Raw genomic sequence first — 54,282 nt, 5'->3', positions numbered from 1 at the left:
TCCATCAACGCCAGGATATCGCCAGGTTCGAGGGTGGTGGGCAATTGATAATGACCGCTGCAGGCCTCAGCTAGCATCTGTTCCAGATCCTCACACAGGTCCAGCGGCTCTTCCTCCGGCGGGAAGAGGGATTTCAGCCGGTCCCGGACCATTTCCACCTTGAACGGCTTGGAGATAAACCCGTTGATGCGGTGATGGGCCGCCGCCAGCACCGATTCCCGGTCGGAGCGGCCGGAAATCAGCAGGACCGGTACCTCCCGGTCCTGCTGGCGGATGTGGCGCACCACCTCCAAGCCTGAGCCATCCGGGAGGTTCCAGTCGCAAATCACCAGTTGGAAACGGCCCGGCTCCCACGCCAGCCTGGCATCCGCCACTGACGTGACGATGTTGGCCTCGAACCGGCTGTAGAGCCCGGCCAGGATGGTCTCCAGCAACTCCGCCATCAGCAGGTCGTCCTCCAGGATCAGCGTCTTCATGACGAGGTCGCCTCCCGTCGCGCTTCCGGCGGTTCCCCCTGGTACAAGGTAACCCCATTGCGGCCCTGACGCTTGCGCCGGTAGAGCGCCTGGTCCGCCGCCTCCAGGGCGGCATCCGCGTTGGCAAACTCCGCCAGCGACGAGGCCCCGATGCTCAGGGTGACCTGAAAATCAGCGGCCCGGTAACTGAACACCAGGCCGGAGAACTGGTCGCAGACATCCTGCAGGATCGGCTCGGCCTCAGCCAGCGAGCAGTCCGGCAGGATCACCACGAATTCTTCGCCGCCGTAGCGGCCGAGCACATCGGTCTTGCGCAGGCGGTGTCGCAACAGGTTAGCCAGGGCCCGGATCACGGTATCGCCGGTGGCGTGGCCGAAGGTGTCGTTGACCGACTTGAAATGGTCCAGGTCCAACATGGCCACGGTGGCCACCGCGCCCTGGCGGCGGCAGCGGGCAAACTCCTTGTTCAGTTCCTGCTTGACCAGGGAGTGCTTGAACAGCCCGGTCAGCCCATCCCGGGTCGCCAACTTGGCGAGCTGGCGTGCGCGTAGGCAGCGGGCCCGCACCACATTGAGCAGCCGGTGGTCGGAGATTGGCTTCTCGATGAAATCGTCGGCGCCCTGGGCCAGGGCGGCAATCTGTTCGTCCCGGTCCTGTTCCGAGGACAGGTAGACGATGGGCAGCCCCAGCCATTCCGGCTGGAAACGGATCAGCCGGGCCAGACTGACCCCGGAGTAGGGCCCCATGTGAATATCCATCAGCAGCACATCGGGACGAAACTCCGCCAACTGGACCACCACCTCGTCAGGCCGGGTCACCGTTCGTACCTCCACCCCCCCGGCACTCAACACCAGGCGGTAGTGCTCCACCAGCTGCTCGTCATCATCCACAATCATCACCTTGCCGCCGGCGGTGTCTTCCCACTCCTCATTGAGCTGCTCAATCCGGTCGGCCAGTGCGGGCACGTCCACCGGCACCGTGAAGAAACCGCCCGCGCCGGCTTCGGCAATGCGATAGCGGGTATCGAAGGATTCCTCCTTGGCCAGATAGATCAATGAGCGAATCGCCCGGGCGCTCCCCGCCCGGCCCCCAGGAGCCAGATCGTCAAGAAAGCTGGCGTCCACGACGGTCGCCGCCACCCCGGCCTGCCGGGCAGCCCGGGAGGCCTGATAGGTCTCCGGATCGGGATAGGTGGTGACATCGTAGCCGTAACGGGACAACCCATTGACCAGTTCGCCGGCAATGTCCGGGTCGGACTCGATCAGATCAACCCGCTGCCGCGGACCTTCCATGGGATCGGCCACGGCGTTGTCCAGCACCGGAATGGCACTGATCCCGGCATCCGCACTCAAAAACGCCTTGAGGCCTTCCAGCCGGCGCTGGAACTCCACGCCGGTGACCATCCCAGCGGCCTCCCCCCCGTCAGCGATCGCCTTGAGCTGTAACTCCAGCTCTTTGGCCTGGTGGCCCAGGGTCTTGAAACCGAAGGTGCCTGCCGAGCCCGCCAACCGATGCAGCCACTCGTAACCGTCCCGGGCCAGTTCCGCGCTCACTGCCGAACCGGCACTGGCACGAAACCGTGCGCCAAGCTGCTCAATCTCCCGGGAAACCCGGGTCACAAACTTCGACTTGAGCACTTCCAGTTTTTGCACCACATCCTGGTATCCGCCCTTTGGCATCCAACTCCCCTTCTCCGTTGCTGAGGCGACACAGACGTCCTGGCAATTTGCCTTTTACATCCACACTATAGCCGCGAATAGCGGCGCTGACGATGCCCCCAGGCCAGGCTAGCCAGCCCCAGCGCTGTGTTCGGCAATCATCTCCCGGATCACGTAGTGGAGAATACCGCCATGGCGGAAGTAAGTCGCCTCATTGGCGGTGTCGATGCGGGTGATCAGCTCACAGGTTTCGCACCGGCCGTCGGGGTATTCCACGGTCATGGTCAGGGACGCCCCTGGCTCGATGTCGCCAGCCAGCCCGGCGATGCTCACAGTCTCCTCCCCGGTCAGCTTGAGGCTCTGGCGGCTGACGCCGTCCGGAAACTGCAGCGGCATGACCCCCATGCCGATCAGGTTGGAGCGGTGGATGCGTTCGAACGACTCGGCCACCACCGCCCTGATGCCCAACAGCCGGGTGCCCTTGGCGGCCCAGTCCCGGCTTGAGCCGGTGCCGTATTCCTTGCCGGCGATCACCACCAGGGGAGTGTTGTCCTTGGCATAGGCCATGGCCGCGTCGTAGATGGCCAGCTGTTTACCGCTGGGAATGTGGCGGGTGTAGCCCCCTTCCACGCCGTCCAGCATCTCGTTGCGGATACGCACGTTGGCAAAGGTGCCCCGCATCATCACCTCGTGATTACCGCGGCGGGAACCGTAGGAGTTGAAGTCTTTTGGTGCCACCCCTTTTTGCTGGAGGTACTCCCCGGCCGGACTGTCCGCCTTGATGGCCCCGGCCGGGGAGATATGGTCGGTGGTCACCGAATCCCCCAGCAGGGCCAGGATGCGTGCACCCTGGACGTCCTCAATGGCCTCCGGCTCCGTCCCCATGCCGACAAAGAACGGCGGATGCTGAATGTAGGTGGACTCGTCCGACCACTGGTAGACGTTGCTCTGGGGCACCTGGATCGATTTCCAGGTGTCGTCGCCCTCGAACACCTCGCCATACTCCTTGTGGAACATTTCGGTCTCGACCTTGGCCACCGCCTCGGCAATCTCCTGCTGGCTCGGCCAGATGTCCTTCAGGTACACCGGCTCACCGTCGCTGCCGGTGGCCAGTGGGTCCCGGGTCAGGTCGAGACGGACATTACCGGCCAGGGCAAAGGCCACCACCAGCGGCGGCGAGGCCAGCCAGTTGGTTTTCACCAGCGGATGCACACGGCCCTCGAAGTTGCGGTTGCCGGACAGCACCGAGGCCACGGTGAGGTCGCCGTCTTCGATGGCCTTCTCGATGGCCTCCGACAGTGGACCGGAGTTGCCGATGCAGGTGGTGCAGCCGTAACCCACCAGGTTGAAGCCCAGCTGGTCCAGCACCTGCTGGTAACCGCTGACCTTGAGGTAGTCGGTCACCACCTTCGAGCCCGGCGCCAGTGAGGTCTTGACCCAGGGCTTGGTGGTGAGCCCGCGCTGGACGGCCTTCTCCGCCAGCAGGCCGGCGGCCATCATCACACTGGGGTTGGAGGTGTTGGTGCAGGAGGTGATGGCGGCGATGACCACCGCCCCCGGATCCAGCCGGTGCACCTCCCCGTCGAGGTCGATCTTCTGGCTGGCGTGGTGATAATAACTGTCCTCCACGCCCACGGCGGTCTGCCCGCCCTCGGACAGCAGCTGCCCGTTCTGGTCGGAGGCGCCCTCCCCGTTGGTGGACATCACCAGGTCAAACGCCGACTTGATGTCGGCCAGCGCCACCCGGTCCTGGGGCCGCTTGGGCCCGGCCAGACTGGCCTCCACCTGGCCCATGTCCAGTTCCAGGGTGGTGGTGTAGACCGGGTCATGGCCGGGCTCGCGCCACAGCCCCTGGGCCTTGGCGTAGGCTTCCACCAGGGCAATCTGCTGATCCTCGCGGCCAGTCAACCGCAGATAGGCCAGGGTCTGCTCGTCCACCGGGAAGAAGCCACAGGTGGCGCCGTATTCCGGGGCCATGTTGGCGATGGTGGCACGGTCCGCCACCGGCATGTCCTTCAGGCCATCGCCGTAGAACTCCACGAACTTGCCCACCACGCCCTGCTTGCGCAGCATCTCGGTGACGGTGAGCACCAGGTCGGTGGCGGTGATGCCCTCCCGCAGCTTGCCGGTCATCTTGAACCCCACCACCTCGGGAATCAGCATGGACACCGGCTGGCCCAGCATGGCGGCTTCCGCCTCGATGCCGCCCACGCCCCAACCGAGGATGCCCAGGCCGTTGATCATGGTGGTGTGGGAGTCGGTGCCCACCAGGGTATCAGGGAAGGCAAAGGTCTTGCCGTCCTGCTCCCGGGTCCACACCGTCCGCCCCAGGTACTCCAGGTTGACCTGGTGACAGATGCCGGTGCCCGGCGGCACCACCCGGAAGTTGTCGAACGCCTCCTGGCCCCAGCGCAGGAACTCATAGCGCTCCCGGTTCCGCTCCATCTCGATGGTCACGTTGTCCCTGAACGCACTGGCATCGCCGAACTTGTCCACCATCACCGAATGGTCGATCACCAGGTCCACCGGCGACAGCGGGTTGATCAGCGCCGGGTCCCTGCCCGCCGCCTGGACCGCCTGGCGCATCGCCGCCAGATCCACCACCCCGGGCACCCCGGTGAAGTCCTGCATCAGCACCCGGGCGGGCCGGTACTGGATCTCGGTGTCGGAATGGCGATGCTCCAGCCAACCCGCCATGGCATCGATGTGGCTGCGGCCCACGGAAACGCCGTCTTCGTGACGGAGCAGGTTTTCCAGCAGTACCTTGAGGGAGAAAGGCAGTTTGTCGAGATCACCCAAGGTATCCGCGGCCTTGGCCAGGCTGTAGTAGTGGTAGGTCTGGCCGCCAACCTCAAGCTCGGCCAGGGTATTGAGACTGTCCGGATTGGAACGATGGTTTACCATGGTGCACTTCCTTTTTGTCCAACTGGATGAATAAGGGTGTGCTTTTCATACTCCACTATTACACCGTTTCGGCGAGGATGAAAATCATTCCCTGTATGGCGAACATTGATCCGATGAATGGTGGCCACCGTGTCAGTGTTGGCGGTCACCATACAACTGGGCATAGAGTCCTTGACGGGCGATCAGCTCGTCGTGGTGGCCCTCCTCAATGATCCGGCCGTCCTCGAACACACAGGCCCGGTCGGCCTGCTTCACCGCGCTGAGCCGGTGGGCGATGATCAGGGTGGTGCGTTGGCGCAGGAAGCCCTCCAACTCCCGGTGCAGCTGGTATTCGGTTTCCGCATCCAGCGCCGAGGTGGCCTCGTCGAGGATCACGATGGACGGATCCGACAGCACCATGCGGGCAATCGCCAGGCGCTGACGCTGACCGCCGGACAGCCGCACCCCCTGTCGCCCCACCCGGGTTTCCAGCTGTTCCGGCATGGCCGCCACGGTGCCGTCCAGTTGCGCCACCTTCAGCGCCTGCCACAACTCATCATCCGGCTTGTCGCGGCCCAGGGTCAGGTTCTGGCGGATAGTGTCATTGAACAGCGCCGGGTGTTGCAGCACGGTCGCGACATGCTCCCGCAGGCAGGGCCAACCGATGCGCTGTACCGGCACATCGCCGATCAGCACCTGGCCGCGGTCAGGGGTGTACATGCCCAGCAGCACCTGCACCAGGGTGGACTTGCCGCCGCCGCTGGCGCCCACCACCGCCACCTTCTCGCCCGGTTCCAGGTGCAGGTTGATGCCACGCAGCACCTGATCCCCCTCACCGTAGCCGAAATGGATATCCCGCAGGGTCAGGCTGACGGTGTGCCGGCCCTTGAACGGGTTCTCCAGAGGCGGATAGCGGGGTTCCTCGTCCAGCGCCAGCAGCCGGTTGACCCGAAACAAGGCGGCGTTGGCGGCGTAGTAGGCGTACTGCATGTTAAGGATCTCCTGCACCGGGGTGAGCATGAACCACAGGTAGCCGAAGATGGCGAACATCATGCCGATGCTGAGGTCGCTAAGCAGCACGGTGGCCATGGCGGCGGCACGGAACACATCGACGCCGAACTGGAACAGCGCGAAGCTGGCTCGGCTGGCGGCGTCGCTGCGCCACTCGAACTGGATGGCGTGGTCGCGGACCTCGCGGGCCCGGCCCACCAGTTGGCGCAGGTAATGGCCTTCCCGGTTGGCGGCCCGCAGCTGGTGGATGGCGTCGAGGGTTTCGGTCAGATCGCCCTGGAACACCTCGTAGGCGGCGTTTTCCCGGCGCTTGAGTTCCTTCACCCGCTTGCCGATGACCATGGTGGTGAAAATCACCAGGGGGTTGAACAGCAGAATCAGCAGCGCCAGCTGCCAGTGCACCCAGACCAGCACCAGCGCGGTGCCCACCACCGTCAGACTGGCCACCAGGAAGCGGCTGATGGTGGTGCCGAGGAACTGGTCAATGGTATCCAGGTCGGTGACGAAATGGCTGCTCACTGCCCCGGAGCCCAGGGTCTCGTACTCGGCCATGGACACCCGCTGCAGCCGTGCCAGCAGGCGGGAGCGGATGCGGAACACCACATCCTTGGAGATCTTGGAGAACTCCCGGGACTGCAGCACGTTGAAGACCAGGGTCAGGGTCCGCAACAGCAACGCCACCAGCACCATCACGCCGATATAGACCACCGGCTGCTGCCAGCCGGCAGGCAACAACCGGTCCATCACCGGCAGCACCCGTCCGGCCTCGCCCAGCAGCACCTCGTCCACCAGCACTGGCAACAGCAGCGGTAACGGCACACTCACCAGTGTGGCCAGCACCGCCAGCACGTTGGCCCGCACCAGCCGGGGCCGATGCTTCAGCGCCAGTGCGGCGATGCTCCGCCAGCTGTAGCTCGGGGGCGGCGGTTCCGCCTCCCGGCCCGACTGTACCCGAAGTTTACTGTTCAATTGGCCCTCACCCTGCACCTTGTCGTTCCGATCACCTGTGATTCTCGAATCTTTCCAGTCTACCGCAGCCGGGTGGTGAAGCTGTAACCGCACAACGGCAGTAGCGCCGAACCAACGACCTGACCACCCGCGGCCTCGGCGCGTCCAGGTGCTGCCCGGCACTCGTCCCCCCTTCGCCATGCACGCGCCATACAAGGGTTTGCCCCCATACCGTTCGCATTTTTGCATCAGCATGCTGGCGAGCCAGCGCGCCTTCTGCAATGATGAAGGCCATCAACGGCGTACCGCCATTCCAAGGACCGATCCGAAGACTCACACAGCGACCGTGAAACACGATTGTCATTACCACCCCGGCGAGCCCGCCAAGTGGCACTGCAGCGAGTGCCAAATCCATTACTGCACCCGCTGCATGCCGGATGCGGACACCCACCGCAAACATGGCCTGTGTCCCAAGTGCAGCCGGGTGATGCGCTATCTGGGGGCGGCAACCGAAGCGGTGCCGTTCTGGAACCGTTTGAGCGCCTTCTTCCGTTATCCTTTCTACCTGGACCCGCTGCTGGTGATCGCCATCTGCACCCTGGTGCCGCTGGTGCTGTCCGCCAACCTCGTCGGCCTGGTGATCAGCCTGTTGCTGTTCCTCGCCCTGCTCAAGTACACCTACGCGGTGATCAATCACACCGCCGATGGCCACATGAAGCCACCGCCCCTGGCCGTGGCCTTCTCCGGTGAGGGCTTCGGCATTGCGATTCAGCAGCTGCTGGTGTTCGTCGTGTTGGGGGCGTTGATTGGTGCCGCCGGTTTTGTCGGCGGCCCGGTGCTGGCGTTTGTGGCCATGGCGCTGGTGGTCCTGGCACTGCCGGCCAGCATCATGGTGCTGGCGATGGAACGGTCAGTCGGCGCCGCCGTCAATCCGCTCAACCTGATGATGCTGATTTCCCGCATCGGTTGGCCCTACTTCCTGCTGTACGGCTATCTGGTGCTGCTGACCCTGGCGTCCGGCGCCGCCCAGGAGTTTGCCCTGCAGCATTTTGATCCCTGGCTGTCGCTGCCGCTGGCCGGTTTCCTCAACAGCACCTTCACCCTGATCCTCTTTCACATGCTGGGCTACCTGCTGTTCCAGTACCAGGAGGAGCTGGGCTTCGCCAGCGACCTTCAGGAGAGCGCCGGCCCGGAACAGGACGCAGCCAGCCGGGACCGGGGCAACCGGCTGGATGCCGATATCGACATGGACATCAAGGATGGCAATTACGACCGGGCGGAGAGCCTGATCAAGTCGGCGTTGAAGCGGGAGCCGGACAATGGCCACCGGCTGGAACAGCTGTACCGGCTGTTGACGGCCCGGGGCAAGCAGCGGGAATTGCGCAGGTACGCCCCCCGCCTGCTGGCCTGGTTGGCTGACCGCAACGATGCCGCCGGTATGGGCGAGCTGCTTGCGGCGGTGGAGGCGGTCGACCCGCAGTTTCAGCTCGACGATCCCGAGCTGGCGGTCCGTTGTGCCCGCTGCCTGTACCATCGGGGCGAGTATCGCCGGGCCCTGGGGCTGTTAAAGGAATTCCACAAGCGTTTCCCCGACAGCCAGCAACTGGCCCCGGCTTACATCCTCGCCGCCCAGGTGCTGGCCAACGGTCTCGAACAGTGGGAAAAGGCAACCGCGTTCCTGATGTTCGTCCAGAAGCGGTGCACCAGCCACCCGCTGCACCAGCAGGTGACCGATTACCTGCAGCAGGCCGCCAGACAGGAGCCGCTCAAAGAACCCCGGGCCAGGTTCTCGCTGGGTGACTGACCCTCGGGAGGCACCCTGACCAATCAGTGTGCCTCCAGCACCTGGCGATAGTGGCGGGCCTTCGGGCCCATCTGGCGTTTCTCGAACTCCTCGACCAGCAGGCGTGCCGCCTCTTCCAGCAACACCCGGTCACCACCGGCGCGGAGCCGTTCAAACGCCTTCTCCGCCGCCTTCAGCTCCCCCGAGCGCAGGCAGGCGAACAGCACCCGGCTGTGGTCCTCAGCCGCCATCGGGTGATAGCGCTCCCCCTCGGCGAGGTACTCCTGCCACACCTCGATCATCCGCTCCGGCTGTTTCCGGGCCAGGGTATCCACCATCAGTTGCCGGGCGCGGTCCCGATACTCCGGCCGGTCCGGCCGCAGCTTGGACAGCTGGTACAGATGCTCCAGCAGGATCGGGCGGTCCGGGTACTGCTCCCGCAACGCCTCGAACTGGCGCCGGGCCACATCGAACTCCATCCGACCCAGGCTGGTCATGGCCTGGCCGTAACCGCTGGTGAAGCGTTCGTCCTGTTCCTCGTCCTCCGGTTCGAAGAAGGATTCCCGCACCTGCAACCAGCTCTTGCCCAGCAGCAGGATGATCGCCGCCCCGGCCACCAGGCCGCCGGCGTGGGCCATATAGGCGATGCCGGTGGCGCCGGCAAACCAGTAGTCGTAGATTTCCTTGCCCAGCCACACCGGCAGCAGCGCCAGCGCCGGCGCCCGGAAGTAGTTGAAATAGACGCCGACAAAGTAGAAGAACCGGATTCGTTGTATGCCGTAGATGGCCACGTACATGCCCATCAGCCCGGAGATGGATCCAGACGCCCCCACCAGCGGCAACCGGCTGCCCACGGAGAAGGCACAAAACACCAGGCCGGAGATGACACCGCACAGCAGGTAGGCCAGCAGGTAGCGGCCGGGCCCCAGGGCCTTCTCGACGGTGAAACCCAGCAGGAACAGGATCACCAGGTTACCAATCAGGTGCCCCCAGCCGCCGTGGAGAAACTGGTAGGCCACCAGCGAGGCCGGAGAGATCTGGGCCGGTATCAGGCCCAACTCGAAGGCGCTCAGTCTGGCGATCAACTCGTCCTGGATCGGCACCCGTTGCTCCAGCCACTGCCGGCGCTCGGCACTGGGCCAGAGCAGCTCCCGATTTTCCTGCTGGTAGTGGTAAAACTCCGGATCGGCGAGCAGGGTCAGCGCCAGGGTGATGCGGTCGTCCGCCTCCCGTGCCGCCTGGAACGCCTGCAGATCGTGGACTCGCGCCGAATCCCCGTGCAGCCCCACCTCGCGCTGCAGGTAATCCTCGTAGACCGGGGCTTCCAGTTCGAGCAGTTCCGCTTCCAGATAGCGGTCCACCGCCTGGTTCATCAGACGGGCATCGCCACCCTGGTAAAACAGGAAGACCAGCAGGCAGGCGAGCATCAGGCTCAGGGTCATCCAGGGGGGCTGCTTCCAATTAAGGGTGTTCTCGGCAGGTATGATCAGCATCGCAGGTCACAATTGGTCATAATCGATCCGGGTCAGTCTGTTTTTTAGCACAGTAACGCCAGGTTTTCGCGGTGAAATAACGCCTGAGACTCACCACGGTGAGCGTCGTCACAGAACAGGAGCACCCAATCATGGCCCCACTGTCACACAACTTTCACAGGAATCGAGTTCAATCAGTCCGGCCCCGGTGGCACGCCCTCTGCGGCGGGCTGCTGCTCGGAGGCCTGGCCGGCTGCAGCAGCCAGGCGCTGGAGCCCTCGGCAGAGATTGCCCGGACTCAGCCCAAGCCTACGACCGAAGTCACCCCGACTATCGACCAATCGCCTATTGCCCTCACCCCGGCGACCGCCAATAGTGAGAGGCAACAAGAAGAACCAGCAGACCCCCTGACGGAGGAAGCAGCGATGACCGTTCTCGTACTGGACAACCCGGAATTGCTGGCAAAGACAACGCTGCTGGACAGCCAGCCCGGACTGCCGGTCGAGCCCCTGGACGACGGCCCCCGACGTCCCCATCGGCTGCGATTCCACTACGGTTTCGACAAGCACCAGCTGAACGAGGAAGACACCGACATCCTCCGCCAGCATGCCGCCTACCTGGTGGCCCACCCGGAAGTCACGGTGCGCATCCACGGCCATACCGACAGTTTCGGGCCGGCGGAATACAACACCTTCCTGTCCCGGCTGCGAGCCAGCGCCGCGGCAAAACTGCTGAAAACGGAAGGGGTTCGCGAGTCCCAGATTCAGGTTACCGGCTGGGGCAGCAGTCGGCCACTGGCCCGGCCTGAGGATCACGCCGCCAACCGGCGACTGGAACTGGAATACCTCAGCGCTCGGATGGCCAAGGCTCAGTAAGGCCGAGTGGGGGGAAAGGAAATAACACGGAGCGGAGAACCCGCTCCGTTGTTGGCTGGCTTCAGACGTTGACCTGGAAGACGTTCAGCAACACCGCCAGGGCCAGCAGCAGCATCGCCAGCCAGCTCAGGGCGGTGCCAGAGAACCGGGCCTTGTGGGCGCCGCCCCGGCCGTTGATCATGCCCCAGGCATGCAGGATCCGGCCCAGCACAAACATCATCCCCAGGCTGTAGATCCAGCTCACCGCCACGCCATTGAGTTCCCCCAGCCCCAACAGGATCAGGGCCATGGGCGCGTACTCGGTGAGGTTGGCCTGGGCCCGGACCGCCACCTCGAAATCCCGGTCGTCATTGACCCCCAGCCCCTGCTTGTGGCGCATGCGGAAGCTGGACACCCGACAGGAGAGGATGAGCAGCAGAATAGCGCAAACACTGGCAAAGACCGCAGTTACCGGCAGGATCATAGTTACCCCTGTTTCAACTTACCGACTAGCTTTTCAACTTGCCGACGACGGCCAGCAGCACCACCGCACCCACGGTGGCGGTGACCAGCTCGCCCACGGCGCCCTGGGAGGCCAGCCCCAACAGACGGAACAGGATACCACCGATGAAGGAACCGACAATGCCGATGCCGACATTGGCCAGCACGCCGAAGCCCCGGCCCTTCATGATCAGTCCCGCCAGCCAGCCGGCGACACCGCCAATGATCAAAAACAGAATCAGATTCATCATCCTATCCTCCAAGCTGTTTGTTTACCGGTTAATTCAAGGATTCGCAGGCGCCGGACTGCCAGGAGGCCCAAAGCAGGCCGGTCAGCGGGACAGGCTTGCAATGGCTTCCTCCATCTGCTGACGGCACTGCGCCATCAAGCGGGGCACGTCATCCACGGTCAGATCACGGGTTTCCACCGGCGGCAGAATCTTCACCGCCACCGGCTCGTGGCGGCCAGCCGGGCCGTTGCACCGGCCCCGGTAGACACCGGCACAGACCATGGTGATGGGCGCCCCGGAAGAGACCGCGGCGTAGAAGGCTCCCTTCTTGAACCGGCCGAGTTCCTGGCCGTGACTGCGGGTGCCCTCCGGGAAGATCCACAAGCCCTTGTGTTCCCGGGTGATGGCATCGCTGGTGGTCTGCATGACCGCCACCGCCTTGTGGGACTTGGCGCGGTTGATCAGCACATTGCCGGCCAGCCAGTAAACCTGGCCAAACACCGGCGTCCAGATCAGCGCCGACTTGCCGACGGTTACCGTGCGAGGGGGGACCAGGTCGCCGAACACGAACAGGTCGTCGTTGTGCTGGTGGTTGGCAATCACCACCGTGGGCCGGTCCAGGGGCAGGTTTTCCCGCCCGGACAGGGGGCGTTTCATGCCCAGGATCCAGCGTCCGACCAGCGCCAGCATGCGCCCGACAATACGGGTGTTATCCGGGTTGAAGGGTCGGAACAGGCAGATCACCAGACCGACGAGACACAGCACTGGCACCATCAGCCAGGCCAGGAATTTGCGAAGGACTCCCATGGCAACAACCTGTTTTCACGACTCAGGGCGCACAAGTGTACGCCATATTGCCTCAGGTGTCCGTAGCCCTGGATTCGCCCTTGGTCGGGCTCGCTGCCCACTGCGTCCCAACCCGCTCGGCTTCCACCACGTAACGCAGCGGGCCGTTGCTGTTGAGACTGTCGAAAGGGTAGCAGGTCACCAGGAGCAGGCGGTTGGGCGGGTACCTGTCCAGGTTCACCCCCTCGCTGCGGCTGTCCACCACCCGGATATCGGTGACCCGGTATCGCCGCCACTGGCCGTGGCGATCCTGCAGATCGACCCGGGTGCCGGTGTCGATCTGCTCCAGGGCGCGGAAGTGCGTATCCCGGTGCCCGGCAATCATCACCGGGCCCGCCACCAGCTCGGTGCCGCGGACCCGTCCCGGGCCGAAGGCCAGGCTTTCCCCATGCACACCGTCCATGACGATCCAGGCGTGGCCGGAATCCGGCAGCGCCAGCCGGGCCACCGGCCAGGTATCGGCCCAGGGCCAGGGCTTGGTGGGGGCCTGCCGGGCCTGACTCTCGGCCCAGGCCATTTCCAGCAGCTCCTGGGCCAGCAGGGCCTTGGCGGGTATCCACAACCCGGTGGCCAGGGTCAGGGTCGAGGCCACCAGGGCCAGCGCGATCATCCGGTTCATGCCCATACCCTCCGCTGCAGCGTCAGTGCGGCCAGCGAGATCATCAGGCCAAACAGGCCCATGGCCATCAACAACGGCGACCAGGTGGCGGTCTGGGGATAGCGCAACATGCCGTCGGTGGTGCCATGGGGCTTCAGGGTGGGGACCTGATCAGTCGCCAGCGGATCCTCGGGGGCCCGTACCGGTGTCTTGTCCACGGCAACGAAGCTGGTGTGGGGAGTGACCAGTTGATGCCGCAGGCCCAGTGCCGTCACCACCGCCCTGGTGGCCTCATCGCTTTGGCCGGACAGCCCCTGATCCAGCAGGCTGTCGATCTTCTGCCGCGCCCAGTAGCGATGAAGGCCCCGGCCGGGGGCGGCCTGCGCCAGGTTCATGGTCTGTTGCCACTCGCTGCCATCCGGCAAGCGGCCCGAGGCAATCACCTCCCCCTCGGCGCCCTGCCCACGCACAACCTGGATCAACGGCTCGCCCAGGAACAGGTCACCCGGCCGCTGGGGCAGCACGGCCTCGGTGCCCGCGGGCCACTCGCTCTGGATGTCCGTCATTACCGGTGCCTCCATCTTGGCAAACAGCTCGTCCAGTGGCTCCGACAGCGCTCCCAGGTCGTTGATGGCGGTAAAGGTGCCCCGGCCATAGCGGGCCGCCTCACGCATGAAATGCATATTGGGTGCGGACCCGATGCCGACCGTAAACAGTCGGCTGTCGCCGAGTTGGTTGCTGATCTGACGGAACAGGCGCGGTTCGTTGCCCACGGCCCCGTCGGTAATAAACACCACCTGACGCACGAAACTGCCGGATTCGTTGCCCCGACGGGTCTCCACCAGCGCCGCCTCCAGCGCCGGGGCCATCTCGGTACCGCCGTTGGCCGCCAGTTCCTGCACGTAGCGCCGGGCCCGGGCCAGGTTACCGGCATCCGCCGGCTGCGCCGACCGGAACAGCGCCCGGGTCTGGCTGTTGAACTGGATGACGTTGAAACGATCATCCCGCCCCAGGGTATCCAGGCCGCGCAGCAGGGAGGCCCGGGCCTGACGGATGGAGCTGCCGGCCATCGAGCCGGAAGTATCGATGACGAACACCAGCTCCCGGGGCAGGGTCTGGCGGGGCGCCTGACCCGGCACCAGCATCGCCAGCAGGAAGTCCTCGCCCTCGAACGTCTCGTGGAACAGGGCCGCCGACGGCGCCTGGCCCCGCTGGGGCGACCAGCGCACCACCAGGTCCCGATCCATCACCAGCGCGCCCTGTTCCGGCGTGACGATCACGGTGTCGCCCTCCCAGGTGCTCAACAGGCGATGACTGGGGCTGGAGACCTCGGCGATGGGCAGCCCCGCGTTGAGGGTCAGGGAGACCTGGGCCAGGTGGCTGCCCTCGGCCACGTCCCCGGCGCGCACGGTGAACGGACTGATCCGGTCCGCGTCAGGCACTTCGATGGTGGGGGTCGCCCAGCCGCCCTGCCAGTTCGCGGGACGATTGGCAAACGGCCGGCCAGGCATGTAGCGGGGCGTCAGGGTGGTGGGCAGGCGCAGCTCGAACTCCCCGGACTGGTAGCGCACCGCCTGCTGGTAACGCAGTTCCACCGTGACCGCCTCGCCGGGAGGAATGTTCGCCAGGTGGGTGGTGAACAGGTTGGCGCGCTGCTGCTCCACCCGGGCCGCCTGACGGCCTTCCTCCCGGGCCTTTTGGTATTGCCGGGTGGCATCCTGGCGGGTGTGGATTTCGCCCTCGATGCGCCGCTCGCCGGCAATCATGGTCAGCCCGTAAACGCTGGCATTCTCGGGCAGCGGAAAGACAAACACCCCTTCCCGCCATTGCTGGCCAGTGTTGGCGAAACGCTGCTTGAGTACGGTGTCGGCAATCAGCCCGCTGACCGTCACCCGGTAGTCGGTGGTCAGCAGGGTGGCCGGATCCCGCCACCGCCCCTCGCCATCGACAAAGTGGAACGCCCCGGCGCCGTCGGATTCGCTGGCCTCGGCGTACAGGGGATGGACAAACAGCAGCACCAGCACCGCCAGCCAGAGGCTGACATTCTCCATCCAGCGCTGGAGACGCCGCCGGGTGATGGGACAGGCCCTTGCAGAGGGGATCGCGGGTAGGCTCAGGGTGGGGATCATGGTCCGATTCCTTGGGTTAATGTGGGGTTTCGTCCCATTTCACCCCTCGGGAACGGCGATTCGGTGCCAGAATCTGGCGACGCCCCCACCAAAAAGTGATGAATTGTGGCAAAGCGGCGCGGATCGCTTGAGGTGGCCGACAGGCATGGTTAAATAGAAGCCATTGAAATCAACGGGAAACGGTCGGCCATGAAGCGACACCTCGCCCTGATCGAAGACGAAGCCGCGATTCGGGAAAACTACCGCGATGCGTTTGAGCGCCGCGGCTACCAGGTCTCGGCCTACGGTGACCGCCACCACGCCTTTCGCGCCCTGCGCACCGGGCTGCCGGACCTGGCCATCATCGACGTGGGCCTGGGGGATGACCCCGATGGCGGCTTCCAGCTGTGCCAGGACCTGCGGCAGCTGTCCCCCACCCTGCCGATCATCTTCCTCACGGCCCGGGACAGCGATGTGGATACCGTGCACGGCCTGCGGCTGGGGGCCGACGACTACGTCAGCAAGGACATGAGCCTGGATCACCTACTGGCCCGGATCACCGCCCTGCTGCGACGGGCCGATGCCTGGGCCGAATCGTTGCAGCAGCGGGACGCGCTGCTGCAACGGGGCCGGTTATCGCTGAATGTGGACCGCATGACCGTGGCCTGGGACGGACAGCCGGTGGAGCTGACGGTGACCGAGTTCTGGATGCTGCACGCCCTGGCCAAACATCCCGGCCACGTCCGCAATCGGGACCAGTTGATGGACGCCGCCAGTACGGTGCTGGACGACAATACCGTGACCTCCCACATCAAGCGCATCCGCCGCAAGTTCCAGCAGGTGGATCCCGAGTTCGACGGCATCCAGACCGCCTACGGCATGGGTTACCGCTGGAACGCACACGAGGCCTGACCCTTGACCCTGAAACGCCAGCTGCTCATCGCCAGCCTGCTGACCCTGTTGATCCCCTGGCTGGGCCTGCAGTTCGTGCTGGAGCTGGACGAAGCCCTGCGCAACCAGGCCCTGCAACAACTGCAGAACCAGGCCGAGCGCATGAGCCGCACCGCCCGCCCCCTGCTGTACGACTCGATGCCGCCAGGGCCGGAGACCGCCAGTGTCTACGCCAACAACCTGAACCGGCCCCTCAACCTGGACGGCTACGCCGACGACTGGCCCGGTTACGAGGACGCTGACAGCAGTAAGCCGTCGGCGCCGGTCAGCTGGCAGGCAGCGGTGGACGAGGCCCACCTGTACCTGTTGATCCGGGTGCAACGCCCTGCGCCCCGGTACTTCGATCCGGGCCGGCCCGAGCGCCCCCACGAACGGGTGCGGCTGGCCTGGAGCAGTAACGGCGAACGGGTCGAGCGGCTGATTCGCACCCCGGCGCCCGGGCCGGTGGTGGGCTGGCAGCCGGCCCCCGAGCCCAGGCCGGACTACCGGATCGCGGGCGTCTGGCAGGCCCACGGCCGCGGTTACCAGTTGGAGCTGCGGTTACCCCGTCCCGAGCGCGGCGGTCGTTTCGGCTTTGCGGTGCTCAGTGGCGATGCGGACTCGCCGGCTGCCGGCCCCGGACTCGCCCCCCTCCCGGTGCTGGTGACCCGACTGCCCGCCGTGGAACAGCACCTGTGGCCCTACCTCTCGCCGGGCCAACGCTTCGCCGTCCTCAACCCGGCCGGCTGGGTGGAAGCCCGGGCTGCGGTGGCTTCCCCCCAGGCGGAACTGGACTTTACCCGGCTCAGCCCGCTGCAGATTGTCGAGCAGATCAGCCTCAACGGCCTGCGCTCGCTGGTGAGGTTTTACCAGCCACCGCCCCGGCCCTGGCCCATGGACGCCAGCCATCAGCCGGTTGATCGACTGCCCGAGGCGGGCCTGGTGCAGACCGGGGCCGGTCCCGGTCTGCTGGTCACCGCCCCACTGCCGGACGGCCGCACTCTGCTGCTGCACCAGTCCCTGGACCAGTTACTGACCCTGGCCGGGACCGCCCTGGGCACGGTCATCGCCCGCAGCACCCTGCTGGTGGTGGTGTTGATGCTGGTGCTGCTGGGGTACTCCAGCTGGCTGTCCTGGCGCATTACCCGGTTGCAGCAGGCGGTCAGCGCCAGTGTCGATGAGGACGGTCGCATCGTCGGTGCACTGCCACCCTCCAGGGCCCGGGATGAGCTGGGCGAGCTGTCCCGCCGGTTCGGCCAAATGATCGATCAGTTGCAGGGCTATACCCGGTACCTGGAGAGCCTTTCCCGCCGGCTGTCCCACGAACTCAAGACCCCGATCGCCATTGCCCGCTCCTCCCTGGACAACCTCAGCCACACCCAGCCCAGCGAATCCCAGCGGGCCTACCTGGCGCGTCTGCGTCAGGCCACCGACCGGCTCAGCCAGATTCTCCAGGGCATGAGCGAGGCGGCAAGGCTGGAACAAAGCTTCGATCGGGCCGAACACGAACGGTTCGACCTGGCGGAGGTGGCCGCCCAGGCCAGCGGCGCCTACCAGACCCTGGACCCGGACCACCGCATTGGCTATCGGGGTCCGGCGTCGGGCTGTCACCTGGACGGCTCCCCCGAGATGGTGGTTCAGTTGCTCGACAAGCTGGTGGACAATGCCCGGGACTTCACCCCGCCTGGCGGGCGCATCGACATCCGCCTGGCCGACCGCGACGGCTTCTGGGCGCTGTCGGTGTTCAATGAGGGCTCGAGCCTGCCGGAACACCTGACCAGCGAACTGTTCAGTCCCTTCGTGTCCCTGCGCGAGGGCAGCGGCGAGGGGCACCTGGGCCAGGGCCTGCTGATTGTCCGGTTGATCGCCGAGCACCACCAGGGCCAGGCCCGGGCCGACAACGAGGGCAATGGCGTGGCGTTCACCGTGTTGCTGCCCAAGGCTGGTTAGCAACCACGGGGTTGCCCTCCCCAATGGGGCGCCCTAACCGTTGGCTCCCTGGACGGCTGGCCGTTGTCATAAAGTCTTACGACACTGGTCGTCTTCAGGGCGCCCTTCCGATCGCTTATGGTCGATACACTTACCCTCATTACAGGCCGAGTAGCATGTCCAACCTCAGGCAACCCAACACCACTGCGGCACCCCCCCAGCTTGACTTCCACCCCCTGCGGGATGACCTCTATAACGAGCTGCACTCGCGACCATTCCAGGTGCTGCCCTGTCCGGCCAGGGTGACCCACATCGCCCTGCTGACCACCGAGGCGCAACGTCGTGACCAGTTTCATCACCTGCAGGAGCTGCACCTGCTGCTGGGCTTCCCCGCGCCGGCGGACGAAGTCAGTTGCTTCGAGCAGACCTTTGGCAACCTGCGGGTACGCCGCGAGATGCACATGGAGTTTGCGGCCTACACCTTCATCAATCTGGAGGAGCGGGACGACCACCGCCCGTTCGAGACCACCGGCCTGTCACTGCTTCCGCAAGGCTGGCTCGAGCGCCTGGCCGGCACCGTGGTGGCAGCCTTTCACGTGGATCTACAGCGGGTGGAGCACGGCCCGGACACCGACCTGGCCCTGGTGCGCCCCTGGTTCGAAGGCCAGCGGCTGGTGGGCAGCAGCCCCCAGGAAGGCAAGGCCCGGGTGTGGGGCAGTTTCAAGTTGCACAGCGACGGCTTCGGCCGCTTCATGGTGCTGAACCGCCGCCTGTCCGACAGCCAATTGGGACGACTGACCCAGCGATTGATGGAGATCGAGACCTATCGGTTAATGGCTCTGCTGGCCCTGCCCCGGGCCCGCGAGATCACCCCCAGGCTGAACGAGATGGACCAGCAACTGGCGGTGATCACCCAGGCCCTGGCGGACAACCAACAGGTGGACGAGAAAGGCATCCTTGCCGAGTTGACCAACATCGCCGCCCGCATTGAGGCCTTCCGCGCCAACGCCACCTTCCGTTTCTCCGCCACCCGGGCCTACCACCGGCTGGTGCTGTCCCGGCTGGAGGCGTTGCGGGAGGACGAACTCTCCGGCCACCTGACCATCACCGAGTTCATGACCCGACGCCTGACACCAGCGGTGAAAACCTGCGAATCCGTCAACGACCGCCTGGAGGACCTGTCCCGGCGAGTGGACCGGGCCTCGGACATGATGCGCACCCGGGTGGAGCTGGCCATCCAGAGCCAGAACCAGCAGTTGCTCAGCTCCATGGACCGGCGCTCCAAGATCCAGTTGATGATGCAGCACACGGTGGAAGGGTTCTCAGTGGTGGCGATCAGCTACTACCTGATCAGCCTGCTCAAGTTGGTGATGGAAACCGCCCACGAAGCCGGCTTCCACTTCGACAAGTCGGTGGTGCTGGGGATCGCCATGCCGGTGATCGTGCTGGCGGTGTTCCTCGGCATCCGCGCCATCCATCATCGCTTCCTCAAGATGGCGCGCCGGGAGTGAGGGAGTCCTACTCCGTCAACGCCGTCGGGTCGCCGGCGTACTGACGGTAGAACTGCTGGGCAGTGCGACCGCTGCGCACGCCGCGGCCGGTGGCGAAGCGAATCGCCAGCCGGTGCAGCGCGGCGCGATCGTCTACCTCCGGGAACAGCGCGTCCACCGCCGCCAGGTAGACGTCCTGGGGGAAGGGGTGAAAGGACAGCTGCAGGCCGAAGCGGTCCGCCAGCGACACCTGTTCCTCGATGGCCTCCGCCGGGTGCAGCTCGCCGTGGCGAACCTCGCTGTTGAGGTTGTCCGCCATGTACTCCGGCATCAGGTGACGGCGGTTGGAGGTGGCGTACACCCGGACGTTCTCCGGCGGCAGTTCCAGCGAGCCTTCCAGCACGCTCTTCAGGGCCTTGTAGGCGGACTCGCCGGTCTCGAACGACAGGTCGTCGCAGAAGATCACAAAATGGTAGGGCTGCTCGCTCAGCTCGTCGACGATTTCCGGCAGGTTCACCAGGTCGTCCTTGTCCACCTCGATCATCCGCAGGCCATGGTCCCGGTAGCGGTTGAGCAGCGCCTTGATCACCGACGACTTGCCGGTGCCCCGGGCGCCCCACAGCAGCACATTGTTCGACGGCTCGCCCGCCAGGAAACGCTCGGTGTTGCGGGCCAGCGCCTGCTGCTGGCGCGCAATCCCGGTCAACTGCTGCCATTGGATGGGGTCCAGCCGCCGGATGGCCCGCAAACCCTGGCGGTGACGGCGCCAGACCGCCGCCGCGGTGGTGGTCCAGTCGATCATTGCTTCTGCTGTCATATCACGCACTTCCTATTCCGAACTCAGGCCGGTTATGAAACACTGGGTTACCCAAGGTATCTCTGCCGAACCGCCCAAAATCAGGAGACTATACCCTACATGGCCGTCAAGACCGTCGCCCTCGTCGCCCACGATAACAAGAAAAAGGAACTGGTGGACTGGGTGTCCGAGAACAACACCCGCTTCGCCCCGCTCACACTCTTCGCCACCGGCACCACCGGCCGCCTGCTCAGCGAACGGCTGGGGCGGGATGATATCCAATGCCTGCTCAGCGGACCACTGGGGGGCGACCAGCAGATCGGCGCCAAGATCGCCGAAGGCGAGATCGACCTGCTGGTGTTCTTCTGGGACCCGCTGGAGCCCCAGCCCCACGACCCCGACATCAAGGCCCTGCTGCGGATCGCCGCGCTGTGGAACATCCCCGTGGCCTGTAACCGCGCCACCGCCGAGTTCCTGCTGACCTCGGCGTACCTGACCGACGACCAGCACCGCCCGACGAAGCCGGACTTTGCCGAGTACACCGGCCGCAAGGTAAGCTAGCGCTCCCTTACTTTCACAACCTCACGCCCAAGGATTGGGCAGGAGACGCAGGATGCGCAGACCACTCCCCTGCCGGCTGGCCCTGGCCACGCTGGCATTAGTCTTGTCATGCCCCACGATGGCAGCCATCTACCGTTGCGACGTGAACGGCCAGGCGGTATTTGCCGACAGCCCCTGCGGCGACAACGCCGAAACCGTCGACGTTGAACCGCTCCGTACCGGCGGCCGGCTGGATACCGGCACCCAAGTCGAGTTCTACCGGCCACCCCGGCGGGAAGTGAATACCACCAGCCCCACCGGCTGCCCGGCAGGCTACATCCAGTCCTCGGAGCTGCGCCGGATGCGGGTTCGTCGCCGGGTACGGGAAGGCCTCAGCGCCGATCAGGTGCGTTACATCCTCGGCGATCCGGATCGTCGCGACGGCCAGTGGTGGGTGTACGAACACCAGGGCGAGGAAATCGGGCGCTACCGCATTCGTCAAGGCTGTCTGGCCCGCTGGCGATGAACTCAGGCCTTGATAAATCGGTCGCCGGCGCCCACCAATGGAACTAATCGTTTGTGGAGAACCGACCAATGACCAATCTCGTACACGTGCCTTGCCCCCACTGCCACCGCACCAACCGGGTACCGGCGGACCGGCTGGTTGAAAAACCCAGCTGTGGCGCCTGCAAGCAACCACTGACCGCCGGCGCTGTGGCCGAGCTGGACGACGGTAACCTGGCGGCGTTTACCGGCCGGTCCGACCTGCCGGTGCTAGTGGATTTCTGGGCCAGCTGGTGCGGTCCCTGCCAGGCCATGGCCCCGGAGTTCCAGACAGCCGCGGGCACCTGGGGCGGCCGGGTCGCGTTCGCCAAGGTCAACACCGAGCAGGCGCAGCAGTCGGCGGCCCGTTTCGGCATCCGCAGCATCCCCACCCTGATCCTGTTCCGGGGCGGGCGGGAACGGGCCCGGCACAGCGGCGCCATGTCCGCCAGCCAGCTGTCGGCCTGGCTGCAGGACCAGATCCGCTGAGCCCTCACCCGGATAGCACCGCCATGCCGCCGCTCCCCACGCCCCTCGATACGCCGGCCATCGCCGACCTCGACGATCCGCTCTACTACCTGCGCAACTTCGACACGGTGGTGGACTGGGTCCATGAGCGTCACGGCGATCTGCTCTTGCCCAGGGAGACGACGCGGTTAGCGGCCTTTCGGACGCTGGACACCGCCAGCCGGGGGCTGCTGGTTCGCCTGGTGATGCGCACCGGAGAACACTTCCGGGGTGACCGGCTCGATTATCCGGAACTGGGTAAACCCATGACGGCAGCCGTTGCGCCTTTGCTCGAACAGGGCTGGCTGACCGCCAATCCGGAGCTGTCCCTGACCCAGGCCGCCGCCCTGCTGACCCTGCCGGAACTCCGCGACCGCTGGCGGCCGCTGATCGAGCAGGCCGGCCTGCGCCGCTCCCTCGGCAAGCGGGCCCTGGTGGACGCGCTGGCGCCCCACCATCCGGCCCCCCGACCCGCCGACTGCTGGGGCTTCGGCCCGCAGACGCCGGTGCTGGCCCTGCAGGACATGGCCCTGTTCGATCGGATCCGCCTGATGTTTTTCGGCAACCTCTACCAGGGCTGGAGCGACTTCGTGCTGGTGCAGCTGGGGCTGCAACGCTACGAGCCCGTACCGCTGTCGCGGCAGTCCCGGGCCTTCCAGTCCCGCGCCGAGGTGGATGGCTACCTCGCCCTGGACCGCTGCCTGCAGCAACTGGAGGACGCCCCCGCGGCCGAGGTGTGGCCCGAGGTGCCGGGTCCGTTCACCGACAATCCCTGGCTGGAGAGCCGCCGCGGAAGGCTGCTGTTCGAGCTGGGCCTACGCGCCGAACGCCAGGGAAACCGTCCGTTGGCGCTGGCGGCCCTGGCCGCCAGCGCCTATCGGGAGGCCCGGCTGCGTTACCTGCGGCTACTGGAACGGGATCAGCAACATTGGCGGGCCTGGGAGCTCGCCCGGCTGGCCCAGCTGTCACCCCGCAGCCGTGCCGAGGCCCGGGGCTGTGAACGGCTGGTCAGGCGACTGGCGGGCAAGCTGGGGGAGGCCCCCCCACCGGCCCGGTCGGCGCCATCGATTCGGGAATGGTCACTGACCCTGCCGGCATCGTCGGAGCTGCCGGTGGAACTAACGGTGGCCCAGCACCTGGACCTGCCGGAGTCGCCAGTGGTCTATGTGGAAAACGCCCTGCTCAATGGCCTGTTCGGCCTGCTGTGCTGGCCGGCCCTCTACACGCCCCTGCCGGGGGCATTTTTCCATCCGTTCCACGCCGGCCCCGCCGATCTGCAGCGGGAGGATTTTGTGACCCGTCGTCGGGACCTGTTCTCCCGCTGCCTGGCGCAACTGGATGATGGCCGTTACCGCCAGGCCATTCGCCAGACCTGGCGCGCCAAGCAGGGCATCACCAATCCCTTCGTCGCCTGGTCGGTACTCACCGAAGACGTGCTCGAACTGGCGCTGAAGTGTATACCACCGCACCATCTACGTCAGGTATTCGAACGACTGCTGGCGGACCTGACCGAGCATCGCAGCGGCCTGCCGGACCTGGTCCGCTTCGACCCGGCCAGCGCCGATTACGAGCTGATTGAGGTCAAGGGACCCGGCGACCGTCTGCAGGACCACCAACGCCACTGGCTGGAATGGTTTGCCGGCGAGGGTATCCAGGCGTCCGTCTGCTACGTACACTGGCGGCCAGAAGTTGATTCCTAACACCCTGATCAGACTGGACAAAATCGCAGCTGGCGCTAGAGTGAGATAACCTCTGTACCTGTGCAGACCACAACCTGGCCGGGGCGCGGGCCGCGACTGAAGGCACCCGCACAACCGCCGTCACGAAGAAGGAGACCATCATGGCACGGATCTACGAAGACAATTCGCTGTCCATCGGCAACACCCCGCTGGTAAAGCTCAACCGGGTCAGCAACGGCGCCACCATCTGGGCCAAGATCGAAGGCCGCAACCCCGCCTACTCGGTGAAATGCCGGATTGGCGCCGCCATGATCTGGGACGCCGAGAAACGGGGCACCCTCAAGCCGGGCATGACCATCATCGAGCCCACCAGCGGCAACACCGGCATTGCCCTGGCCTACGTCGCCGCCGCCCGGGGCTACCCGCTGACCCTCACCATGCCGGCCTCCATGAGCCTGGAGCGTCGCAAGATCCTCAAGGCCCTCGGCGCCGAACTGGTGCTGACCGAGCCGCCCAAGGGCATGCCCGGTGCCATCGCCAAGGCCGAGGAAATCGCCGCCAGCGATCCCGACAAGTATTTCCTGCCGCAACAGTTCGACAACCCCGCCAACCCGGAGATTCACGAGAAGACCACCGGCCCGGAGATCTGGGACGACACCGACGGCGCGATTGATGTGCTGGTGGCCGGCGTGGGCACCGGCGGCACCCTGACCGGCGTGTCCCGCTACATCAAGCAGACCCAGGGCAAGGCCATCACCTCGGTGGCGGTGGAGCCGGTGGACTCGCCGATCATCACCCAGACCCGCAACGGCGAGGAGCCCAAGCCGGCGCCCCACAAGATCCAGGGCATCGGGGCCGGTTTCGTGCCCAAAAACCTGGACCTGGATCTGGTGGACCAGGTGGAAACCGTCAGCAATGAGGACGCCATGGCTATGGCCCACCGGCTGATGAAGGAAGAGGGCATCCTGGCTGGCATCTCCTGTGGCGCCGCCGTGGTCGCCGCGGTGCGAGTGGCCGAGCAGCCGGAGCACAAGGGCAAGAACATTGTGGTGGTGCTGCCCGACTCCGCCGAGCGCTACCTGTCCTCCCCCCTGTTCGCCGGCCACTTCAGCGACCTGGAGAACGTCCAGTAAAAAGCCTTCGGGAGGCACCACGAGCCAGTGCCTCCCGAAGGTCAGGCGCTGACCGGTTCCTTTCGGGATTTGGCCTTGCGGGCACGACGACGGAGTTTTCCGAAGTCGAAATCCCCCAGGGCCAGAAACCGGGTCTTCAGCCAAAACTTCCAGGTGGAGAATGGCCAGACGGCGAAGTTCTTGCCATCCGCCTGCTGGTACCAGCTGGAACAGCCAGAGGTCCACACGGTGTCCGCCAGCCCGGCCTCGATGTCCCTGTTGAAGGCTGACTGGGCCTTGGCGGTCACGTCCACGTAGTCGGCGCCACGAGCGGTGACCGTGTTCATCAGGCTGACGATGTAATCCGCCTGGCACTCGATCATGAAGATGATGGAGTTGTGTCCCAGCCCGGCGTTCGGCCCCACCAGCTGGAACATGTTGGGGTAACCGTGGACCATGGTGCCCATGTAGCCTTCCACCCCCGCCTGCCAGTCCTCCGCCAGCGAACGGCCGTCAGTGCCGGTCAGCTCAAAACCCTGCATGTACAGCCGTGGGTCCACCTGGAAACCGGTGCCGTAGATGATGCAGTCGGCGGGGTGCTCACGGCCGTCGCTGGTAACCACGCTGTGCTCGCGCACCTCCTGGATGGACTCGGTGACCAGCTCCACGTTGTCCCGGTTGAACATCGGATACCACTTGTTGGAAATCAGCACCCGCTTGCAACCCAGGGTGTAATCCGGGGTGAGCCTGCGGGCGATGCCCCGGTCCTTCACCTGCAGGCGGATGAACAGCTTGGCAAACTGCTGCAAGCTGCGGGCCAGGGCGGGATTGAAGATCGGCCAGACCCGGGACTCGTTACTCCAGTACAAACGGGCCCGATGCAGCTTGCGCACCAGGGGGAATCGCCGGAACAGCGCTTTCTCGATGCCCAGGTAGCGGCGGTCGTCCCGGGGGATGACCCAGGCCGGTGAACGCTGGAACACCGACAGCTTCTCAACATCCGGCGCAATTTCCGGACAGTACTGGATAGCACTGCCACCGGTGCCGATGGAAACCACCTTTTTACCGGTTAGGTCGTAGTCGTGGTCCCAACGCGCCGAGTGGAAGGTATTGCCCTGGAAACGATCCAACCCCGGCAGGTCCGGATACTGCGGCACATGCAGCGGTCCCGAGGCCAGCACCCAGTATTTGCAATCAAACTGGTCACCCCGTTCGGTGGTGATCAGCCAGCGGGCGGTAGCCTCATCGTAACGGGCACCAATCACTTCCTGGTTGAAGGACACCCGCTCCCGCAAACCGTAGCTCTCGGCGGTATCGAGAATGTACTGCTGGATCTCCTGCCAGGGGGCGTACCGCTTGCTCCAGTTCGCGTTGCCATTGAAGGAATAAGAGTACAGATGGGACTGGACATCGCAGGCACAGCCCGGGTAGGTGTTGTCCCGCCAGGTACCGCCTACCTCACCGGCCTTCTCCAGGATCACCAGGTCCTCGAGCCCCGCCTCGATCAGCTTGATGGCCATGCACAGACCGCCAAAGCCGGCGCCGACGATCACCACGTCGGTTTGGTGCACGGTTCCCTGTTGTTGCTGTTGTTGTGGCTGCATTCGTCATACCTCGTCGTTGTGTTCGTCTGCCGAGTGTATGACGGGGAAAAGCCGACCCGGAGGCCACCCGGGGGTCATTCGGGGACAGCGCCTGACGGGATTGACCCAGGTCAAATTCGGTCCATGATGAGAGGGTGATTCCACACGACAACCATCCGGGAGGCCACCATGTACCTGTCTGTGCAGCTGAGTTACTACCCCTTCAACGACGACTTCAAACCGCCGATCAAGGACGTGATCGCCCGTCTTCAGGCCAGTGGGCTGGAGGTCTACCCCAACCGGATGAGCACCCAGCTATTCGGGGAGTTTGACGCGGTGATGGCGGCGCTGTCGGAGGCCATGAAATGGTCCTTCGAGCGTTATGGCAAGGCGGTGTTCGTGGCCAATTTCCTGGAAGGCGACCGGCGTCCCAGGGCCTGAACAGCCCCGGGCGGCCTATCAGTCCTGGGGGGATGCCTCGGGGCTCGGCTGCTGGTCGGAACCGGCGGCCTCGGTCAGCACTTGCTGGCTGCATGCGGCCAGCGCACCGGCCACCCGTGACACACTGCCGTAGGACAGCCGCGAGATGCCGTGATGCATCGCCCGCACCGGCTCGCTCACCGGCCGGGTCACCGGAATACGGGCGAGAACATTGAAGCTTTCATCGGCAATGGACAGGTGCGCCCGCTGAACTTTCTCGGCCCCGTGGGCCAGACCATTGGCCATCAGATCGGTGACACCCAGCCACCATTTTGCCTGCGCTTGCTTCTCGTGGGTCATGACAACCACTCCACCAGTTGTTGTGCGACCGCCTCATGATGGGCCAGGCGGATATGATCGATCCCGGAAAAGGTCGCCGAGCCCGCCAGGATCCAGTCACCCTGGCCGCTGCCCTGGGCGCTGCTCTCGTGGACCAGGGCATCGCCAAACAGCAGGTTGACCGGATGCCGGGCGTGTCCGGCCAACAGGCCACACACCACGAAGTGACGGGCATTTGGCACCAGCGCCGCCAGTTCCCCTTCCCCCGCCAGCACATCGCCCCGGGACAGGTTGCGGATACCCTCACTGCGCAGGTCGATCACCTCGCCCACCACCCGCAGGTAATCCCGCGGCAAGGCATTCAGTACCCCGGCGGAGGCCTGTGCCCCCTTGGCCAGCCAGGAGCCGTCGTGCGGAGAGCCAACATAGACGCAGTCACTCAGGGCCGACAACCAGCGATGCCCCTGGTTCAGGCCATAATGACAGGCGCTGCGGATCAGCAAGCCCCCCATGCTGTGCCCCACCAACACCAGCCGTTGCACCGGAACCGGCCAGGCGGAGACCAATTGCTCCAGCGCCTCGGTCAGCTGTTGGCCATTGCGGTAAATGGGACGGCCGGTGTTGTAGCGCAGACCGAGGGTGGTGACACCACCCTCGAGAGCCCGGTTCAGCCGGCTACCGTAGTGGTCTTCGGGCTGGTTGGGAAAGGTCCACACAGATTCCAGCTCCATCAGGCCATGAATCAGCACCACCAGGGTGGCTTTTGGATCGGGCACGACCGGCGAATCCGGGGTTACAACCTGCCCCTGGTGGCGAAAATCCATCGACAGCGCCAGGGGATTGCGGCGGGCCTCCAGCCAATCGCCAAGGAAACCGCTGGCAATGGCGGACAGCCGGTGCTGCCAACTTACAGAGGAAAGTGTCATGGCCGGGCTCCTGTCCGGTGATCATTCTGTGGACAGTGTAACCATTTGGTGGCGCGGAGAATTGGCCCGATGCGGGCGGGGTCACGGCAGTGCAATCAACCGTATCGAGGTGGCAATAGGGAACGGGAATCCCGGGGTACTGCGGAGCCGAAGCTCCGCAGCCTCCATCTCAGCCAAGCGGCTGGCGCCGGCGGTAGCGCTGCAGGCCCAGGCCCAGCAGGCCCAGACCAAAGAGCGCAGCGGTTCCCGGCTCAGGCACCTCCGCCGGATCGTCCGGGTTGGAAGCGGAATCCACGCCGTCCAGCCAGACGCTCCAGTTTGGCCCCATGTTCACGTCGTTGGCCGGCTGGTCCCAGTCCGCCAGGGCAATGGGATCCTGACCGTCGAAGGCGAAGCCGTCACTCAGGTTGTCCCCCTGGGCCCAGTTGTTGTACGTGGCAACGGTGAACACATAGTCGCCGGCCGCCAGGAAGTCCAGGGCAAACCCGGAGTCGTAAATCGTCTGGGTGTCCGGGTTGATATTGGCGTTGTCGTCGTTCTCATCCATCAGACTGCCATCCGTGCTGTTCCATAGCGCGGTAATCGGGTCAAAGTTGGTTCCGTCCTGGAAGGAGTCCGTCCAGACCCGAACGTTGGTGGCATCCTGGTCCAGGGTGAAGTAGGTGTAGATCACATCGTTGTGGTAGTCGATGGACCCGGTGAAGTTGATCAGTGCCGCGTTGGCCGAAGTGCTGGCGGCCAGGGCCGCCCCGGCCGCGAACATCAATGTCTTGTTCATGATTGCTCCCTGCATGTTGGTGTGCGAGAGCTCGCCCTCTGGCAAGCCATGCCCGACAGAGCAAAAATGACGCCAACTCCCTGTTGACGGGGGTTTCAGGGAGTTGGCCGGATGGTAACTGCCGAAATCGATAAATTTGCTGACACCCCAACGCCATAGCGTGACGCAGTTCACAAAAAAAGCTGACGGCCAGCAGCTCGGCTATTGAGTGGAGGTTTGGGCAATCCGATCCTTCAGGTCATCCATCACCCGCAGTACGCGGCTCATCTCGGTTTGGGTCTTGAGATCCAGACCCAGCTTGCCCTCCATGGTTTGCACCAGCGGCACCACCGACTGTTCAAAGATGTCGGCAAAGGCCTGCAGGGCCTCGCCCAGACCGGGCGGGCTGGCAACGTTGACAGTCACCGCCGGCTCGACCTTTATCTCCTGAAGGCCACTACGAAGGGTTTCTGCCAACTGGCCAAGGACTTCCTGATTGACCGCCCGGTCCACCTGGCCATGACTGGCCTCGTCCATCGGGGGCACCAACTCCCGCAACTGCCCCAGGGCGTCGACGATCAGGCCGAGCTGGCGTACCACCTTGACCCCGGTTTCCTCATCGCCACCGGCTTGTTGGCGGCGGCGGAACTCGGCGCAGATGGCCTGCCAGCGTTCGCTCTCCTCGGGCGTCAGGGTACCCCGCATCTGCTTGAGCTTGAGCAGGTTCTCCTCGGCCCCCTGGGTCAGCAATTGAGCCTCGCCGAGGTAGTGGTCGTCGATCAGCGCATCCAGCTCGTCGTCGGTCATCACCGGCGACAGCTTCTCCGCCAGCTTGTTCATGTTGCGGTAACTGCCCTGCAGCTTGAACGTCGGCTCGGTGCGGTAGGCCTCCGCCTGGGCGCTGGAGGCGATGTAGGCCTGGTTGACCCGCAGCACCACGTCCCGCACCTGGATCATCTTCTTCAGCAGCGCCACGATCTCCTCCCGCTCGGCCCCGCTGTAGTCGTGGTCGAAGTCCGAACTGGGCACGTCACGGCCGGCGGCGATGTCGGCAAAGCGGTAGAAATCGTCCATGCCCCGGGTGGCCAGCGGCGCCAGCACGGCGTTGGAGCTGAGGCTGTTCTCGATGTAGGACAGCTCGAACACCTCCTCCATGCCGCTGAGCACGTCCCCCAGGTTATAGATGTCGGCCCGGTTGGCCAGCATGTCGGGAATCTGGAAGGTCTCGCCGCTCTCGGTGTACGGGTTGCCGGCCATCACCACGCAAAAGCGCTTGCCCCGCAGGTCGTAGGTCTTGGTGCGGCCCCGCCAGACCCCCTCGATGCGACGGCTGCCATCGCACAGGGAGATGAACTTCTGCAGGAACTCGGGGTGGGTGTGCTGGATGTCATCCAGGTACAGCATCACGTTGTTGCCCATCTCCAGCGCCAGGTTGAGCTTGATCAGTTCCGCCTCGGCGGTGGAATGGGGTGCCTTTTCCGGGTCCAGCGAGATGACGTCGTGGCCCAGACTGGGACAGTTGATCTTCATAAAGATCAGCCCCAGCCGGCTGGCCACATACTCCATCAGCGTGGTCTTGCCGTAACCCGGTGGCGAGATCATCATCAGCAGGCCCATCAGGTCGGTGCGGCGGTTCTCCCCCACCGTGCCCATCTGCTTGGCCAGGTTGTCGCCGATCAGCGGCAGGTAGCTCTCGCTGATCAGCTTGTTGCGCACGAACGACGACAGCGGCTTGGGCTGGAACTCCTCCAGCCGCAGCCGGTCGCGCCATTTCGCCAGCACCTGCTGGCGCACCTCCTGCAGGCGGGCCCAGGCGGGAATGACGTCTTGCTGGTGATAGCGCAGGCGCTGGCTGAACTCGTCGAGTTGCAGCCGGAAGGCCCGGTCCTTGATGCGGGGATGCTGGCCCAGCAGGCCCTCCACGGTAAACGCCAGCTCGACGTTGCGGGGCTGGGTGGTCACCCGCTGGCCGGCGTTAAGGATGGCGATGGCCTCGGGCAGGTAATGACCATCCTGCTGGTGACCGGCCTTGCGGGCCCAGGCTTCCAGCCAGTGGGCGGTAATGCGCCAGCGGGCACCGGGCTGGTCCCGGACCACCGCCAGGGCCTCTTCGTACTGGCTGTAATGGCCGGCCCGCTTCATCTCGGTGACGAAGCCATCCACCAGGGTGGCGGCGTACTGGGTGACCTCGAAACCGCCGCCGTCTTCCGCCAGCTGCAGCACCAGGTAGTCGGCGGCGTTGCGCACCACGCTGGCCTCCCCTGGCAGTTGGTGCTCACTGACGAAGTTTTGCAAGTCCGGCGCAATCTCCTCCACCAGGGAGCCGATCAGCTCCCGGGAATGCATCATGCGGCTGAGGATGCCGGCGGACAGGCAGCGGGAGCGCAGCGTGCGGGCCTGGGCCTCGTCCTGCGAACGCCGCGCCCAGAACAGCATGGCCAGGGCCCGGGCCTGGGGACTGAAGCGCAGCAGGCCGGCGCTCTGGGTCGCCGGCCACAGGGTACTGACGATCAGCGCGGCGTCGTGGTCGTGGATGCCCTTCTCGTAGCCCTCCCGGTAGCGGGGCGAGGCAAAGCGGCGGATGTAGTCGGTCAGCTCGTCACGGTCGGCCACGTTGACCGGGGTCTGTTCGGCATTGGCCAGCGCCTCCATCACCAGGTAGGCCAGGTACTCGCCACGATAGACCTGCTCCGACTCCGATGGCTGACTGACGTCCCAGTAAGCCCGCAGGGCTTCCAGCTCGGGCTCGTCGATAGCCTCGTAATACTGGGTGCCGGTCAGGTGCAGCATGATTTTGCCGTCCCGGGGCACCAGGGTCAGGTCCACCTCCTGGTGGTTGACCGAAAAGCGGTGGCGCGGCCCCAGGCGGATGACCTGGCCGCCGTCCTCGTAGATGTCGGCGCGGTCGCGGACGCTGCGCAGGGCGGCATCCCGTTCCGAGCGCAGGCGGCCTTCACAGTCGTCCGCCTCCATGTTGGCGCCCAGTTCCCGCAGCTCCTCCGCCATGCTGCGGACCTTGGCCACCATGGCATCGGAGGCGAAGAAGGCGTGCAGCTCCTCCTGGCTCTCGAAGCGCTCGGTGCGCCGGTTGACGTTCTTGAGGATGCGGCTGGCGGCGTCGGTGAGGGTATTGATGCGACGCTGGCGCTGGTCCTGCAGTTGCTGGCGCCGGGCTTCAATGCTCTCGTGGGCGGTTTCCCGCTGCTCCAGGATGGCGGTGAGGAACTCGTCGTATTCGCCGAACTGGCTTTCCAGCTCCTGCAACTGGTCCAGCATCCGGGTCATCAGGCCATCGCAGCCACCCGGCTCGGTCAGTGCACCGACACCGTTGGCCAGGCTCTGCTCGAACAGCCGCATACGGGCCGCGAACTGGGCCTTGGCCTCCTCGCTGCCACGGGCCTTGAGGCGGATCTCCGCTTCCGAACGCTGCTGGTTGATGGTGGCGTAGATACCGGAGATGTTCTCGGTGATCTGGGTCTCCAGGCTGGCGTTGTCGCCGGACAGGGTCGCCAGCATGCCCTGAATCATGTCCAGGCCGGCGGTCAGTTCCCGGTACTGCTCAACACACTCCGCCAACTGATCACGGGACTCGGCTTCCTCACATCGGGTGGCCAGTTCCGCCAGGGTCTGGCGGTAACCGTCCAGCGCCGCCGGGGTGGCGAGGAATTTGAAGGTGCGGTCGGTCAGCCGTTCTTCGGCCTGGTCCAGCTCCGCTTCCAGTTCGCCAATCCGGGCCTCGTCGATGTAGCGGCGGTCCCGCAGGGTGCGGACCTTGCCCCGGTGATCCCGCAGTTTCTTCAGGTGGGCGACGAACACATCCGGCGTCTTCCAGCTGTCGGGTTTCAGATCCCGCAGCAGGGCGCCCTGCTCCCGTGCGGTGTCCTGCACCGCGGTGGCGGTCTGGGCACGAATGCTCTGGACCTTCTCGTACTCGTCCAGCATCAGTTCGGCGGTCTTGCGGATCTCCGCCAGTCGCTCTGCCAGGGGGCTGGCCGGCACCTCATCACTGTCTGCGATCTCACTGATCCAGTAGAACTGGTCAAGCACCCGGTCGGTGGTGCGGATCAGCGCGGTGAAGTGCTGCTCGGAGACCTGGGGGCGCTCCACCAGGCTGACGATGGTGTTGAGTTCGGCTATGCCCCGCACCAGTTCCGGATTGCCAATGCGGCCCAGCAGGGAGTCGTTGTTGACGCTGTCGCGGGCGTGGAAACTCTCCGACATGAACGGCGTGGTCCACACCTGCAGCGGGTGCACCAGGGTGGGTTCCCGGTCGGCGCTGAAGATGGCCAGGTGGCCGTTCTCGAACAGTGCGAAGCCGTGGCCGATCATCGGCGTGTCGGCCTGCTTGCGGATCAGGTTGTAGCGGTACAGCACCACCTGGCCGCCGTCCTCGCCATAGAACACATACAGCACGTCCTCGCCGTTGGGGGAGCGGATCATTCGCTTGAAGCGCAGGTCCGCCGCCGGCACGTCGAAGATCTTCAGCTCGCCGCTGGCCAGGTAGTAGCCGGAGGGGAAGATCAGGCCGTGGTTCTCCGGCAGCTGCACCACCGAGCCGCCGAGGGCGTCGATGCGTTCCACCTGGCGGGTGCTGCGGTTGTACAGGTAATAGCGCCAGTCGTCCTCGCCGTAGGGCAGGATGCGCACCAGGATGACCTGTTGGAGGTCGGCGAACTCGAAGCTGGCGTCATCGAGGGACTGGGAGTCGGACGCCACCGGGTCGGAGTAGATGCCCTCCCCGGTGTTGGTGTTGTTCTCGATCTTGAAGGTGATGTCGCCGCGGAGGTTGTCGATGAACAGGGTGTCGGCGATGTTGAGGTGCGGCGCCCGGCCCTGCACCTGACTGTCACGCCCGGCGGTGTGCCACTCGAAACTGAAGCGGTCCGGGAACACCAGGTCCCGCTCGCCACGGTTGTCGATGTAGCGGTTCACCTCCCCGGCAGCGGTGAGTTCCCAGCGGAACACCCGCTGGTCGCCGAGTTTCTCGCCAATGCGGAAGGCCATCAGCAGCATGCCGTTCATGCTGACCAGCTGGGCCAGGGTGGCGTGGCTGTAGTACTGCTGCAGTTCGCGGAAATCGGTGCGGAAGCGCTCGTCCGCCAGGAAGCTGTCGGCCACCGAGGCCTCGCCCACCTCGAAGCCTTCCTCGGAGTCCTTGAGGTGGTAGAGGCTGAACACATCCTCGATGGCCAGCTCCTTGCGCAGGCCCAGTTGCAGGTTGAAGCCGAACAGCAGGTGGTCGCCGATGCGCACCACATCGCGGGCGATGGCGTTGTTTTCGGTGCGTACCCGGCCCCGCCCCAGCACGCTCATGCCGGCACTGCCGAACACGTCGGCCCGGGCGCCGTTCAGCGCCTCGACATCGGCCCGCAACTGCTGGCCCTGGTCCTTGAGGCGACGCTGGATGGTTTCAAAGGCGGTGCCTTCCTTGACGATGCTTTCGAGTTGACTGCGGTCCTTCGACATGGCGTTCATCCTGGCAACGAAATCAGGGGAAAGGAGGGAGGGAGTTCAGGCAGCGGAACCGGCGACCGACGCCACCGGTTCCCTGCGGACAATCAGGCGTTTTCCGCCGAATCCGCCGACTGGCCCTTGAGGGCACGGTCGGTGATGCCGGCCAGGGCCGCCTGCAGGGCCGGGGACTTGTCCAGCACGCCCTGGACGGTCTTGCCGTACCCCAGGCCCTTGGCGAACTTCTCGAAGATGTCGCCATCGCCGCCGATCAGTTCGAACTTGGCGTCCTTCAGGGCCGCCGACATCACCTTGCCGTTCTCCAGCATGCCGATGCGCTGAGCCTCGATGGTGGCCATGGTTTCCTTCTCGTGCACTTCCAGGTTCATGCGGAACTGCTCGAAGTGACGGGCCTCCTCGGACATGTTGTCGTAGGCCTTGAGCTTCTCCACCAGACCGTTGGCTTCGGCCTTGGCCATCGCCTCGCGGGCCTGGGCCTTGGCCAGTCCCAGCTTCTCTTCGCCCACGGCTTCGGTTTCCAGCCGCTGCTCGAGCACGCGCACTTCCGCCATGCCGGCTTCCTCGTCGGCCTTGGCGTTGGCCGCCTTGACCTCGGCTTCCACCAGCCCTTCGGCACGCTGGGCGGTGGCACGGGCTTCGTGCACCTGGGCCTGGGCCAGGCCATCGGCGGCCGCCAGGGCCTGCTGTCCGCGGGCCAGTTTCTCGTCGGCCGCCGCCTTCTTCTCGGCGGAATCCAGCTCGGCCTGGGAACGCACCACCACCTCGTCGGACTCCAGCTTGGCCCGCTCGTAGGCCGCTTCTGCCGCCTTCACTTCCTTCAGCTTGCGCTCTTCCGCTTCCGCCTCGGCGGCAACCACCGTCTGCACCTTCAGACGGTCCGCCTCGGAGCGGTTGCGAACATCCTTGATGTTCTCTTCCTCTTCCGCCACACCGCGCTCGACGGCGATACGCTCGCTGGTGATGACCGCAATGTCCTTGCGCTCCTCTTCCAGGGACTTCTCCATGCCGATGCGTTCGATCTCCACCGCACGCTGACGGTTGACGTCTTCCAGCTCACGGGCCTGCTGGATACGGACGTCCTCGATCTGCACGGCGCGCTCGCGGGCCTTGGTGGCCATTTCCACCTGCCGCTGCTTGTTCTCCTCGGCGATCTGCACTTCCTCGTCGGTCTTGATGCGGGCAGCTTCGGCCTTGGCACGCTCCTGCTGGCGTACCTGCTCGGTTTCCGACGTCTCTCGGGCCTGCAGGGTCTCGATCTCGCGACGCTGACGCGCCTCGGCATCGGCCTGGGTACGCTCCAGCTCCAGGGCCGCTTCCCGGGCAGAGACGTTCTTGCGCTGGATTTCCAGCTCCTGGTCCCGCTCCAGCCGGTTGGTCTCGACGTTGTGCAGGGCGGTGATCTCGGTGATCCGGCGGATACCCTCAGAGTCGAGAATGTTGTTGGGATCCAGCGAACTCTTCGGCGTTTGTTCCAGATAGTCGATGGCCACGTCTTCGAGAACGTAGCCGTTCAGGTCCTCGCCGATGGTTTCAACAATCGCATCACGGAAGCGCTGACGCTCCTCGAACAGCTGCATGAAGTCCAGCTTCTTGCCGACGGTCTTCAGCGCCTCACTGAACTTGGCGTTGAACAGGTCATTGACCGCACCGCGATCGGAAGCCCGGCCCACACCAACCGACTTGGCAACCCGCAGTACGTCCTCGGCGGTTTCGTTGACCCGCAGGTAGAACGCCACGGTGATGTCGGCCCGCAGGTTGTCCTTACAGATCAGGCCGTCCTTGCCGGTACGGTTGAGTTCCAGGGTGATGACGGAAATCTTCATGGTTTCCGCACGGTGGATCACCGGCAGCACCATGGCACCGGTAAAGTAGACCTTCGGCGTGGCCGACATGTCGTTGACGATCAGGGCCTGGCCCTGATCCACCTTGCGATAGAACGCCTTGAACAGCGACAGAATGGCCAGAATGGACACCACCAGCACACCGACGGTGACCAGAACCGGCATAATCCACGACAAGTCCATTTAGAGAATCTCCTGCGTTGATGAGCGAATTAACCGGCTGAGCCGGAGAGGAAGTCCGCCTCCGGGATCACCCAGTAGGCTTGTTGATCGGCCAGATACTCCACCAGCACCGCACGGTCTCGGCGAGCGAAGGGGCTATCACCACGTATCTGCAGAATCAGGTGGGCGCCGTCACGATGCGCCTCGGCCCGGCCCTTACCCGTGCGCTCGTTAAAGGCCAGGATGACGCAGGGCGTGCCAATGATCTGTTTTTCCAACGGGCGCTGGTAAGCGCGACGAAACAGGGGGCGCAGGGGGCGGATCAGAACCGAGGTCGCCAGCAGGCCAGCCACCAACGCCCCCGGAATGACCAGGATGGCGAACAGAAGCCGGCCCCAGCCGCTACCAAACAGCCCACCGAGCACCAGATCGGCAAAGTAGGACAGCAGCCAACTGGCCAGGAACAGCAGAGTAAGCACCAGAGGCAAAGGCACCCCCTGCAACCCCAGGGTGACCATCAGCCCGCCGGTATCGGTACCCGCGTCAAGATCCAGCTCTGCGTCAGCGGAATCGAGATCGACCAGCCCCACCAGGGAAACCAGCCAATAGATCACCGCAACCAACAGCAATACGGAAAAGATGACCGTTGGAAAGGAGAATGTAATCGCAAGAAATGCTTCCATGATTAACCGTTTTCCCTGGCTTGAGCTACATTGTTATTTTCAGAGTTGCAGTGCTGCTTCCAACCTGCCGTGAGGCGGCTCCTCCGCCCCACCAGTGACATATCCTGTCAACGCCTATAGTCGTTATACCCTACACAAATACTTTATTGCAAACCTTTTGGTTTCAGGTATAGTCTGATGACAAGTGACATAAAATGTCATAAAGACGCTGCCAACACCCGCTGTCAGGAACTGTCAGACCGCGGGCATAGGGGCTGCCGTAAGAGCCACTCGAAAAGGAGCTTAACGTGGACACTCAATCCCTCATCCTCTCCCTGGGTGATGCCACCCACGCTGGCCGGACATTCAATGTCATGCCCGTCAGTGGCGAAGATCCGGTGTTACAGGTCGTGGTATCCGGCGCCGAGGAAACGCCGGTCTACCTTACGGTCACCGAGACCCAGATTCTGTGCCTGGTCTACCTGTTTGAGGAAAGCGAGATCCGGCCTTCGGCCTTGCCGGAACTGCATGAAAGCATGCTTCGCATCAGCGTACCGATGCCCCTCAGCGCCCTCGGCAAAGTGGAAGATCATTACGTTGTCTACGGCGCCCTCAGCCCGACCTCCAGCGACGTCGAGGTGAGGCAGGAACTGGTCACCCTCGCTGACAATGCAATTGACCTGTTACAAACGTTTGAAGACTTTCTGGAATGATCAGGGGACGATGACATGAAAGCCGTACTCAAGAAAATGCTGACCGCCATGCGCGGAAGCGTCAATGAACTGGGCGAAGCGGTGGTGGACGGTCAGGGCAGCCGAATTCTGGAGCAGGAGCTGCGGGACTCGGAGCACGAACTGAAACAGGCCAAGCAGGAACTTGCCACCCTGATGGCGGAAGCCGCCGCCCTGGCCCGCCAGATCGGCGAGGAAGCCAATGCCATCGAGCGCCGGGAACAGGACGCCCGCAAGGCCCTCTCCGCCGGGGAAGAGGACCTCGCCCGGGAAGTGGCGGAACGGATTGTGGGTCACGAAAACCGCAAGGCCGAACTGACCCAGGCCCGCCACGTACTGCAGGATCGCATCGCCGGACTGAAGGAGCGGGTACAGCGTGCCGAGAAGCAGCTGGCCGAGTACCGCCGCGAGCTGCAGGTGGTGAAGACCAACGAGCGGGTGCTGCGCACCACCGCCCAGATCGACACCAACATCAACAGCAACCAGTCGTCCCTGAGCACCGCCCGCGAGACCCTGGAGCGCATCCGCGAGCGCCAGGCCCGGGAGGAGGACCGCCAGAACGCCTCCGCGCAACTGGAGAAGGAGCTCACCGGCGCCGACCTGGACGAAAAGCTGAAGGCGGCCGGCATCGATGGCGAGAAAGACGCCGTCAACGACGTACTGGCCCGCCTGAAAGGCAGCCCGAACAGCTAAACCGCCGTTCACCGCCCGCCGCGCCCCGTGCCGGCGGGCGCTTGCTCACTGGAACCACCATGACCGACAAAAAGCACTGGTCCGAAGAAGTCAAAGCCGTCCAGGCCGTGCAGCTGGCCTTCGATCTGTCCAGTGATATCCAGCGCGCCTTCCGGGTTGCCGCGGCCATGCAGGACCTCAACACGTCAGCCATGGTGCGCAAGGTGCTGCAACTGCCCTACCGCAAGAAACGCATTCGGCCACGGCTCACCGTCACCCTGCATGACGACGATTTCGAACAGCTGGCCCAACGTTATGGCTTACCGGCGGACGACCGCGCAGCGATCCGCCAGAAGGTGGCGGATGAACTGAGCCACTTCGCCTCGACCTTCGTTGCCGATCAAGACAACGAATCCGCCTGATTCCGCCACGCTCCCGGCTCGGTGCGGATATGAATGTCCCGCTGCGGGAACGGAATCTCGATGCCGGCCTGCCGCAGCTCGCGGGTAATGGCGGCGTGGAGTTCGTGGGACAGCGGCATGATGTCCAGAATACTGCGCACAAACACCCGCAGTTCGAAGTGGATGCCGCTGTCGCCGAGCCCGACACAGAACACCGCCGGCACCGGGTCGGCGACCACCCGCTCGTTGTCCCTGACGATGCCCATCAGCAGGGACTGGACCCGGTCCACATCGGAGCCATAGGCAACACGGACATGCACGATCACCCGGGTGATGGAGTCCGACAGCGTCCAATTGGTCAGGTCCTGGGTGACGAAAGTCTTGTTGGGGATGATCTGTTCCTTGCGATCCCAGTCCACCAGGGTGGTCGCCCGGATGCGGATACGCGACACCGTGCCGGTGATGCCGCCGATGGTGATGGTGTCGCCCACCCGGATCGGACGCTCAAACAACAGAATGATGCCCGAGACGAAATTGGCGACGATTTCCTGCAGCCCGAACCCCAGGCCTACCCCCAGCGCCGCCACCAGCCACTGCAGCTTGGACCACTGCGCCCCCAGGAGATTGAAGGCGGCAATGACCCCGACGATCACCACCAGGTAGTTCACGACGGTGGTGATGGCATAGCCGGTTCCTGGCGCCAGGTGCATGCGGCTGAGCAGGGCGACTTCCAGGGTGCCAGGCAGGTTGCGGGCCGCAAACAGGGTGGCCATGGCGATCAGCGCGGCCAGTGCAAGGTCTGCAAGGGTGATGTCAATGGATTCGGCTCCCTCCAGCACCGACCACACAATGATTTCATCGAACACCCGCAGGGCGGGGATGACCGGCGTCCACAACACCCACAGGCCGGCAACGGCCAGCGCCAGGGTGACGATTCGCAGCGAGGCCTTGCTCTGGCTGCTGATGTTGTGCAGGTTCACGTCCGGCAGATCCAGGGCGGCAGAACGCCCCTCTCCTGAAGAGCCCGCGGCTTCCAGAATGGCTTCCATCTCATGTTCCCGGGCCCGCTGTTCGCGCAACCACTCCAGCTTGAGGCGGCGCTCCCGCACCGACAGGGCCCGCAGGCCGAGGTAGCGGAGTAACGTCAGCACCACCAGCCAGCAGATGCTGACAAACAGGGTGGCCTCCAGCTGCACCGCAGTGTAGTGATAGCCGAACAGCGACAGTCCCGCCAGGGCTAGCGGCGTGGACACCAACAAAAACTGGATCAGCTTGAGACTCTTGGAGAGCCGCCGCCTTTCGGTACTGTCACGGTACGCCTGGAACAGGTAGTGAAGGAAGTAAGCCAGCGCCAGCGACGCCACCAGGAAGATCAAGCGCCCCAGGCTCGATTCGTAGTCCGCCCCCACCGGAGAGACCGTCAGCGGCGCCAGTATCGCGGCGGGCAACAGCACCGTTAACAGCCGCGGAATGGCTTTGCGGGTTGCCTGCAGGGTCTGGGGGCGCCAGTTGAAATGACATTCGGCCAGCCCGCCCGCACGACACACCTGACGAATCAGGCCCAGCATGAACAGCAACATCGCGCCGTCCAGAAATCCCCGGGCCAGGGCCGCCCCCACCTGCCCCGCCCCAGAGACGGTCACGGCAAGCAGCACCAGCACGGTGACCCCGGTCAGGGCCATCACCGCGCTGTAGCCCAGGGCCCGCACCGTTAACCCAATACGGTCGTGATCAACATTGCCGATGTGCTCTCCGGTGGCCATGAGCCGCTGCCGCACGCCCCGTCGCGCCTGCACCAGCCCCACCAGGCACAACGCCAGGAACAATACCAGCGGGAACCGGGCCAGCAGGGAGTCTGGCATCCCCTGCAGCAGCCTGGCCCAACGCTCCCCGCTGAACAGGCCCGACAGGGCTGCCACCAGCTCTCCCGGCGTCTCCCGGCCCACCGGCTGCGTGCTGGGCAGCCAGAACAGTCGGCGCCGCACCAGGCTCTGATAGGCGTCGATACGTTCCTTCAGGGTTCGAATGGTTCGAAAGTACTTGTTCAGCAGATCGATGTGACTGCCGACCGCTTCCCGCAGCCTGGCCAGCAGCTGGGCCCGCTGCTCCAGCAGGAAATCACTGGAAGCGTCCTCCGGATCCAGGACCGCCCCGAACTCTTCCAGCTGAAACTGCTCCACCCGCGCCGCTTCCAGCTGTTCCTTGATCGCCGGCTCCAGGTCCTTGGCCAGGTGTTGCTGTTGCAGCCGTTCCAGCCGGCGACGCAGCTGCTGGGCATAGCTTTCGGTCAGCCCCAGTCCGGCCGTTTCCAGGCGCTGCTGCAGGCTGCGAAACTCGTTGTCCAGTCGACTGAGCAAGGACTCGGCGAAGGCCTGGCGCTCGCGGGTCTGGTTCAGCGCCGCCCGGCGTTGCTCCAGAGCGTCAGTCAGGTCGCGAATTTCCTGTCGGATACCGGTGTCTGACTCCGACGGCCGCTCGATCGGCAGGGGCGCTGGGGTTTCGGATTCCGGTGGCGCTTCGATGATCGGCTGCGGCGGCGCTTCTTCGGTCACTGGGGCAGCCCGATCGACCTCCCGGACCTGAACCTGGGCCTGCACCCCCAGCGTCGGCAGGCACCAGCCCATCAGCCATAAACAGACCGAGAATCCCGTATGTCTGCATCGTTGCCGCATATCGCCCCGCCCCGGAAACCTGCAGACTTGAGTATGGTCCATACCATCAGGATCTGCCGGCCGGCTCAGCAGCCATCGAGTCCGGGAGGATCGCCATTCACCAGAACGTCACCAGGCTGTCACCGGGTCTGTGGAAAGCTGCGAGGGCCAGCCCCGGGCTGGCTGACGATTCACAAGGAGCCGATCATGACCGCCAGATTATGGATAACCCTCGCCATCGCCCTGCTTCCCGCCCTGGCCTCCACTGCCCCGGGCCAGGGCACCCCCGTCGGAGTCACCCCCAACATAGCCTCGAAGCAGGTCCAGTTGGGTCCCCGCCCCTTTTATTTGTTGGACAACATGGCGGACAGTCCGCTGAAGGAGACCCTGAAAGCCTGCCGGGGCGACCAGTTCCGGCCCAGCGACTTTTCCATTGGCCATCGCGGCGCGCCGCTGCAGTTCCCGGAACACACCCGCGAGTCCTACATCGCCGCCGCTCGCATGGGCGCCGGCATCGTCGAGTGCGATGTCGCCTTCACCAAGGACCGGCAACTGGTGTGCCGGCACGCCCAAAACGATCTTCACACCACCACCAACATCGTCACCATCCCGGAGCTGAACGCCAAGTGCACCCAGCCCTTCGTGCCCGCCGACCCGGCCTCCGGCACCCCGGCCCAGGCCGAATGCCGCACCAGCGACATCACCCTCGCAGAGTTCAAGACCCTGCGGGGCAAGATGGATGGCTACAACCCCAACGCCACCACGCCAGAGGAGTACCTGGCCGGTACCGCCGACTGGCGCACGGACCTGTACGCCACCGACGGCACCCTGCTGAGCCATCGGGAGAGCATCGAGCTGTTCCAACAGCTGGGCGTGAAATTCACCCCGGAACTGAAGCGACCGGTGGTGGAAATGCCCTATGAAGGGGACTACAGCCAGCAGGATTACGCCCGTCAGATGATCAACGACTACATCGACGCCGGCGCTCCCCCCGAGGACGTCTGGCCGCAGTCGTTCTACCTGGACGACGTGTTGTTCTGGGTAAACCAGATGCCCCGGTTCGGCCGCCAGGCGGTGTATCTGGACCAGGCGCCCATCACCCCCGACAACAGCTCCCTGGCCTACATGGAAAGCCTGTCGGCCCAGGACATCCGGATCCTCGGCCCGGCACTCTGGAAGATGCTGACCCTGGACAGCCACGGCGACATCGTGGCCTCCGAATACGCGAAGAACGCGAGAGCGGCTGGCCTGAACATGATCGCCTGGACCGTGGAACGCAGCGGTCCGCTGGCCAACGGCGGTGGCTGGTACCACCAGACCATTACCGACGCCATCGACCGGGACGGCGACACTTTCGAAGTGATCGATGCCCTGGCCCGGGACGTCGGCGTGATCGGCATCTTCTCGGACTGGCCGGCGACGACCACGTACTATGCCAACTGCATGGGGCTGAATGAACGGGGCCTGGGACACGGCCGTCGTCCGCGCTAATGCGCCTGTCCCGCCCGACCAGTCATCCGGGCGGGACCATCACCACCGACGAAGCCCCGTGCCCGGTAACAGGGACGGGGCTACTGTCGCCAAAACTGAGACCTTGGCAGTGGTAACCGGCAGGAGATTGATCCAGTATGATTTGAGCCTTTGACGTATTAGGGACCAAGCCGTCATGTACTCATCACCGACTGAATCGATGCCCTCCCGGGCTCGGGGCAATGCCTTCCTCTGGCTGATCGCCGCCGTTGTGGTCGCCGCCATCGCCGTGCCCTGGCACACCCACAACAGCCTCACCGGCAAGGACGAGTCCGTCTCCTCAGCCTGGGCGAACGTGCAGAGCAACCTGCAACGTCGCGCCGACCTGATTCCCAACCTGCTGCGAACGGTCAGCCAGGCCATGGAATACGAAAGCGAAACCCTGGAGGCCCTGGTTGAGCAACAGGCCGAACTGCTCGCCCGCCACCAGCAACCACCGGCGGACGAGGCGGCACTGAACCACATCGCCGAGGTGGACAGGCAACTGTCCGTCAGTACACAGCACCTTCTCGCCCGGACGGCGGTGCTGCCGGAACTGAAAGCCACCGACCAGTTCCTCCAGCTGCAGGCGCAACTGGAAGGCACCGAGAACCGCATCAACGTGGCCCGTATCCGGTATAACGAGGCAGCCCGAGACTACAACAGCGCCATCCGCGGCTTTATCGGGCGTTATGTGGCCGAATCCCTGGGCATGACGCCCCGCCCCTACTTCGAGGCCAGTGACGACGCCGGCCAGCCGGTCGAGGTGGTGTTCGGTAATGACTGAGCGCCCCCTGGGCACGCGGCTGGCGTGGTTGCTCGCGATCCTGCTGGTGAACGCAGGCTTGATCTGGTGGCTGAACGCGGTGTTTCTGTCCCCGCCACCCATGGTGGCGGACGCAACAGGCTTGCTGTCGGAGAGTGAACGGGCGCGGATCAGCGAGTTTCACCGCTTCCTGCTCAAGGATTATGACCTGGACTATCGCGTCGTCATCGACCGCGACCTGGGGGACATCGACCGGTATGCCGCCGACTATTTCCGGGACCAGGAGGTCGGCGCCTCCAGCCACACCGGCCGGGGCCTGTTGCTGGTGCTCGATGTGGATGCCAACCAGGTGCGGATGGAGGTCAGCCACGCCCTGGAGCCGGTCTATACCGACGCCTTTGTGGCCTACTTCGAGCACCGCCAGATGACCGAGTTCTTCGCGGTCAACCGCATTGCCGACGGCATCCTGGCAACCACCGAGCTCTTGGTGACCCGGGCCGCCAACGCGGCTAACGGACTCGACCCCAGCACCGAAGGCTGGGCCGCCGAAAGTGGCGGTGGCGGTGCACGGGTGGACGCGCGGATTGGCGAAGGGCCTACCGGGCACAGCACGGAAGCCCTGGACAGCGCGGGCACCACATCGCCCCGCGATACCCTCGAGCTGTACCGGCAGGCCATGGCCAACCGCAACAACAACCCGAGGCTGGCGATCTATTCCGACTCAACCCGCGACCTGCTGGCCCAACGCCTTGCCACCCCGGCCCAGATGGACAACGTTGCCCGGAGCCTGCGGGAATGCGAGGTGGAACGCAGCTTCCGGAACCATGACCGGGCCGTACTCCGTTATCCCATCGCCGAGCGAACCTGTCCACCGTACTTTTTTGTGCGGGAAGACGGCCGGTGGCGACTGGATTTCACGGTGATGATTGACGCCATCCGCTTCGGGCGGAACAACCAGTGGCGCCTGGTACCGGGGTATTCCGGTCCATACCAGTTTGCCTTCCTCGACCTGAGGTTCGACAAAAACGGCTACCCCTATCCGCCCTAATGTCCCCAATCGCTACTGCACCGCCGGCTCGTCATCACGGATGCGCAGGAAGCTGGCGAACCGGGGCAGGCCGGTCGAGGTCAGGCCAAAATACTTATAGGTCACGGTGGTGCCGAGGGCGGGCGGTGCCTCACGCTCGGCATCCGAGAAACCGGTGCCGATGCGGAATCGCCGGCCATCGTCCCGCTCCACCAGCAACGCCCCCAGCCGCCCCTCATGGCGGCCCTGCCCCGGCACATGGCCGATCACCACCGCTTCCGCATCCTGGTGACGCTTGACCTTCAACAGGTCCTCGGAACGCCCAGAGCGATAACGGCTGGCGCCGTGGTGCAGCATCACCCCCTCGCCACCGGCGGCCACCACCCGATCCAGCTCCGCCATCAGGGCCTCGTGGGTAGTGGCCCGGTGCTGTGGAATCAGCGCCAGATGGGGCGACGGCGAGTCGCCCAGCAAGCGCTCCAGTTGCGCCAGCCGCTCGCTAAAGGGAGCCTCGCTGGCCGGCAGATCAAAGACCATCAAACGAATCCGCCGCCACTCCTCCGCATCCGGCGTATAGCGACGAACAGCCGCCGACAGCTCCGCAAAGCGCTGCCGCCCCATCCACAGCTCGCCATCCAGCGGCTGCTCAGGGAAGCCCTCGGTAAACCAGTCCGGCGCATTGAACTTATTGCCCTGTCGCGATTGCAGCGTTTCACCGTCCCAGTAGGCGCGGACACCGTCCAGTTTCTCGCTGACCCAGTAGCCTTCCAGCTCGGTGCCTTCTTGGTAGGTTTGGGCGAGGAGGAGTGGGGGTGGGGTTTGGGCGATTGCTGTGCTGCCGATGGCTACCATCATGGCGGCCACAAGCAGGCGGGGCGACAATCCGTATCGTTTGAACATCCGTGTGCGTCCTTTGCGATGACGTTCAGGTCTGCCAAATCGGGATATTGTGGCTCCGTGATCAAGCGCCTGAATGTATGAATCTATTAAACCAGACGAACACTTTCCCCTGACTTAGCCCGACTCGGGCGACTATCACGACGTCCACGGCCATAGGCGAGCATGTCCTCTGGCGTCATGTGCGCATAGCGAACCTTCCTTGCCATCAGGTTCGGGCGTTGCTCGGTGTCGATGTGCAGGACCCGGCTGTACAGCTCGTCTTCTTTTTGCTTGAACGTTTCGTCGTCCATATCCCGCCAGTAGCGGTCCGGCCGGCCGGTCTTGCGGTCGTGTTCGGCAGTCACCGGATCCTTGTGCCGGTGGGGTTCCAGCACGGGAAACTCCGGCAGGGGCCGGGTCACGTCCATGTAGTTCTGGAGGAAATCCCAGAGCGCGTAGCAGGGACGGGAAACGTGGTGCCAACCCAACAGGATATCCCCTATGTGAACCTCCAGCTTGCTGTAGCGATGGCACAATATGAAATCGAACCTCGGCCCATACTGGGTGGCACCACCTGCCACCCAGCCGTCAAACTCATAAAAGGGTGCCTCGATGACCGTCGCTTTACGCCGCCCAAGGAACGGGATCGTCCGGCGGTAGCGCCACACCCGGACCAGACCGGTACGGCGGTTGAGTTCCCATTCAGGCCCCCGTCCAGCCTTTACGCACCATCGAGGAAAGAGTTCGAATACGAGCGAGGACGATAACCACATGAAAGCCGGTATGCCTGATATCACCAAGAAAAATGGCCAGACTTCTTTCAGGGCAATTAATAAAGTTGAGCCAGTAAGGTAGGCATGCATCAAATAAGTAACAAGCCCAAGAGGTAAACTGACCCAGAAGAAACCTTTGCCGTATACCTCAAACACATTGATCAACTTCGACCGGAAAGCCAGCGGCGCATAACAAATACTTTCATGATCCAGCTGCCCCTGATCTCCCGTTTCAGCCAGCAGATCCCCGCGCTTTTCAATTCTTCGAAGCGCCTCCGGTCGCCAGCGAGCAAACAGGTTGGACGGCATCAGTTCTTGCGTGCCGCCCCAGGGCAGCCGGAAACCGGCTGAGCGTCCCAGTTTGGAGTGACTGAAATCCTGGCTCTGGACGGGTTGCTCGGGTATCGAGTCCGGGCGGTAGGCACCGGGGCCATAGTAGTTCATGCCGTCAGGCGGAGTCAGGCTGGTCATTCAGGCTTACCTTGTCGTCGAACCAGAAAGGCCGGCTTTCCTCGCTCAGATGGGCTTGTTTTTATCTCCTCAAGCATTACCAATTGGCTGTCTATGTGCTCCGGACCTGGGGCGACCTTGACGAGACTCCTGTCAACCACGGCCATAGGCGAGCATGTCTTCAGGTGTCATATGCGCATAGCGTACCTTCCTGGCCATCAGGTTCGGGCGTTGCTCGGTATTGATGCGCATGACCCCGCGGTGCATATCGTCCTCTTTTTGCTTGAACGTTTCATCGTCCATATCCCGCCAGTAACGTTTCGGCCGGCCGGTCTTTCGGTCGTGTTCGGCGGTCACCGGATCCTTGTGCCGGTGGGGTTCCAGCACGGGGAACTCCGGCAAGGGCCTGGTCACGTCCATGTAATTCTGGAGGAAATCCCAGAGCGCGTAGCAGGGGCGGGAAATGCGTTGCCAACCCAACAAGATATCCCCCAGATGAACCTCCAGCTTGCTGTAGCGGTGGCATAATATGAAATCGAACCTCGAACCATGCTGGGTCGCACCACCCGCCACCCAACCGTCAAACTCATGGAAGGGGTGCTCGATAATCGTCGCTTTACATCGTTCAAGAAATGGGATCGTGCGGCGGTAGCGCCACACCCGGACCATGCCAGTACGGCGATTGAGTTCCCATTCTGGCCCCCGTCCAGCCTTTACGCACCATCGAGGAAAAAGTTTGAAAACGAGCGTGGAGGACAACCACATAAGGCCAGGAACCCCTGCGATCACGAAAAGTACCGGCCAAACTTCAAAGAATACAGTCAGCCAGGTTTCGTCAGGCCCAACCCAAGACACACCTATTAAATACATAACCAGCGCAACTGGTAACCCGATACAGAAGAACCCTTTGCCATACATTCCAAATCCGTTGATCAACCTGGATCTCAAGGCTAACGGTGCGAAACAAATGCATTCATGGTCCTGTTGCCCCTGATCTCCTGTTCCAGCGAGCAGGTCCCCTCGCTTTTCAATTCTTCGAAGGGCCTCCGGTCGCCAGCGAGCAAAGAGGTTAGACGGCATCAATTCTTGCGTGCCGCCCCAGGGCAACCGGAAACCGGCTGATCGTGCCAGTTTTGAGTGATTGAAATCCTGGCTCTGGACGGGTTGCTCGGGTATCGAGTCCGGGCGGTAGGCACCGGGGCCATAGTAGCCGCCGGAATCAGCCGTTGAGTTATCCATAATAACGGACCTGTTCGTCGTACCAGAAAGGACGACCTTTTTCACGGAAGTCCGGTTGGGTATGTTCCTGATTGTCTTTGCTGTAGACCAAAGGGTCCTCCGGATCCGGGGCGGGGAACACCATTGGGGTTTCGCCTTCTTTAATCTGGATTTGCAACTGGATGCGGACGTTCCAGTGGTAGGTCCAGGTTTCGTTTAAATCCACCGCTCCTAACCAGCGCTGCACTTCCGTGCTGCGGGTGAGGGGCGTTTTCAGGTACACATGGGTCCCGCCTTCGAACGCTTCCTCCCACAACACGTGGTTCTTCAGTTCGGTCCTTGCAATTGGCGTAACCGTCGTGTTGGACATATCACTTACACCCAGCAAATACCCCCGTTCGGACTTGGACTCCACCAATTGCATGTGCGGTTTGAGCCCCACCATCTCGGCTCCCTTGAACAAACCGGGAATGGCGCTTTCTACTCGCAGGCGTGTGTTTGCCTCGCCGAGGGCAGCCAACCGACCTTCGTCCTGCTCGCCCAACTCACCCCGCAGTGCCTGGCCGCGCAGGGGGTTGGGTTCGATCACGACACTGACCCCCATCAGCAGACTGACCAGGCGATAATAGGCCTCACGCGGCTCCTTCAGGAAAGGCTTCTCCGCCATCGGCCCAAAGGGGCCATGGCGCATCCAGATCTCCATGGGCTCTTCGCTGAACCAGGCCATCACCACAGTGCCGGAGATAGCCAGCGCCACACCCAGGGCGAGCCAACCGACCGGACCTAAAAACAGTAACCCCGCCGACCCGGCGAGATTGGCAAACGCCAACGCCACGCCCCCAGCGGCGACGATGCCTGCACCCACCGCTGCGCCAGTATTGCCCATACGGTAAAGGTATTGGGCGTCCAGGGCATAGTCGAACGCCATCAGGATTCCTCCTAGTCCGCCAAAGATCTTGCCCCAAGTCAGGGGCCCGCCAAGATATTGAGCGAGCTTATGAGCAATGGGACCACTCCACTCACGGGATAGGAACTGCTTAGACACCCTTTCCACAATCGCAACGTTTTGTAGAAACCGCTCAGTCAGCATGACGGAGGCATAGGTTAAGTCATAAATTGCACTTCCAGCTCCAACAACAGCACTGCTACCGCCTAGGACCCTAAAGTCCCCGTCAAACGCAGCCTTAACCCCTGTAATATTATGCAACTCCATCAACATAACCGCCGCCGGCAAAATCGGCGAGTTGAGCACCCGGTAAAGACGTCTGTTTTCCGTCTTCGTCACCGTGTCTTCAAAGGCGCGTACCTTGGCCTCCAGGGTGTTTCTATTCATTTCCAGGTCATCGAAGGCATCGTTGGCGGCTTGCAGGCTACCATCCACCGTCTCGAAGTGGCTCAAGGCCTTTTCCAGCTTCGCCTCGGCATCGGCCATCCGCCGGGCCACCACGACAGCGGAGGCCTCCGACAGGTTCGAGGATTGGTTAGCATAGCGCTCCCAGATGTCCAGTTCCTTCAATGCCCTGGCGTACTGCCTTTCCGCTGCGCCCAAGTGCCTCAGGATCCTCGCAATTCGTTCGTTCTCCGGCACAACCAGTACCAGCGCCTCATCCGCAGTACCGGAAGGCAATCCCTGCGCCCTGGCACGGACCTGGCTGGTGGAAGCCCTGGGGCGAACGCCCCCCTCGCCCTGCTCGGTGATATCGCCAAACATGCGAATGGCCCGTCCCTCTTCGGGGAGTTCCTCCATGCCCGTGATGCCAATCACGTAGTAGCCCTTCTGCGTCGCCTTGGAAAGGCGCTCCAGCCGGACGTTGCCTGTGAGGAAGGGCATAGAAGCCCTGAGCTGCTGAATCGACCCTGCGTACAGTCTCATTTGAGCTTTGGTTGCGTTTGCAAATAACCGCTGTCTCTGCGCAGCTAGGTTCTTTGAACGTAGAGCGATCTCAGATTCCTGTACGGCTATGCGCTCAAGGTTTGCCTGTGCTTTCCGACTGGCCTGCTCCGCCTGACGGTGACCTTCACTCAGTTCATCCGCAGCTTTGGCTCTTGCATCCGCACCCGCCCTCTCAGCCGCGGCCCTCTCCTGGCCCAATCGATCCATTTCGGCTTCCATCGCCTTAAGCTGGGTATCGATATCCTTAAGTTGCTGATTGCCACTAACCAAGGGCTGGCTGGCGCTCTGGATTGCCCCCCATAAATTGCCATGGATGTTCAGTAGTGTCTGGGTGCCTGTCCGCAAGCTTGAGGCAAAGGCCGTTGAGAACACTCCTGCCTCAGCAGCTGCGGCCAGTTCCAGGCCGTCCCGCGTCTTGACAAGGTCCGTTTCCGGGAGGTCTGTATTTTCCAGGGATGCCAACTCGCTGGCACGGAATTGACCATCGCCAGAGTTTTCCTCCGGCTCGGCAGGAGGTTCATAAGGCTGTTCCAGGTCTTCGACACGAAAGCGGGGAAATAGGACTGAGTACAGCAATTCACTGTGCCCAGCACTGCACAGTCCCTGAAGCCACTCCTTACCTTTTCCATCCCTGGAGCCGTCCACCCTGGCGGCTAATACGTCACATTCTCCCGGTTCTTTGATCACTTCCTGTATCAGCGAAGTCAGAAAGTGGAAAGCACCCGCATAGTCATAACCATCATGGGTGAACAGGTCCACCAAGCTGTGCTGCGCCCAACTGCGTTGCAAAAGGTCCAGCAGATCTTCCTGCAGGCTAGTCCCATACTCCACTGCGAGCTTTCTTTCGGAAACGGCAATGGACCGTTCCAGCTCCTTTTGCCCCTCGCCATTTATTTCAGACATGTACTTGTGCAGCGGATTTCGCTTTCCCCCAATATCACGGGGGACAACCGCGGCATTCATTAACAAGGCGGAATCAAAATGGGGTCGGGCCTTCGCTCGTCTCACCGTACCAATGGAAAACCAGGCCGCGACCTGTCGACGCTGTTGCAGATAGCGAAGCTTTCCGACTGGGTCATCAAGCCGGATGGCTCCTATTAGCCGGTCTCGCGCGTCCTGAACGCTGTCCCCAATGGCTTGGGTATCTTCAGGCCATTCAAGTACCCCACGCCCCTCGATGTCCCCGGTAGCCTGATCAGCTGACTCCACTTCTTTCAGTGTCTGATGCAGGCATCTGGCAAGCGCTGTCATTTCCGGACGTTCATCCTCGTGGATCGGATCCTCCGGATCCGGATCCTCCTGTCGTTGGTGGACCCCAACGGCCACCTGCGATGCAGACGCAGCATAGTCGCCCTTGAGATCAAGGAGGTATTTCTCCGGGCGGTCAAACTGCCACTCAACTGAAGGGTTTCGGCTCCTCTGGGGCGCGAGATTGCTAGCCAGGAAGGCATTGGTAAAACTTGTGTTTACCGTCAGGGTATCGCCTTCACTATGCTTAGGTTCTGCAAGCTCCATGCTGACAGTGCTGCAGCGATCCACCCTCGCCAGTGGGCGCCCCTGCAGGTAATTGATTCGTGCCCCGGGCCACTGGGACTCACTGTAAGCTGCGTGAACGCTGATCCATTTGCGATCAACTCGTGCCGGCACCCAGACTTCACTCAAGGCCGTGCCTGTCACGGTTCGGTAGCCAGGCTCAAACTCACCGTCAGTTCGGCGATAGTTCTGGAGCGGGACATCATGGTAACGGGTAACACCTTGCTCATCGATGCGCACTTCAATTTCGCGCCAAAGCTTCCCCTCATGGAACAGGTAGATAAAGCCAGGACGAGACATCACATGATGGGATGGATTGTTGCCTTTGAGGGTCACACCCGAAATCAAAGTAGTCGGGATGATGGGAAGTATTACATGATGCTGCCGTTCCATCTCCCGATCCACCGCCGTTGCGTTCTGCAGGAAAGGGACACGAATGGGCTCGCCCTCATCTGTGGCAATCTCCAACCACAGGTTACGATTGGGCTATCCTTGCCATGGCCAGACATGAAGAACCGAGTCATCCAAGTCTTCTAGGGCTACCCGATTTTCCAGCCCTTCTTGCTGTTCAGCATTCGCCTCATCAAAGATCCGGAAGGTATGCCCTTCCGGGTGCTCCCGACCAAGAACCTCAACAATCAGGGATTCCCCCTCGCAGGCTGGCCCGCAACTTTCAGTACGCTGTTGCGAAGAACTGGTTTCAGACATCCTTGTCATTCCTTCCATCGATATCAGGTTGTGCGGCGTTTAGACCGGGGCGGAGTTCAGTGCCCGCCACTGCTCCGGTTCCAGTGTCGGTGTTGCACCCATAGTGACAGGATCGGGATTATCGCTGGTCACCCAACGTTCATGGCCGGTTTCCCCATACCAATACGTCACACTCGTTATTACGTTGTCCTGGCCTTTCGCTGACGGGGCCAAGCCATGCCAGATTCGTGGATCGTAGAATCTGAGCAACCCTCTTCGGCCCCCGTCAAATTGAACGCTCAGTCTTTGGCGCGCCCAATCTGTAACTGCTCTTAAGCCTTGACTGGAATCGAGAATCAGCCCACTCAATTCATCGTTTTGGAGGCCTTGTCGAGCCCACCGATATAAGTCGCTGTCTTCTCGAACTTGCAGGACGATCGGACTCTGTTCCTGGTAGGGCTCCCACTCGGTTTGGGCGAAGAGGTACTCCCATTCCGGATTAGGTTCAATTTCATAGGCCTTTTGCAGAATCGCCGCTGATGATCTGGATTCCAGAATCAGATAGCACAGCCCATTGCGGGGAAATATTTGCGAGTCCATCTCTATCCCCCTATGCCGTCTGTGCTTTGCCACAGGGGCAATCAGTCAAAGGGCAGGTGCCATCCGGCTGTTCCTGGCATTGTTCCACAATAGCCGCTCTCTGAATTCGGGCTTGTTTCAAACGATGGGCGACAATTGGTTTTGCCTTTGGTCTTTGGCCCACGTTGGCAACCGCCACCGGCGTCACCGCCCCACCATTGGCATCCACCAATCCCGGCATCCCCGGCGCCTGCACGCCCTGCCCTGACCCACTCCCCGGCGAACCACCGCCGTTGAGTTTGATGGTGGGGCCACTGAGGGCGACGCCGCTGGGGTCGATTTTGACGAAGCTGCCGCCGGCTTTGAGGGTGATTTCGGCGCCGGCTTCGATGACGGCTTTCTGGCCGGCCTTGATGTGGAGTTCGGTGCCGGAGTCGGTGAGCCAGGCGGTGCCGGCTTTTAGATGAAGAGTACCGGTGACGTTGAAGCTGTGGTCCTGGCCGACCTGTTCTCGGCGTTCGCCGTCCACCGTCAGGTGGTCGTTCGCCTGGATATGGCCGACCCGGTCGTTCTCCAACGTCAGGTGGCTGTCGTGCTTGATGACTTCGGTGCGGTTGTTTTCGGTGAGCAGGTCCAGGTCCTTCTGGGCGTGGACGTAGATCTGCTCCTGGCCGGCCTCGTCCTCGAAGCGCAGCTCGTTGCTGCCCTCGCCCTTGTGGGTCTGGGTCTTCAGCACTGTGCGGGTCTTGTTCGCCGGCAACGCATAGGGCGGTGTGTTGGTGGCGTGGTAGGTGCGCCCGGTGATGATGGGCTGGTCCGGGTCGCCGTCGAGGAAGCTGACGATGACCTCGTGGCCGATGCGCGGCAGGGCCATGAAACCGTACTGGCCGCCGGCCCAGCCCTGGCTGACCCGGAGCCAGGCGCTGCTGTGTTCGTCATTCTGACTGTAGCGGTCCCAGGGAAAGCGGACCTTGACCCGGCCATGCTCGTCGCAGTGGATCTCCTCCCCTGCGGGACCGGTGACGATGGCCATCTGGGGACCATCCATCAGCGGCCGATTGGCGACCTGTGGCCGCCAGGTGCGATCGGCGGGCATGGCGGTGAAGGTGTTGCTGTAGCTGGTGGGTTTGCTGCCGCCCTCCTCTTCCAGGGCCTGGGGCTGTTTGCCGGTGTGGACGATGCCGGTGAGCAGCCAGTCGCGGTTGAGCGGATCTTGCTGGTGGCCGGTCAGGGGCAGCTTGGCGCCGGCGGCGAGGTCCGGGCGGTTGCTCTTGCCATGGGCCTCGCTGGTCTGGTTGCGCTGGGCGTCGAGCCGGGCCTGGGTGAAGGCGGTGCCGCTGGCATCGGCCTTGAAGCGGCCGGGGTAGTCATAATATTGATAATCGTCGCGCTGGTGGTCGATGCCGGCCGCGGCCTGCTCGTGCATCAACGCGTAGGCAGGGTTCTTGAAGGTGTA

At 63.7% G+C, this 54,282-nt stretch carries 43 protein-coding genes; 17 read left to right on the top strand and 26 right to left on the bottom strand.

What is annotated here, in order from left to right:
• The 4 genes from R3175_RS15100 to R3175_RS15085 all read right to left on the bottom strand — a co-directional run.
• A partial coding sequence (locus tag R3175_RS15100) for a response regulator (protein WP_318945154.1) occupies positions 1-476 on the bottom strand: 476 nt, incomplete at its 3' end.
• Positions 473-2,155, bottom strand: a complete 1,683-nt coding sequence (locus R3175_RS15095) for a diguanylate cyclase (RefSeq protein WP_318945153.1) — start codon at positions 2,153-2,155, stop codon at positions 473-475. The genes R3175_RS15100 and R3175_RS15095, both read right to left, overlap by 4 nt.
• A gap of 108 nt (positions 2,156-2,263) precedes the next feature.
• On the bottom strand, positions 2,264-5,038 hold the full coding sequence (acnA, locus tag R3175_RS15090) for an aconitate hydratase AcnA (protein ID WP_318945152.1): 2,775 nt from the start codon (positions 5,036-5,038) through the stop codon (positions 2,264-2,266).
• A gap of 132 nt (positions 5,039-5,170) precedes the next feature.
• Positions 5,171-6,997, bottom strand: a complete 1,827-nt coding sequence (locus tag R3175_RS15085) for an ABC transporter ATP-binding protein (RefSeq protein ID WP_413231781.1) — start codon at positions 6,995-6,997, stop codon at positions 5,171-5,173.
• Between the two features lie 325 nt (positions 6,998-7,322).
• On the opposite strand from R3175_RS15085, the gene R3175_RS15080 reads away from it, so the two are divergent.
• Positions 7,323-8,780 (top strand): hypothetical protein, encoded by a 1,458-nt coding sequence (locus tag R3175_RS15080; RefSeq protein WP_318945151.1) that lies wholly within the window; start codon positions 7,323-7,325, stop codon positions 8,778-8,780.
• 23 nt (positions 8,781-8,803) lie between these two features.
• Here R3175_RS15080 and R3175_RS15075 read toward each other — a convergent pair whose 3' ends face one another.
• Positions 8,804-10,252 carry a rhomboid family intramembrane serine protease gene (locus R3175_RS15075; protein WP_318945150.1) on the bottom strand — a complete coding sequence of 483 codons (1,449 nt, stop codon included), beginning with the start codon at positions 10,250-10,252 and terminating at the stop codon, positions 8,804-8,806.
• A 404-nt stretch (positions 10,253-10,656) separates the two neighbouring features.
• Here R3175_RS15075 and R3175_RS15070 point away from each other — a divergent pair, with 404 nt between their 5' ends.
• Positions 10,657-11,106: an OmpA family protein gene (locus R3175_RS15070; protein ID WP_318945149.1), complete on the top strand. Its 450-nt coding sequence runs from the start codon at positions 10,657-10,659 to the stop codon at positions 11,104-11,106.
• Between the two features lie 61 nt (positions 11,107-11,167).
• Here the strand turns inward: R3175_RS15070 and R3175_RS15065 are convergent, their stop codons facing one another.
• The 5 genes from R3175_RS15065 to R3175_RS15045 all read right to left on the bottom strand — a co-directional run bounded on the left by R3175_RS15065 (position 11,168) and on the right by R3175_RS15045 (position 15,389).
• Positions 11,168-11,569, bottom strand: a complete 402-nt coding sequence (locus R3175_RS15065; RefSeq protein ID WP_318945148.1) for an MAPEG family protein — start codon at positions 11,567-11,569, stop codon at positions 11,168-11,170.
• Positions 11,570-11,594: 25 nt separating this feature from the next.
• The gene (locus R3175_RS15060; protein WP_318945147.1) at positions 11,595-11,837 is read right to left on the bottom strand and encodes a GlsB/YeaQ/YmgE family stress response membrane protein; all 243 of its coding nucleotides are present in this window, start codon (positions 11,835-11,837) and stop codon (positions 11,595-11,597) included.
• A gap of 81 nt (positions 11,838-11,918) precedes the next feature.
• The gene (locus R3175_RS15055) at positions 11,919-12,623 is read right to left on the bottom strand and encodes a 1-acylglycerol-3-phosphate O-acyltransferase (RefSeq protein ID WP_318945146.1); all 705 of its coding nucleotides are present in this window, start codon (positions 12,621-12,623) and stop codon (positions 11,919-11,921) included.
• Positions 12,624-12,675: 52 nt separating this feature from the next.
• The gene (locus tag R3175_RS15050; protein ID WP_318945145.1) at positions 12,676-13,281 is read right to left on the bottom strand and encodes a class GN sortase; all 606 of its coding nucleotides are present in this window, start codon (positions 13,279-13,281) and stop codon (positions 12,676-12,678) included.
• On the bottom strand, positions 13,278-15,389 hold the full coding sequence (locus R3175_RS15045) for a marine proteobacterial sortase target protein (protein WP_318945144.1): 2,112 nt from the start codon (positions 15,387-15,389) through the stop codon (positions 13,278-13,280). The genes R3175_RS15050 and R3175_RS15045 overlap by 4 nt, the downstream gene beginning before the upstream one ends.
• A gap of 189 nt (positions 15,390-15,578) precedes the next feature.
• On the opposite strand from R3175_RS15045, the gene pdsR reads away from it, so the two are divergent.
• The 3 genes from pdsR (at position 15,579) to R3175_RS15030 (ending at position 19,738) form a co-directional block, all read left to right on the top strand.
• Positions 15,579-16,280, top strand: coding sequence for a proteobacterial dedicated sortase system response regulator (gene pdsR / locus R3175_RS15040; protein ID WP_318945143.1), 702 nt, complete (start codon positions 15,579-15,581; stop codon positions 16,278-16,280).
• Positions 16,281-16,283: 3 nt separating this feature from the next.
• A complete protein-coding gene (locus R3175_RS15035; protein ID WP_318945142.1) occupies positions 16,284-18,248 on the top strand; it encodes an ATP-binding protein in 1,965 nt (654 codons plus the stop codon).
• A gap of 155 nt (positions 18,249-18,403) precedes the next feature.
• Positions 18,404-19,738: a DUF3422 domain-containing protein gene (locus R3175_RS15030; protein WP_318945141.1), complete on the top strand. Its 1,335-nt coding sequence runs from the start codon at positions 18,404-18,406 to the stop codon at positions 19,736-19,738.
• Positions 19,739-19,745: 7 nt separating this feature from the next.
• On the opposite strand, the gene R3175_RS15025 is transcribed toward R3175_RS15030, so the two are convergent.
• Complete coding sequence (locus R3175_RS15025; RefSeq protein ID WP_318945140.1) at positions 19,746-20,534, bottom strand: ATP-binding protein; 789 nt, start codon at positions 20,532-20,534, stop codon at positions 19,746-19,748.
• A 99-nt stretch (positions 20,535-20,633) separates the two neighbouring features.
• Between R3175_RS15025 and R3175_RS15020 the strand changes: the two genes are divergently transcribed.
• From R3175_RS15020 to cysK, 5 genes are all read left to right on the top strand, one after another.
• The gene (locus tag R3175_RS15020) at positions 20,634-21,074 is read left to right on the top strand and encodes a methylglyoxal synthase (RefSeq protein WP_318945139.1); all 441 of its coding nucleotides are present in this window, start codon (positions 20,634-20,636) and stop codon (positions 21,072-21,074) included.
• A gap of 52 nt (positions 21,075-21,126) precedes the next feature.
• Positions 21,127-21,579 carry a DUF4124 domain-containing protein gene (locus R3175_RS15015; protein WP_318945138.1) on the top strand — a complete coding sequence of 151 codons (453 nt, stop codon included), beginning with the start codon at positions 21,127-21,129 and terminating at the stop codon, positions 21,577-21,579.
• 68 nt (positions 21,580-21,647) lie between these two features.
• Positions 21,648-22,085 (top strand): thioredoxin TrxC, encoded by a 438-nt coding sequence (trxC, locus tag R3175_RS15010; RefSeq protein WP_318945137.1) that lies wholly within the window; start codon positions 21,648-21,650, stop codon positions 22,083-22,085.
• 23 nt (positions 22,086-22,108) lie between these two features.
• Positions 22,109-23,803 carry a VRR-NUC domain-containing protein gene (locus R3175_RS15005; RefSeq protein WP_318945136.1) on the top strand — a complete coding sequence of 565 codons (1,695 nt, stop codon included), beginning with the start codon at positions 22,109-22,111 and terminating at the stop codon, positions 23,801-23,803.
• A 140-nt stretch (positions 23,804-23,943) separates the two neighbouring features.
• A complete protein-coding gene (gene cysK, locus R3175_RS15000; protein WP_318945135.1) occupies positions 23,944-24,915 on the top strand; it encodes a cysteine synthase A in 972 nt (323 codons plus the stop codon).
• Positions 24,916-24,956: 41 nt separating this feature from the next.
• Here the strand turns inward: cysK and R3175_RS14995 are convergent, their stop codons facing one another.
• Complete coding sequence (locus tag R3175_RS14995; protein WP_318945134.1) at positions 24,957-26,498, bottom strand: NAD(P)/FAD-dependent oxidoreductase; 1,542 nt, start codon at positions 26,496-26,498, stop codon at positions 24,957-24,959.
• Between the two features lie 168 nt (positions 26,499-26,666).
• Here R3175_RS14995 and R3175_RS14990 point away from each other — a divergent pair, with 168 nt between their 5' ends.
• Positions 26,667-26,918, top strand: coding sequence for a thiamine-binding protein (locus tag R3175_RS14990; protein ID WP_318945133.1), 252 nt, complete (start codon positions 26,667-26,669; stop codon positions 26,916-26,918).
• An 18-nt stretch (positions 26,919-26,936) separates the two neighbouring features.
• Here R3175_RS14990 and R3175_RS14985 read toward each other — a convergent pair whose 3' ends face one another.
• From R3175_RS14985 to R3175_RS14960, 6 genes are all read right to left on the bottom strand, one after another.
• On the bottom strand, positions 26,937-27,257 hold the full coding sequence (locus R3175_RS14985; RefSeq protein WP_318945132.1) for a hypothetical protein: 321 nt from the start codon (positions 27,255-27,257) through the stop codon (positions 26,937-26,939).
• Complete coding sequence (locus R3175_RS14980) at positions 27,254-28,162, bottom strand: hypothetical protein (RefSeq protein ID WP_318945131.1); 909 nt, start codon at positions 28,160-28,162, stop codon at positions 27,254-27,256. The genes R3175_RS14985 and R3175_RS14980 overlap by 4 nt, the downstream gene beginning before the upstream one ends.
• A 169-nt stretch (positions 28,163-28,331) precedes the next feature.
• Positions 28,332-28,940 carry a DVUA0089 family protein gene (locus tag R3175_RS14975; protein WP_318945130.1) on the bottom strand — a complete coding sequence of 203 codons (609 nt, stop codon included), beginning with the start codon at positions 28,938-28,940 and terminating at the stop codon, positions 28,332-28,334.
• Between the two features lie 201 nt (positions 28,941-29,141).
• Positions 29,142-34,385 carry a DNA repair ATPase gene (locus tag R3175_RS14970; protein WP_318945129.1) on the bottom strand — a complete coding sequence of 1,748 codons (5,244 nt, stop codon included), beginning with the start codon at positions 34,383-34,385 and terminating at the stop codon, positions 29,142-29,144.
• Positions 34,386-34,477: 92 nt separating this feature from the next.
• Positions 34,478-36,415 (bottom strand): hypothetical protein, encoded by a 1,938-nt coding sequence (locus R3175_RS14965; protein ID WP_318945128.1) that lies wholly within the window; start codon positions 36,413-36,415, stop codon positions 34,478-34,480.
• A 29-nt stretch (positions 36,416-36,444) separates the two neighbouring features.
• On the bottom strand, positions 36,445-37,077 hold the full coding sequence (locus tag R3175_RS14960; protein WP_318945127.1) for a hypothetical protein: 633 nt from the start codon (positions 37,075-37,077) through the stop codon (positions 36,445-36,447).
• 287 nt (positions 37,078-37,364) lie between these two features.
• Between R3175_RS14960 and R3175_RS14955 the strand changes: the two genes are divergently transcribed.
• Genes R3175_RS14955 through R3175_RS14945 form a run of 3 tightly spaced genes read left to right on the top strand, consistent with a single transcriptional unit; the run spans position 37,365 to position 38,881 of the window.
• Positions 37,365-37,769, top strand: a complete 405-nt coding sequence (locus R3175_RS14955) for a YjfI family protein (RefSeq protein ID WP_318945126.1) — start codon at positions 37,365-37,367, stop codon at positions 37,767-37,769.
• A gap of 15 nt (positions 37,770-37,784) precedes the next feature.
• The gene (locus R3175_RS14950; protein ID WP_318945125.1) at positions 37,785-38,480 is read left to right on the top strand and encodes a PspA/IM30 family protein; all 696 of its coding nucleotides are present in this window, start codon (positions 37,785-37,787) and stop codon (positions 38,478-38,480) included.
• A 59-nt stretch (positions 38,481-38,539) separates the two neighbouring features.
• The gene (locus R3175_RS14945; protein ID WP_318945124.1) at positions 38,540-38,881 is read left to right on the top strand and encodes a hypothetical protein; all 342 of its coding nucleotides are present in this window, start codon (positions 38,540-38,542) and stop codon (positions 38,879-38,881) included.
• Here R3175_RS14945 and R3175_RS14940 read toward each other — a convergent pair.
• On the bottom strand, positions 38,860-41,484 hold the full coding sequence (locus R3175_RS14940; protein WP_318945123.1) for a mechanosensitive ion channel domain-containing protein: 2,625 nt from the start codon (positions 41,482-41,484) through the stop codon (positions 38,860-38,862). The two genes, R3175_RS14945 and R3175_RS14940, sit on opposite strands and share 22 nt — an antisense overlap.
• 234 nt (positions 41,485-41,718) lie before the next feature.
• Here R3175_RS14940 and R3175_RS14935 point away from each other — a divergent pair, with 234 nt between their 5' ends.
• The 3 genes from R3175_RS14935 to R3175_RS14925 all read left to right on the top strand — a co-directional run bounded on the left by R3175_RS14935 (position 41,719) and on the right by R3175_RS14925 (position 44,834).
• The gene (locus R3175_RS14935) at positions 41,719-43,002 is read left to right on the top strand and encodes a glycerophosphodiester phosphodiesterase family protein (protein ID WP_318945122.1); all 1,284 of its coding nucleotides are present in this window, start codon (positions 41,719-41,721) and stop codon (positions 43,000-43,002) included.
• Between the two features lie 175 nt (positions 43,003-43,177).
• Positions 43,178-43,807 (top strand): LemA family protein, encoded by a 630-nt coding sequence (locus R3175_RS14930; protein ID WP_318945121.1) that lies wholly within the window; start codon positions 43,178-43,180, stop codon positions 43,805-43,807.
• Positions 43,800-44,834, top strand: a complete 1,035-nt coding sequence (locus tag R3175_RS14925; RefSeq protein ID WP_318945120.1) for a TPM domain-containing protein — start codon at positions 43,800-43,802, stop codon at positions 44,832-44,834. The genes R3175_RS14930 and R3175_RS14925 overlap by 8 nt, the downstream gene beginning before the upstream one ends.
• A 12-nt stretch (positions 44,835-44,846) precedes the next feature.
• Here R3175_RS14925 and R3175_RS14920 read toward each other — a convergent pair whose 3' ends face one another.
• From R3175_RS14920 to R3175_RS14890, 7 genes are all read right to left on the bottom strand, one after another.
• Positions 44,847-45,713: a DNA ligase gene (locus tag R3175_RS14920; RefSeq protein ID WP_413231780.1), complete on the bottom strand. Its 867-nt coding sequence runs from the start codon at positions 45,711-45,713 to the stop codon at positions 44,847-44,849.
• 86 nt (positions 45,714-45,799) lie between these two features.
• A complete protein-coding gene (locus R3175_RS14915; protein ID WP_318945119.1) occupies positions 45,800-46,936 on the bottom strand; it encodes a hypothetical protein in 1,137 nt (378 codons plus the stop codon).
• Between the two features lie 132 nt (positions 46,937-47,068).
• Complete coding sequence (locus R3175_RS14910; protein ID WP_318945118.1) at positions 47,069-48,154, bottom strand: hypothetical protein; 1,086 nt, start codon at positions 48,152-48,154, stop codon at positions 47,069-47,071.
• Positions 48,147-51,953, bottom strand: coding sequence for a hypothetical protein (locus R3175_RS14905; RefSeq protein ID WP_318945117.1), 3,807 nt, complete (start codon positions 51,951-51,953; stop codon positions 48,147-48,149). Before R3175_RS14905 ends, R3175_RS14910 begins: the two co-directional genes overlap by 8 nt.
• 93 nt (positions 51,954-52,046) lie before the next feature.
• Entirely contained in the window at positions 52,047-52,268 is a 222-nt protein-coding gene (locus R3175_RS14900) for a hypothetical protein (protein ID WP_318945116.1), read from the bottom strand.
• A gap of 39 nt (positions 52,269-52,307) precedes the next feature.
• Entirely contained in the window at positions 52,308-52,847 is a 540-nt protein-coding gene (locus R3175_RS14895) for a DUF4123 domain-containing protein (RefSeq protein WP_318945115.1), read from the bottom strand.
• A 10-nt stretch (positions 52,848-52,857) separates the two neighbouring features.
• The coding region (locus R3175_RS14890) for a type VI secretion system Vgr family protein (protein ID WP_318945114.1) at positions 52,858-54,282 on the bottom strand (1,425 nt) is incomplete at its 5' end.

It is taken from the genome of Marinobacter sp. (assembly GCF_033722735.1).
In the GTDB taxonomy this organism is placed as follows: Bacteria; Pseudomonadota; Gammaproteobacteria; order Pseudomonadales; family Oleiphilaceae; genus Marinobacter.
This window is presented reverse-complemented; position numbering and strand designations above follow the sequence as displayed.

What these genes read in the sequence shown, in the direction of transcription:
- R3175_RS14985 (WP_318945132.1), bottom strand. Translation starts at nt 27,257, where the DNA reads ATGACCCACGAGAAGCAAGCGCAGGCAAAATGGTGGCTGGGTGTCACC.
- R3175_RS15015 (WP_318945138.1), top strand. Translation starts at nt 21,127, where the DNA reads ATGCGCAGACCACTCCCCTGCCGGCTGGCCCTGGCCACGCTGGCATTA.
- R3175_RS14940 (WP_318945123.1), bottom strand. Translation starts at nt 41,484, where the DNA reads ATGGGCTGGTGCCTGCCGACGCTGGGGGTGCAGGCCCAGGTTCAGGTC.
- R3175_RS14905 (WP_318945117.1), bottom strand. Translation starts at nt 51,953, where the DNA reads ATGGAACGGCAGCATCATGTAATACTTCCCATCATCCCGACTACTTTG.
- R3175_RS14945 (WP_318945124.1), top strand. Translation starts at nt 38,540, where the DNA reads ATGACCGACAAAAAGCACTGGTCCGAAGAAGTCAAAGCCGTCCAGGCC.
- R3175_RS14910 (WP_318945118.1), bottom strand. Translation starts at nt 48,154, where the DNA reads ATGGATAACTCAACGGCTGATTCCGGCGGCTACTATGGCCCCGGTGCC.
- cysK (WP_318945135.1), top strand. Translation starts at nt 23,944, where the DNA reads ATGGCACGGATCTACGAAGACAATTCGCTGTCCATCGGCAACACCCCG.
- R3175_RS14900 (WP_318945116.1), bottom strand. Translation starts at nt 52,268, where the DNA reads ATGTCTGAAACCAGTTCTTCGCAACAGCGTACTGAAAGTTGCGGGCCA.
- R3175_RS14980 (WP_318945131.1), bottom strand. Translation starts at nt 28,162, where the DNA reads ATGACACTTTCCTCTGTAAGTTGGCAGCACCGGCTGTCCGCCATTGCC.
- R3175_RS14930 (WP_318945121.1), top strand. Translation starts at nt 43,178, where the DNA reads ATGTACTCATCACCGACTGAATCGATGCCCTCCCGGGCTCGGGGCAAT.
- R3175_RS15030 (WP_318945141.1), top strand. Translation starts at nt 18,404, where the DNA reads ATGTCCAACCTCAGGCAACCCAACACCACTGCGGCACCCCCCCAGCTT.
- R3175_RS14990 (WP_318945133.1), top strand. Translation starts at nt 26,667, where the DNA reads ATGTACCTGTCTGTGCAGCTGAGTTACTACCCCTTCAACGACGACTTC.
- R3175_RS15070 (WP_318945149.1), top strand. Translation starts at nt 10,657, where the DNA reads ATGACCGTTCTCGTACTGGACAACCCGGAATTGCTGGCAAAGACAACG.
- R3175_RS14965 (WP_318945128.1), bottom strand. Translation starts at nt 36,415, where the DNA reads ATGGACTTGTCGTGGATTATGCCGGTTCTGGTCACCGTCGGTGTGCTG.
- R3175_RS14960 (WP_318945127.1), bottom strand. Translation starts at nt 37,077, where the DNA reads ATGGAAGCATTTCTTGCGATTACATTCTCCTTTCCAACGGTCATCTTT.
- R3175_RS14995 (WP_318945134.1), bottom strand. Translation starts at nt 26,498, where the DNA reads ATGCAGCCACAACAACAGCAACAACAGGGAACCGTGCACCAAACCGAC.
- R3175_RS15065 (WP_318945148.1), bottom strand. Translation starts at nt 11,569, where the DNA reads ATGATCCTGCCGGTAACTGCGGTCTTTGCCAGTGTTTGCGCTATTCTG.
- pdsR (WP_318945143.1), top strand. Translation starts at nt 15,579, where the DNA reads ATGAAGCGACACCTCGCCCTGATCGAAGACGAAGCCGCGATTCGGGAA.
- R3175_RS14925 (WP_318945120.1), top strand. Translation starts at nt 43,800, where the DNA reads ATGACTGAGCGCCCCCTGGGCACGCGGCTGGCGTGGTTGCTCGCGATC.
- R3175_RS15075 (WP_318945150.1), bottom strand. Translation starts at nt 10,252, where the DNA reads ATGCTGATCATACCTGCCGAGAACACCCTTAATTGGAAGCAGCCCCCC.
- R3175_RS15050 (WP_318945145.1), bottom strand. Translation starts at nt 13,281, where the DNA reads ATGAACCGGATGATCGCGCTGGCCCTGGTGGCCTCGACCCTGACCCTG.
- R3175_RS15045 (WP_318945144.1), bottom strand. Translation starts at nt 15,389, where the DNA reads ATGATCCCCACCCTGAGCCTACCCGCGATCCCCTCTGCAAGGGCCTGT.
- R3175_RS14920 (WP_413231780.1), bottom strand. Translation starts at nt 45,713, where the DNA reads ATGTTCAAACGATACGGATTGTCGCCCCGCCTGCTTGTGGCCGCCATG.
- R3175_RS15020 (WP_318945139.1), top strand. Translation starts at nt 20,634, where the DNA reads ATGGCCGTCAAGACCGTCGCCCTCGTCGCCCACGATAACAAGAAAAAG.
- trxC (WP_318945137.1), top strand. Translation starts at nt 21,648, where the DNA reads ATGACCAATCTCGTACACGTGCCTTGCCCCCACTGCCACCGCACCAAC.
- R3175_RS14935 (WP_318945122.1), top strand. Translation starts at nt 41,719, where the DNA reads ATGACCGCCAGATTATGGATAACCCTCGCCATCGCCCTGCTTCCCGCC.
- R3175_RS15095 (WP_318945153.1), bottom strand. Translation starts at nt 2,155, where the DNA reads ATGCCAAAGGGCGGATACCAGGATGTGGTGCAAAAACTGGAAGTGCTC.
- R3175_RS14950 (WP_318945125.1), top strand. Translation starts at nt 37,785, where the DNA reads ATGAAAGCCGTACTCAAGAAAATGCTGACCGCCATGCGCGGAAGCGTC.
- R3175_RS14915 (WP_318945119.1), bottom strand. Translation starts at nt 46,936, where the DNA reads ATGACCAGCCTGACTCCGCCTGACGGCATGAACTACTATGGCCCCGGT.
- R3175_RS14970 (WP_318945129.1), bottom strand. Translation starts at nt 34,385, where the DNA reads ATGTCGAAGGACCGCAGTCAACTCGAAAGCATCGTCAAGGAAGGCACC.
- R3175_RS15025 (WP_318945140.1), bottom strand. Translation starts at nt 20,534, where the DNA reads ATGACAGCAGAAGCAATGATCGACTGGACCACCACCGCGGCGGCGGTC.
- acnA (WP_318945152.1), bottom strand. Translation starts at nt 5,038, where the DNA reads ATGGTAAACCATCGTTCCAATCCGGACAGTCTCAATACCCTGGCCGAG.
- R3175_RS14975 (WP_318945130.1), bottom strand. Translation starts at nt 28,940, where the DNA reads ATGAACAAGACATTGATGTTCGCGGCCGGGGCGGCCCTGGCCGCCAGC.
- R3175_RS15005 (WP_318945136.1), top strand. Translation starts at nt 22,109, where the DNA reads ATGCCGCCGCTCCCCACGCCCCTCGATACGCCGGCCATCGCCGACCTC.
- R3175_RS15060 (WP_318945147.1), bottom strand. Translation starts at nt 11,837, where the DNA reads ATGATGAATCTGATTCTGTTTTTGATCATTGGCGGTGTCGCCGGCTGG.
- R3175_RS15055 (WP_318945146.1), bottom strand. Translation starts at nt 12,623, where the DNA reads ATGGGAGTCCTTCGCAAATTCCTGGCCTGGCTGATGGTGCCAGTGCTG.
- R3175_RS14895 (WP_318945115.1), bottom strand. Translation starts at nt 52,847, where the DNA reads ATGGACTCGCAAATATTTCCCCGCAATGGGCTGTGCTATCTGATTCTG.